Raw genomic sequence first — 57,671 nt, forward strand, 5'->3', positions numbered from 1 at the left:
AATAAAATTTAAAAATCAAAGCTGTTTTTTACATATCCTTCAATAAAAGTCTAACTTAATTATCAAGACTTTAAGGAAAAATAAACAGCTGCTAGAGGCGGTAAATTTACTTCACAAGAATAAGGCTTATGATTATAAGGTTTCTTCTCCGCAATTAACTCTTTGCTATTACTCAATCCGCTACCAAAATATTTTTTCATATCTGAATTGAAAACCTGGGATAATTTACCTTTTCGCGGCAAACCAATTCTATAATTCTTTTTAGGGACTTCGTTAAAATTGCACACCACAACAATGTCGTTTTCCATATCATGACCTTTTCGAATAAAAGCGATAACCGATTGTTCATGATCTGCAAAACTGATCCATTCAAAACCTTCAGAGCTAAATCCTTTTTCGTAAAGAGCAGGGGTCGATTTATAAAGACCATTCAAATCTTTCATAAAACCTTGCATACTTTGATGCGGTTTATAATCTAGCAAATGCCAATCTAAACTTGTGCTGTAATCCCATTCTTTGGTTTGCCCAAATTCTGCACCCATAAAAGTTAAATTCGTACCAGGGTGTGCATACATGTAAGCAAGCATCAATCTCAAATTAGCGAATCTTTGCCATTCATCACCGGGCATTTTATAGATGAGTGATTTCTTACCATACACCACCTCATCATGAGATAAAGGCAACATAAAATGTTCTGTAAATGCATAGGCCAAGCTAAAAGTTATTTCATTCTGGTGAAATTTTCTATATACTGTTTCTTTAGAAAAATACTGCAATGTATCATGCATCCAACCCATCATCCATTTCATACCAAATCCTAATCCGCCAAATTCAACGGGTTTTGATACTCCTGTAAAGGCTGTAGATTCTTCGGCAATGGTTTGAATTCCATCAAAATTCTTATAAACTTCCTGATTAAATTCTTTTATAAAATCAATGGCTTCCAGATATTCGTTTCCGCCAAACATGTTTGGTTCCCATTCTCCTTCATTTCTCGAATAATCTAAATAAATCATCGAAGCAACAGCATCTACACGAAGTCCATCAACATGATATTTTTCTAACCAGAAAAAAGCGTTACTGATCAAAAAGGATTTGACTTCGTTTCTACCATAATTAAAAATTAAACTTTTCCAGTCTGGGTGATATCCTTTTCTCGGATCGGGATGTTCATACAGATGACTTCCATCAAAAAAACCTAAACCATGATCGTCTGATGGAAAATGAGAAGGTACCCAGTCTAAAATAACTCCGATATCATTTTTATGTAATTGGTCGATCAAATGCATAAACCCTTCAGGCGTTCCAAATCTTGAAGTAGGTGCAAAATAGCCAACAATTTGATATCCCCATGAGGGATCATACGGATACTCCATTACAGGCATAAATTCTACATGCGTATAATTCATTTTTTTTACATAATCAACAAGTTTTACAGCAAATTCTTCATAGGTCAAAAACCTGTTTTCTTCCACATTTTTCATCCAACTCCCTAAATGCACTTCATAAACAGCGTATGGCTTATCTAAGCCATTTTTATCTTTTCGATAAGACATCCAGGCTTGGTCTTTCCATTTGTAATGATCAATATCCCTAATAATAGAAGCAGTATAAGGCGGTTTTTCACAATAAAATGCATAAGGGTCTGCCTTTTCAGTTTCAATGTTATTGTTATTTGATTTGATCTTGTATTTATAACGCATCCCCGGCTGAGCCTCAGGAATAAAACCCTCCCAAATACCAGAAGAATCCCATCTCACATTTAGTCTGTGTTGATGATCGTTCCAGTAATTAAAATCACCGATTACAGAAACTGATTTCGCTGTTGGAGCCCAAACAGCAAAATAAGTACCCTTTACGCCATCCACCTCAACAAGGTGAGAGCCCAATTTTTCGTAAAGCTTAAAATGCTTGCCTGATTTAAATAATGCTATATCGAAATCTGTAAACAGACTGTAATTAATTACCTTTTCCATATTTATTCATTTATGATATTGGATATTCCTTTTAGTGGGATTAGCGCCCATTTCGGACGAGAATTGAGTTCGTAACCAATTTCGTAAACTGCCTTTTCTAAAAGACAGTATTTCAAAATAAAAATACGCTCTTGGCTATAACCTATATTTATATTTGCTCTTTGAATTTCATCTGTATAGACTTCTAAAAATACTCCTGTAAAATAGGAATACAAAATTTCTGCAGCTTGAAACAATTCGTTTTGAGGTATTGAAAATGCCGTGGGATGATTAAAAATAGTGGCGTATAAAGCGTAATGAAATGAGCGGAATAAACCAGCTACATCTTTGAGTGGCGGTTGTTTTACCTTTCTATCCCTAATCGTGCTTTCAGGTTCACCTTCGAAATCGAGAATAAAAAAGTCATCTTTTTGCACCAAGATCTGACCTAAATGATAATCTCCATGCACCCTGATTCGCTCACCTTTTAATTTGGTCCAATCGAATTGCATAAATCGCTTTCTGATCACATTTTTTTTCTCTAAAAATTCTCGGCCAAGTTCAAGCGCTAATCCATCTAGTTTTTGCAAATTATTTTCGATGGTGTTTAATCTGTTTTGAAATTGATAAACCAACCTGTTTTTTAACCAAACCTCATAATCTCCATTAAAATGAGTCGGTGTGAAGGCCGTATCTTCAAATTCGGAACCCAATTCAATGTGCATTTCTGCTGTTCGTTTCCCGAGTGTTTGTATTTTAGAAAATAAATCTAGTCCTACCCAATTTATTATTTCATTGGGTATATCTTTCAATTTTATTCGAGAAAACATGGGAAGTACGGGTAAATCTTCCACTTTGATTTGTTTTTTATTGAGAATTGTAAAAACATCCAAAAGTTCTTTGAGCATAAATTGCCAAGCATCTCCTTCATTTTCAATTTTTTCTTGCATCAGCGCAATAGTGATATAGATGTTTTCACAATCAATGACATTGATACTACCCAGATAAGCCGGCGTATTTGCAAAATTTCTTTTTTCTGTGAGAAATTTACTCATTTCATAATCCGGATTCTTATCTGCAAAAATTCTTCTAAAAAACTTGAGTACATATTTGTCGTTATAGATAATCGAGGTATTACTCTGTTCTAACCCCATATATTTGCTACTTTCATAGGGCAAATTTTCAAATCGACTACTTTTATGGTATTGTACTTTTGTTTCGTCTTTAGGCACTGCATGCAAAATTCTTGAATACACCAATTTTCGAAAAGCTTCTAAATTAATGGCATCAACAATATACCCTTTAGCACCCTTAAGTTTTATGGTAAGTATCCGTTCATCTGGTGCAAAACTTTCATCAGTAACAAATGCTATGGGCAAAAAATAATGCTGGTAAAAAGCTTCAAAAAAATCAATTTCTAATAACAGACCGAAATAAACTTCCCCCTCTTGTTGAATTCGAAAATATTCTACCAACTCAATATACTTTAACCTACTTGCTTTACCTCCATACCAACGTTGTTTGACGATATATTCTTCTAGTATATCTGACAAGAATAGCTTGACAAAATCTCTATTTTCGAGCAGTTCTTCCCAATTATTTTCAAAATTAACGGGCGCTTCGGCAAAGTTATGTTCGGTTGCTAAACTCATTTTAAGTTAGGAGCTTAAAAATATGAAAAGGTAAATTGGGGTGAAGCTGAACAAAATTCCATTCATCAAACCACTCGTATTCATATCCGGTAAATAAATCTTTGATCCTTAAAGGCAAATTGCCATTCATATCATAAAGAGGCAATTGTACATAACCCTGCTGAGATTGATGCATATCCAGATTGATAACAATCAATAATTGATCTGTTCTATCTTCATTATATTTATAAAAAGCAATTAAGTTATCATTGTGTATCTCACAAAATCTAAGGTGATTAGTTTGTTGCAAAGCTTCGTGGTCTTTCCTGATTTGATTGATTTTTGTAATTACATCGATCAAGTAATTTTTCTTATTCCAATCATGCTTTCGGAATTCGAATTTCTCAGAATGCAAATATTCTTCTCTACCGGGCAGGGCTTCACTTTGCATCAATTCATACACCGGTCCATAAATACCAATACTCGAACTTAGCGTTGCCGCTAAAACATAACGTTGAATATGCTTGGACTCATTGGCCCCCTGTAAATGAAATGGATTAATGTCTGGTGTATTTGGCCAAAAATTTGGGCGCATATATTCGGCACTTTCAGATTTGGTTAATTCTTCCATATATTCTATCAGCTCATGCTTATTCTCACGCCAAGTAAAATAAGTATAAGATTGGGTAAAACCTTGTTTGGCCAGTTGTTGCATCACTTTAGGTTTGGTAAAAGCTTCTGCGAGAAAGATCACATCTGGGTATTTCTTCTGTACCTCAGCAATAATCCAGTTCCAAAAATAAAAAGGTTTCGTATGAGGATTATCTACCCTAAAAATTCTAATGCCACAATCAATCCAAAACAATAAGATTTCTAAACAGGCATCCCAAAGGTCTTCATATTTTTCAGATTCGAAATAAATGGGCAATATATCCTGATATTTTTTTGGAGGGTTTTCGGCGTATTGTACTGTTCCATCCGGACGCCATTTAAACCATTCAGGATTACTTTTTACCCATGGATGATCTGGTGCAGCTTGCAAGGCATAATCCATTGCTACTTCCAGACCGGCTTCTTGAGCTTTTTGTATCAACTGTTTGAAATCGTCTAATGTTCCTAATTCAGGGTGAATGTCTTTATGTCCGCCAAACTTTGAACCAATACCCCAACAACTTCCTACATCGCCTTCCAATGCATTTGTTGTATTGTTCTTCCCTTTTCTATTCACTTCACCAATGGGGTGAATTGGTGGGAAATAAAGTGTATCGAATCCCATTTTTGAAATTCTTGGCAACAATTTCTCACAATCTTTAAAGGTTCCATGTTTTCCCTTTGTTGTTGTAGCAGATCTAGGAAAAAATTCATACCAAGTACTAAACAATGCCTTCTTTCTATCTACAAATACATCAAATTCTTTTGTTTCATTGGCTAAATACTTATCAGGATGATCAAATAGAATTTGTTTAATTCTTTCACTTCTCGCTTCATAAATAGCCGTTTCATACCTATGCTCATCTTTAAAAACCTCTATCAAAAAAGTGATATACTTTTTATCATCTCCTTTTACCCTATCCAACATAGCTTCAAGAAGCCTTGCTCCTTCCAAAAGTTCAGATTTCACATGTTGATGATCATCTAATTTTCTTACTATTCCATGCTGCCAATTCAATCCATGGTCTACCCATCCCTGAACTTTATAATGGTAAAACCCTTGTTGCTCAACAGTAAATGAAGCTATCCAAGCATCGTTGTATTCCGGTTTCATTCTCGCTTCTTCCCATTTCTCGCTGCTTTTATGCTTATATAAAACCGATGCACCTAATAAATCATGACCATCTGCCAGAACGTCTGCCCTCACAACAACTTTTTGATGCGGTATCCTTTTTATAAAAAATTCTCCACAATTGATTTGTGGAGAAACTCTTTCAATAACAACTCTATTTTGCCTTTTCACAATGTACTAATTAATTTATATGTTTTTTAAATCACGTAGCCTTTGGGAATTACAGCTCCTTTTTTGATAACAACAATACCCTCTTTTACAACATATTCCGGCGTCTCTCTATCCTCTAAATGAGGACCTCCATTAATTCTTACATCGTCACCTATTCTACAATTCTTATCAATAATGGCATTTTTAATAAAACATCTTTCACCAATACCTAATAAAATATCTAAATGCTTTTTCTCAATTTCCTCTAGTGATTCGTAATAATCACATCCCATCATATAGGTATTGATAACCGTAGTTTCTTTACCAATTCTGGATCGAATACCAATGACAGATCTTTCAATTTTGCCTGCATGTATAATACAACCATCTGCAATCACCGTTTTGTCTAGCGTGGTACCGTGAATTTTTGAAGTGGGAAGCACTCTGGCATGAGTGTAAACTTTGTTGTCTACATTGTAGAGATCAAATTTCGGAATATCATCAGTTAACCCTAAATTGGCTTCAAAAAAGGAATCGATATTCCCGATATCAGTCCAATATCCTTCGAATGGATAACTCACCACGTCATAATTTTCTATTGATTGGGGAATTATTTCTTTCCCAAAATCATTTGTATTTGGATCATCCAACAAACTAAATAATAATTCTCGATTGAAGACATAGATACCCATTGAAGCCAAATATTTTCTTCCTTCTGCCTTCATCGCCGGACTAACTTCAGACTCTAATTCGGCGAGTTCTTCTAAAGGCGGTTTCTCTACAAAAGTTTTTATGGACCCATTTTCATCCGTTTTCAAAATACCAAATCCGGGTGCATCTTTGTCGTTTACAGGCAAAGTTGCGATAGAGATATCTGCTTTCTTTCTGATATGTTCATTGATTAATACCTGAAAATCCATTTGATACAACTGGTCACCGGATAGGATCAATGCATATTCAAAATCGTGTTGTTTGAGATGATGAATACTTTGTCTTACCGCATCAGCCGTACCCTGAAACCAAGAATTACTCATAGGTGTTTGCTCTGCAGCTAACACATCTACAAAGGCAGAACTAAAAAAACTAAAATGATAGGTATTTTTGATGTGCCTATTTAGAGAAGCCGAGTTAAATTGAGTTAACACGTACATTCTTTTAATATCTGAGTTAATACAATTTGAAATAGGTATATCTACCAGTCTGTATTTTCCAGCTATGGGTACAGCAGGTTTAGATCTGGTTTCTGTTAAAGGGTATAATCTTGAACCCTGTCCTCCACCTAAAATAATGGCTAAAACTTTTTTATCGAACATATTATTTCTGGATAATTGATTTGTATAAAGTTAAATATTCTTGCGCAGAATTATCCCATGAATGGTCAATTTCCATGCATTTTTTTCGGATTTTATTGAATTCTCTTTTATTGTTGTAAAAATCTACCGCCCGATCTATTGAATAACAAACATCTTCTACTGAAGCTTGATCATGACATATCCCGCAGCCGCCATCTCCAATGTCAATCACAGTATCTGTCAATCCTCCTGTTCTATGTACAATTGGTATCGTTCCATACCTCATGGCGTACATTTGGTTCAATCCGCAAGGTTCTATCCTAGATGGCATCAAAAGAAAATCAGAAGCTGCGTAAATTTGATGTGCTAAATCTTCGTTATAACCTATGTAAGCCGAAAATGAATTTTGAAATGGTGTTTCAAGCGATTTTAATTCTGATTCAACATCTTGCATACCGGAACCTAAAACAATTATACTCACCTGATTTTTCACTAAAGTTTTGTAAAATATTTGAGGTAATAGATCAGCTCCTTTTTCATAAGCTAATCTTCCAACAAAAGCAAATAATGGTTTTTTTTCGTCTAAATGATATGTCTGACATAAAGACTTCTTATTCGCCTTTTTACCACTTCGAAAATCCAAAATTCGTTCTATTTTTTCCGTCTTCTTTTTACTCATACCAACGATGCATACAACTCTTTTACTTGTTTGGCAATGGCTACCCAATCAAAATGATCTTCTACCCTTTTTCTCCCTTTTTTCGCCATCGATTTAGCCAACTCTTTGTCATTAAGCAATTTATTTATCCCAGACGCCAAATCTTTAGAAAATTTATCAGGATCAACGGGTTCAAAAGGCGCTTCTTTTTGTTGTTCTAAAGGAACCAATATTCCTGTTTCACCATCAATCACCACTTCCTTAATTCCTCCAACAGCACTTGCTACGACAGCCGTTTCACAGGCCATTGCTTCTATATTGATAATACCAAAAGGTTCGTAGATCGACGGACAACAAAATACATCTGCATGAGAATATAACTGAATAACCTCATTCTTCGGTAACATTTCATCAATCCAAATAACATTTGATCTGGTCTGCTTTACTTCTTGCACACTGTCCTCCATTTCTTTTGCGATTTCCGGTGTATCAGGTGCACCAGCACAAAGTACAATTTGCGCATCTTCATTGATGTATTTAATGGCATTGACCAAATGAATAATTCCTTTTTGCCTTGTAATCCTGCCCACAAATAAAACAATAGGTTTGCTAGGATCTATGCCAAATTTTTTAAGTGTAGAAGTTTCATTGGTCACAATATATTCTTGCAAGTTGATCCCATTGTAGATTACTTTTACTTTTTCTTTATCTACATCAAAATTATTTAAGACATCTTCTTTTGTTTCTTTTGAAACAGCAATCACCGCATCAGCCATTTCAATAGCTGTTTTTTCAACCCATGAAGAAGCATCATACCCTCTTCCTAACTGCTCCCTTTTCCATGGTCGAAGCGGTTCTAAAGAATGGGTTGTGATCACAAGTGGAATGCCGTAACACAATTTTGCTACAATCCCTGCAAATTGCGCATACCAGGTATGACAGTGCACTACATCGGCGTCTGTTTCTTTTGAATTCATTTGGATACAAGTACTCAAAGTTTGAAAAACGGCTTTGAGCTTCTTATTAGAATCATCGAAAATTGGATTTTCATACGGAAACCCTTTCACAGTCAGATTATCTGATTTTTCATCTTGATCTCCAAAACACCTTACATCTACCTCCATTAATTTAGCTAACTCTGCCGCTAAATATTCAACATGAACTCCTGCTCCACCATAAACATAGGGAGGATATTCTCTTGTGTAAAAAAGTGCTTTCATTTTGATTTTATTTTACTTTGTATTGTTGGTTAATTCTCTTGTCCGTTTCTGGATTCCAAACAAAGGTATCTATACCGTTTAAAATACCAGAACACTTGCTACTTTCCATTGTGAACAAGTGTTGTAAGCCATTTGCATTCTGTTTCAATTCTTCCATGTAATTTGGTGAGACCGTCGTTACTTTCCAGGCACATTTTACAGCAGAAGCCATAGGATTGATTTTCCCATCCCAATCTAACAGTCCGAAATGCGTAAAATTGAACTGAGGAATGTAATTAAATTTATCGTAACCAAATTGCCCTTGGTATTGGGCATTATGAATTGTAAAAACTGTAGGAATTTCTTTAATGTTTTGGAAAATGTGACAATGACCCATCATAAATGGAATTAATCCGGCATGGTGATCATGGCAATGAATAAGTGTTGGTTTTTCTTCTTTCTGAGATATCCAAGTGAGTACTGCTATTTGAAAAGCCATAAAACGTTCCACGTCGTCCTGATAACCATAAATCTTTTCCCTATCTAGCAGATGCTGAATTTTAATAGCAAAGACTTCAAATCCAAGTTCGTCTAACAATTCTAATACTTGAAATTCATGGTTTATTTCTCCCAGATTTATACTCCCCCGAAAAATGTGTTTGAACTCATGCGCTTTATTAAATAGATTATTGTAATAAGGCATGACAACATTTGCTTTTATTCCATCACTACACTGATATTTAGGTAAAGCTCCAACAACATCAGCCAACCCTCCTACTTTTGCCATAGGAAAACATTCTGCACCAACATGTAAAAACTGAATCATTTATAGAAATAAAGAGAACGATAAAAGGTAAAAGTCTAATGAGGCTGTTATAGCCAGCACAATGTAAAAATATCATAAATAATCGAAAATCTAACTTTAAGATTGTCGTAATTTAAGTTTAGTCATTGTTGAAATCTGGACTAATCGTTTTTCCAATATTGCGGATGGGTTTCTTCGGAAACCTGATTCCAGTAGTCGGGCGTTACTTTGTGAAGACCATCGATGGTTTTTAGTCTGCGCTGAAAAACATAAACGGTAGGGTTAAAAACCATATCTGTTACACCTACAGTATATAGTTGAGGATCATCTTCTGTTTTTCGCTTTTCTTCTTCTGTAATCACCTCAAAACCATTTACTTCCAATAATTTTTTCAAAAACTCCATTCGTTCTTGGGTTGTATTCTTTTCGACAAAGGTAACCCTGGTTTCACCTATAGATCCGAACTGATGTTTTCCAGATAAGCCCATTTTTACAATTTTTTAAAATGTAGATAATTGATAAATATATTCATAAATAGGACTTAACAATCCAATGATTAATACACCCAAAACTGCTAAAACCAATCCAATTTTCATGGTCGCATGGCTGCTGAAATATGGGATAGCAGCATCACTCTTTCTCAAGAACATGGCCCTAACCACCAACAAATAATAATAAAGAGAGATCGTAACGTTTACAACCGCCAAGAATACCAATAAATAATAACCTTTTGAAGCTGCTGCCGTAAATAAAAAGAATTTACCAAAGAAACCCGCTACCGGTGGAATTCCAGCTAATGAAAACAGCGCCAGCAACATCACCAAACTCAACTTAGGATTTGTGCGATATAGTCCGTTGTAATCTTCCAAATTTTCCTTTCCAGTATGAAAGGAAATACTTTGAATCACACCAAAAGCCGCAAGATTTGTAAAAATATAAATCGCCACGAAGTAGACGATAGTCGAAACCCCTAAAGTATCATTCGACATAAAACCGAGCAAAATAAATCCTGCTTGGGCAATCGAAGAAAAGGCCAAAAACCTTTTTAAATTTTGCTGTCTGAGGGCAAATAAGTTACCCAAAAACATAGTGGCAACAGAAATTATATAGAGCAAAGTTTTTGTTATTTCAGCAAAAACCGACATCACCGTGAATAAAATAATCATGAGAATAACAACGGCAGAACCTTTGGATATAACCGATAAATAAGCCGTTACACCCACTGGGGCACCTTCGTAAACATCAGCTGTCCAAAAATGAAATGGTACCAAGGAAATTTTAAAAGATAATCCCGCCACAAAGAAAACAAATCCCAAAAGACTTAGCGAATTGATCTGCAAAAGGTTGCTCAATTCCCCAAAATATATTGTGCCTGTTGTGGCATAAATCATAGAAATACCAAAAAGTGAAATTCCGGAAGCCAAGGCAGCCAGCATGATAAATTTAATTCCCGCTTCTGCTGATCTTCTTTTACTTGTTTCAAAAGCCACCATTGCTGCTATTGGTAAAGATGATAATTCCAGTCCGATGTAAAACATCAAAAAATGTCCTGAAGAAATCATAAAATACAATCCGAGTAGCGATGAGAAAAGTAAAATGATAAATTCGGAAGATTTATGATCCGGTAACATTTTTTCACTAATCCAGGAAAAAGATTGTAGAAGAATAATTAAAACACCTATATTAAGTGTGTTTTTTATAAAATGTAACAGGCCGTTTGTTCTGTACATTTCTCCAAATAAACTCCCTTCCTGTTGGGGAAAAAATCCAATAACGACATGTCCAATAAATAGCGCTAGTGCCAATTGAAGTACCGTATTTTTATTTTTGGCAAATATCTCTGCGAGTATGATTAAAAGCAAGATCAATGTGAGTATGATCTCATGTCGCATCAATAAAAAACTATCTATATTCATCCTGAATTCTTTTCAAAATTTCACTTCAATTTTACAATAATCTATCAATAAATGGCGACAAACTTTCTCTGATAAATTCGCTCGTCAATAATGGAAAAACACCCATAAAAACAATTGGAATTAACAATAAAAGAATACCGGTTTTTTCGTACCAAGTAGCGCTTTCCAAGGTATTATATTCTTCGTGTCTAACAGGTCCCATGAGCATCATACCAACCACCCGAAGGATATATACTGCCGTTACCACAATGGCTGAAATAGTAACAATAGTTGCGATTCTATGAAATAAATCAGGGTGTTGAAAGGCGCCTACGAAGATTTGCATTTCGGCCATAAATCCGCTAAAACCAGGTAAACCCAGTGAAGCTAGTCCCGCGATCACATACATCATAGAAATAAAAGGTAAAACTTTTAGCAAACCTCCCATTTTTGTAACATCCCTTGTATGGGTTCTTCCATAAATCATCCCTATTAAGGCAAAGAACATGGCTGTCATAAATCCATGTGATAGAGACTGTAAAATTGCTCCGTTCCAGGCGGTTTTATTGATCATGAGCAAGGCAAACAAAACCATGCCCAAGTGGCTTACGGAAGAATAGGCATTTATGTACTTAAGGTCGGTTTGTTTAATAGCAGCCAAGGCGCCGTAAAAAACTCCAATTACTGCCAAAACAATAAAAAAGTTCGACCACATCATCGTACCTTCAGGTAATAAATACATGGCTACTCTAAATATTCCGTAACCTCCTAATTTCATCAAAACTCCCGCATGGAGCATAGAAACGGCTGTTGGCGCAGAAGCATGACCATCAGGTGACCAAGTATGAAAGGGAAACATTGCACCAAGTACAGCAAAACCAATAAATGTGAGCGGAAAAAATAATTTCTGGGCTGCAATTGGAATATCCACTTGAGCAATTTCCAGAATATTAAACGTTAAATTTCCATCTGCGCTTGAATTGAAATAAATACCTAAAATTCCAACCAATAATAATGCGGAGGCTCCCATTAACATAATTGTCAATTTCATGGCAGAATATTCTCTTGGTCCGGAGCCCCAAATACCAATCAATAAGAACATGGGTATTACGGCGATTTCGTAAAAAACGAACATTGTAAAAAGATCGATTGAAATAAAAAAACCGAAAACTCCTGTTGCCAATACAATTAAAGAAATAAAGAATTCTTTGGGAAGTTCCTCTGTTTTCCACGAAATAAATACACCGGCCAAAACCACAATAGAGGTCAGTACGATCATCGCAACGGAGATACTATCAACCCCTATAGCATAATGGATATTGAATTGCTCGAACCATACTATGTCTTTTCCAAACAACATGATCTCTGCATTTATTTTTCGTTCTTGTATATAGGCATAAACCAAATGAAGCGACATCAAGAACTGAATAGTCATACCAATAACTGAAACTGTTCTCGCCTGTTGCAAATTTTTGGTAAAAAACAAGGTAAGGATGGTTAATATTGGAACGACAAGAAATAACGTAAGTATATCCATAATTACATAAAATTATATATCATGATCATCGCTAAAATTACAGCGCCAACTATAAATCCGTAGGCATAATCTTGAATTTTACCAGATTGCAAACCTTTGATCTTTTCTGAGGTCGTGACGGTTGAATTTCCAATCAAATTCATGGTTCCGTCAACTATATTTTTATCAAACCAAGCAAATGGCGCTGAAATTCTTTTAAAAATGATCTGTTTGGTGACAAACATATACAGCTCATCAAAATAAAACTTATCATAAGCCCAATGGTAAAGTGAACCTGCTGTTTGTACTAATTTATCTGGGTAATCAGATGGTTTTTTATAAAACATATAAGCAATGGCAATACCCAACAATCCAACTCCAACAGCTACTGCGGCCAATGGATAATTTAAATGTGCCTCAAAAGTTCGATGGTCTGCTGTTACAAATTCACTAAAATGAATGTATCCTGTTATAACGCTCAAAACCGCCAACACTATTAAAGGAAAGGTCATTGCACCGGAAGATTCGTGAGGTTTATGCTTATAGGTTCTTTCACTGCTCCAAAATATACCGAAGTATAAACGGAACATATAAAAGGCTGTTAGAAAAGCGACAAAAACACCAACGACATACAACAATTTGCTGTGCTCAAAAGTAGCCACTAATATTTCATCTTTACTAAAGAACCCTGCAAACCCTGGAAATCCAGAAATAGACAAGGCAGCAATTAAAAAAGTTATATGCGTAATGGGCATATACTTTCTCAATCCACCCATTTCGAGTATGTTATTGGTATGAACCGCATGTATTACAGATCCAGCCCCCAGGAATAACAAAGCTTTAAACATAGCGTGTGTAAACAAATGAAACATGGAAGCCATATAACCCAATCCGTCATGACCATTGTACCCTGAAACTCCAAGTGCGAGCATCATGTAACCGATCTGCGACATAGTAGAAAAAGCCAAAACACGTTTGATATCTGTTTGCGTAACTGCAATAATCGCTGCGAATAAAGATGAAAAAGCGCCCACCCAAGCCACAACATTTAAAGCGAACCCGTCATCGACAAAGTAATACATTGGGAAGAGTCTCGCCACAAGGTATACCCCAGCGACCACCATAGTAGCCGCATGAATCAATGCCGAAACAGGTGTTGGCCCCTCCATGGCATCGGGCAACCAAATATGTAAAGGGAACATGGCAGATTTACCCGCTCCACCCATAAAAATAAGCAACAAGGCCCAGGTAATGACTGATAATCCCATAAATGAATGTGTTGCCCAATTGGTAATGGCAGCCCCTTCAGGGTCAGTTAAGGTTTGAAAATCAAATGTGCCTGTATAATATCCGATGATAAGAATACCTATCAAAAATCCAAAATCGGCAAATCTTGTTACGATAAAGGCCTTTTTCGCTGCTGCTACGGCAGACGGTTTTGTATAATAATATCCAATTAACAAAAAGGAAGAAACACCTACCAGCTCCCAAAAAATATAGATTTGAAATAAATTAGCTGAAAGAACCAAGCCCATCATCGAAAAAGTAAAGAGAGATAAATAGGCAAAAAATCTTGTATAGCCCTTATCACCTTTCATATAGCCCATGCTGTACAGATGCACCAAGAGTGAAATGCTGGAAACAACCACAAGCATCATGACAGAAATCTGATCGATCAAAACACCCATTTGAATGTTCAGTGTATCTGTAAATCTCATCCAATCCCATTTATGTGTAAATGTTTGGTATACATCCCCTACCTTTCCATCTACTAAAAAATAATGATAAGCAGTTGTTAAAGACAAAAGAAAAGTAACTAATAAACCAAAGGTTCCTATATAACCAGAATAGGGTGCTTTGATCTTATCATAAAAAAGTCCCAGAACCAAAAAAACGAAAAGAGGTATAAGCGGTATGAAGATGGTGTTAAAGAATTGCATATCAGAGTCTTCTAAAATTCATATTTGTTTCCCTAAAACTTCAAGGTTTCAGTATCTTTTACTTCGACAGAATTGACCAGTTTATATAAACTGATAACAATGGCGACAGCCAAGGCTGTTTCGGCCGCTGCAACCGCAATGATAAAAATGGAAAAGAATGCACCTTGAAGATTATTTGGAAAAAGATATTGATTGATAATAACAAAATTGATGGCCGAGGCATTTAATATCAACTCAATAGAAAGCAACATGGTAATTAAATTTTTTCGCGTTAAAAACCCATAAATCCCTATAAAGAAAATTATCGTGGTAAGTGTGAGGATCTCGTAAATGGTCACATTTTCTATCATAACAAATTAATTTTGTTCTAATTTTTTTCCTTTTGCAATGACTATGGCACCTACCATTACAACCAAAAGCAAAACACTAATCACTTCGAATGGCAAAATAAAGCCTCCTTCTCCATAATTCAAGAATTGTCTACCCACGTCTTCTACTTCGATCGGATTTGGCGCACTCGACATTGGAAAAGAATAGTTCAAAATAGAATACAGCGTCACTCCGGCACCTAATATACTGAGTGCCAGTGCAGCTATTTTTCTTGGAGTAGATACAGTTTCCAGTTTTAGCTCAATATGGTGTACCAACAACACTGAAAAAATAATTAAGACAATTACCCCTCCGGCATAAACCGCCAACTGAATTGCAGCCAAAAAGGAATAATCTACCAAAAAATAAATTCCGGCAATCCCCATTAATACAAAAAGCAAATACACAACCGAACGCAACATGTTATTACTACTGACTGCTTTCACGGCAAAAATGACCATCATGAGAGCCAAAATGTAAAATATTATTCTTTCCATGGCTTAATCTTCTACTCCGGGTTTTAATCGAGAACCGGGTTGATTTAATACTTTTGTTAAATGCGATCTGTCGTACACTGAATTTTCAAAGTTTTGTGCCCAAACAATGGCATCCGTCGGACAAGCCTCTATACATAATCCACACATAGTACACATTGATAAATGATAAATGTGCTTATCGATCATTTTTTTCTTTTTGCCCGTTTCGGGATCAACTTGTCTGTCCCAAATAATTTCAATCGATCCGTTTGGACAAGCAATTTCGCAAGATTGACAACCTGTGCATCTATGGAAATTTTCTTCATCATGTGGCATTACTACTTCGCCTCTAAATCTGTCAAACATTTTTAATGTCTCACGATTATCGGGATATTGTTGGGTAATTATTTCTTTGGGTGCATTGACAAAATATTTACCGGTAACGCTCATACCGGTAAGTAAAGTCTTTATTCCGTTGTATATGTCTGAAAAATAGCTCATTCTAAAAACTTAATAGGTAATTGTCCAGCCTAACCAAACTACGACGGCCATTAAAACCAGGTTAAACAAGTTAATCGGAAGCAAATATTTCCACTCTAAATTCAATAATTGATCTACTCTTAGACGAGGAAATGTCCATCTGAACCACATCATTAAAAAAACCATCACCAATACTTTTCCTAAAAACCATAATACTGATGGAAACCAAGTAATTTCATCCGTGATTCCAAAGGGAGATAACCAGCCTCCAAAGAAAACGATTACTGCAATGCATGAAATAATGAACATATTGATAAATTCTGCCAGGAAAAAATAGGCGAACTTCATACCTGAATATTCTGTATGAAAGCCTGCTCCCAATTCTGATTCAGCTTCTACCAAATCAAATGGTGCCCTATTTGTTTCTGCAGTACCTGCTATCATGAAAATTATAAAAGCTATAATTGCTGGAATATGCCCCTGAACAATGAGCCAACCATTCTTTTGAAGCTCAATAATTTCAGATAATTGAAGACTTCCTGTTAAAACTACCATCGTTAATAGAGAAAGCCCAACGGAGAGTTCGTAACTTACTACTTGCAAACCACTTCTCATGGCTCCGATTAGTGAGTATTTATTATTACTTGCCCAACCTCCAAGGAGGATTCCAATAACGCCAATAGAAGAGACTGCCAGCAAAAAGAAAATACCAATATTGATATCAAAAGCCTGAAATTGTTCAGAAAAAGGTATAACCGCCATCGCCAACAAGGCTGTAACAATAGGAAAATAGGGTGCTAAATTGTATAAAAATTTATCTGCACGATTGGTTCCATACATTTCTTTTGACACCAATTTAATCGCGTCTGCCATGGTTTGAAACATACCAGCGGGTCCAACTCTATTGGGTCCGTATCTCAATTGAAACCAAGCAGCGACTTTTCTTTCCAACAAAACCAAGTACAATCCAGCCACAGCGAAAACAGTTAGATAGGCGAGGGCAATTAAAAGCATTTCTACAAAGCTTGCTGCTCCCACAGGCATAATATCAAAAAGCCAGTCGTGTATAGTACTTGTTATGGTTAAAAGTAAATTCATATTTCTCACATTTAGCGGTCTATATCGGGTATTACAAAATCAAATGATGCCATAATCGCCACTAGATCTCCAATTTTCCCTCCAACAGCCGTATGATTCAAGGCAGAAAGGTTTGAAAAACCAGGTGATCTAAATTTTACACGATACGGATTTTTATTCCCATCACTATTGATAAAAACGCCTAATTCTCCTCTGGCAGTTTCCACTCTTTGGTAAAACTCGCCTTTTGGCAATTTAATTACCGCCTTTGTAGCTACCTTGTGTTCTCCTTCAGGAATATGATCAATCAACTGTTCGATGATAGAAATTGATTCCCACATCTCGGCAATACGTACTTTATACCGTGAAAATGTATCTCCTGTGGTTTCCAAACATTCTTTAAAATTCACTCTATCATAGGCACTATAAGGATGCCTTTTTCGAACATCGCAGGCGAAGCCTGAACCTCGGCCAACCGGTCCTGTAACACCAAATGAAATAGCATCTTCTTTAGACAAAACCCCCACACCTTTGGTTCGGTTTAAGAAAATTACATTACCTGATAATAATCGGTCGTATTCGGGTAGTTTGGTTTTAAAATGAACGATAAAATCTTTCACCCTTTGCACAAAATTGGGATGAATATCGAACATTAATCCCCCTGGAATATTGTAATTCATTGTAAGCCGTGCACCACAAGTTTCTTCAAAAATATCATTGATCATTTCTCTGTCTCGAAAAGCATAAAAGTAAGTTGTCAGGGCACCTAAATCCATTCCCATAACACCCCACCACAGCTGATGTGAAGCCAAACGCGTTAATTCTGAAATAATGGTCCTGATCACTTTTACACGATCAGGAATTTCTAATTCAAGCGCTTTTTCCACTGTTAAGCAAACCGCTTCGTTATTAATGTGTGAAGACAAATAATCCATTCTATCTGTGAGATGTACAATCTGCTGATAACTATCTCTTTCACACATTTTTTCTATAGAACGGTGGATATAACCCAAATCTGGTTCAACATTTTTGATTGTTTCACCGTCTATGGTAAGCAAGAGTCGTAATACCCCATGAGCCGCAGGATGCTGTGGGCCCATGTTGATAAAATACTCTTCTGATTTAATATTGTTTTTTACTTCAATTTCGGTCATAACTATTATTTTATCACCATATTGGCTTCATCCACATAATCTTTTCGCAAAGGATATCCTGTCCATTCGGGCGTCAAAAAAAGTCTTTTCAAATTAGGATGATTCTTAAATGTAATTCCAAAAAAATCAAAAACTTCCATTTCGTGTAATTCTGCTGTTCGCCAAACTTCCCAAACAGAGTCTAGTTCAGGATTTTCGCGATCTTCTGTTTTTACTTTTACCACCAACTCATGTTTTAAAGTTGTTGATTCGAGATGGTAAATCACTCCCAATTCTTTTCCCCAGTCCATTCCTATTACACAAAACAAATAGTCAAACTTAGTTTTTGGATCATTTTTTAAGGACTTACAAAATTTTAGCAGATTTTCTTTCTGAACAACGACTTGAAGAAATTCTGAATCTTCCTCAATTTGAAGTGTGGCATCCCAACTTAGTAATAATTCCTTCAATTCTTCTTTGGACATAATTTCTGCTATTTGATCAAACCTTCGTCAAATCCTTCAATTGGATTCTCCTTTGTTTTGGCATTTTCCTTTTTAATCTTTTCTTGTAACATGATCATTCCTTCTAAAAGTGCTTCCGGTCTGGGCGGACAACCAGGCACATAAACATCCACAGGGATTACATGATCTGCACCTTTCACCACCGAATAACTGTTGTAGTAAAAAGGCCCTCCTGAAACAGCACATGCCCCCATGGCGATCACGTATTTAGGTTCTGCCATTTGATCATATAGTCTCCTTAAAACAGGTGCCATTTTATTTACGATTGTACCTGCAATAATGATTAAATCTGCTTGCCGTGGCGAAGGTCTAGCTACTTCAAAGCCAAATCTCGAAAAATCATGACGGGGAGCTCCGGTTTGCATCATTTCTATGGCACAACAACTTGTACCAAAATAAAGGGGCCATAAAGAATTTGATCGGCCCCAATTGATAACACTATCTAAGGAAGTAACAACGATATTACCGCCATTACCTCCAGGAATTACTTTTCCGGGAAAACTGTCAGGTAAAACTTGTTCCATTCCTGTTCCCTCGTATTGGCTTAAAAACCTTTTCTTTTCATCTACTCCCATCTCAATGCTCGTTTTTTCCAGGCATAAAGCAAACCTATACCTAATATGATTAAAAATATTAGTATTTCTATCAATGCAACAGTTCCTACTTCCTTAAAAACAACTGCCCATGGCACCAAAAAAGCAACTTCGATATCAAATATCAAAAATAAAATGGCGAATAAATAATAACCAACCTTAAACTGAACCCAAGTTGGGCCAATAGTTTCAATACCACATTCAACCGGTTCTTGTTTTTGTGGGTTGTCAGATTTTGGTGAAATGAGATTAGATAAAAAATTAGCTCCTGCTACCAAAACTACGCCAGCCAAAATAAAAACAATGATCGCTTCGTAACCCATAAAAAACTATTTTCTCTTTTTTGCTAATTATTTTACTTCGTAGGTCTCTCCTGAAAAAAATAACTCGTCAACATTCTTAAACTTAGATTTGCTTTTTTCGTCAGACATTACCATGTTTTCTCTTTCTTCAAATGTGAGATCTTCAAAACTTCTAATGATTCCTGTGGCAATGGGGCTTTCCATTTTTGCCAATAAAAGATGTAATGTATTATCTTCACATTTAGCATCATGAACCAAGATATCCTTTTCAGTAACACCGTTTTCTCCAATCGTCACCGTTTCCAATTTCAATCCATTCAACACCAGACCTTTGTCCTTATTTTTTCCAAAAATCATCGGTTTTCCGTGCTCTAGATAAACTTGTTGGTCTTCTTTAACTTCTTTGTCTGTTAAATGTGTAAAACAACCATCATTAAAAATAACACAATTCTGAAGTACCTCTATTAATGAGGTGCCCTTGAATTTTTCTGCTTCAACAAAAAGGTTTGTCATGTCTTTTGGATTATTACCTCCAATTCTTGCAAAAAATCTCGCATTTGCTCCAATTGCCAATTGACCGGGTAAAAATGGTGGCTGGGTATTTCCGTGTGGAGAAGACTTGGTTTTTTGTCCCACAACAGAAGTTGGACTAAACTGACCCTTGGTTAATCCGTAAATCTCATTGTTGAATAAAATAATATTTAGATCGATATTTCTTCTCAGGACATGAATAAAATGGTTGCCACCAATGGCCAAACTATCTCCATCCCCTGTAATCATCCAAACAGACAAATTGTTATTTGCCAATTTTACGCCGCTCGCAATAGCGGCGGCTCTACCGTGGATACTGTGCATCCCGTAACAATCTACATAATATGGAAAGCGCGAAGAGCAACCAATTCCTGAAATGAAAACAACATCTTCTTTTTTAACATTCATTTCGGGCAACGCCTTCAACATAGACCTCAATATAACATAATCATCACAACCCGGACACCAACGAACCTCTTGATCGCTTTGAAAATCCTTAAAAGTGTATTCTTGTACAAGTGTATCTTCCATGGCCTTATTCTGTTAGTATATTTTTAAATTTAGTCACCAAGTCCGACACCGAAAATGGCAAACCTTGGATTCTGTTGTATTGTAAAAACTCTATATTATCGTATCTCGCCTTTAATAAAAATGACAATTGCCCCATATTGATCTCACAAACAATAATCTTTTTATATTTTGACAGAACTTCTTCTGTATTTTTAGGCATTGGATTGAGATAGTTAAAATGCACATGGCCTACGCGGTACCCATCTTTATACATTTGTTTTGCGGCAGAGTGTAAACTTCCATAAGTACCCCCCCAACCCACAATGAGCAAATCTCCTTCCTTTTCATACTCAGGAACCAAATCAGGAATGAAATTTTCAACTCTTTTCACTTTTTCTGCCCTGATATGTGTCATATATTCATGATTTTCGGGCTGATAAGAAACATTTCCTGAGACTTTGTCTTTTTCAAGACCACCCAATCTGTGTTCAAATCCGGGAGTACCTGGAATCACCCAATTTCTGGCCAAAGTTTCACTATCTCTATCATAGGGATGCCAAGAATCTCTTGAAGCGCTTAAGGTTTTTAAGTTGATGTCGGTCATTTCTTTGATTGCCTTCACTTTCCATGGCTCAGAACCATTTGCGATATAACCATCAGTGAGTAAAATAACCGGAGTCATATGCTCTATGGCTAACCTAGCGGCTTCGTACGCATAATCAAAACAATCTGCAGGGGTACTCGCTGCAATAACAATAACAGGACTATCTCCATTTCTACCAAAAATGGCTTGTAACAAATCAGATTGTTCGGTTTTTGTGGGTAATCCGGTAGATGGACCTCCTCTTTGCACATTCACAATTACCAAAGGTAACTCTGTCATTAAAGCAAGATTTACTGCTTCACTTTTTAAGGCCAAACCTGGACCTGAGGTAGTTGTAATGGCCAAATTACCGGCAAAGGCAGCACCTATGGCAGAAGTTACTCCTGCGATTTCATCTTCTGCTTGAAAAGCCTTTACCCCAAAATGTTTATGTTTTACGAGCTCATGAAGAATATCTGTAGCCGGCGTAATTGGGTAAGACCCTAAAAAAAGATCTAATCCGGATTTTTCGGCCGCAGCTAAAAATCCCCATGCTGTCGCAGTATTCCCATTGATGATGCGATAAACCCCTTTTTGCATTTTTGATGGGGCAATTTTATAGGCGGCAGGAATGAGTTCCAAAGTTTCTGCATAAAAATATCCAGCTTTGAGCACTTTGGAGTTTGCATCCGCCAAAACAGGATTATATTTAAACTTTTTCGCGAAGAAATCGAGTGTATGATTCATGTCTCTGTCATACATCCAATAAACAATTCCTAAAGCAAACATGTTCTTGCTGCGAATGATGCTTTTATTGTCTAAACTCAACTCTTTTAACGCTTCCTTGGTAAGGCTGGTCATATCAACTTCGATTACCTTGTAGTTTGCCAAAGATCCATCCTCTAATGGATTAGACTTATAATCAGCTTTTTCAAGATTTTTTTTATTAAAAGAATCTCTATCAACAATAAGAATTTGTCCAGGTTTTAACGCGGAAATATTTGTTTTTAAACCTGCCGGATTCATTGCTACTAATAGATCTAAATCATCTCCGGGTGTACTGATCTCTATACTTCCAATATGAACCTGAAATCCTGATACTCCGTATAAACTTCCTTGTGGAGCTCTAATTTCAGCCGGATAATTAGGAAAAGTAGCAACGTCGTTTCCAAACATCGCAGATGTATCAGTAAATTGAGTGCCTGTTAACTGCATCCCATCTCCAGAATCTCCCACAAAACGAATTACAACGGTATCCAGTTCTTGGGCCATAGTTTCTTTATTATTAGCACCTTCAGGAATCATACGCTTCATATTTTGGATGATTAATTATACTTATTTATAATGGTTAAAAATAGGAATTATAAATGACCTACTTAAGTTTGGTTAAAATTAATTCGCTTAAAATTATTTTTCATGACAAAAATCAGTCTGAAACATTTATTACATTTAATTTAAATTCTTTCTAAATTGTTTAGATATAATTCAATTTGTTTTTTATTTCTATAATTTTGTGGTCAATCTTAAAAATAAATTATTATGGCAATTAAAATAACTGATGAGTGCATAAATTGTGATGCCTGTATTGCTGAGTGTCCAAATAATGCAATATACGAACCAGATACTGAATGGACATATGCAGATGAAACTGCTTTAAGTGGAATGATTACTGTTCCGGGTACAAACGAAGAAGTTGATGCAAATGAAAGCCACGAACCTATTAGTGATGAGTTTTACTACATCGTAACAGAAAAATGCACAGAATGTAAAGGTTTCCACGATGAGCCTCAATGTGCTTCTGTTTGTCCGGTAGATTGTTGCGTTCCTGATGAAGACCATGTAGAGACTGATGAAGAGCTTTTAGCTAAAAAAGCCTGGTTGCACGGAGAATAATGCAGCAAAATAAGTTGATATAAAAAGACCGCAAATGCGGTCTTTTTTTTTGCTACAAACCATCGACTTTCAATCTAGAAACATTCTAAATACTGAAAACCAGTGACGTATGACATAAATCATAATTTAAAAAATAGAATCCTAATAACTTTGTTCAGTTCAAAAGAGCAAAAAATAAATCTTTTTAAAAAATATGTCCAACGCTTCACAAAATAATGAGTTATGAGTAAAAAATTTGAAAAACTAATTTGTGATGCTAACGAAGCAGTGGCAAGAATTGCACATAAAACCAATGAGGTCTGTGCAATTTACCCCATTACTCCGGCATCACCGATGGGAGAACATGTAGATGCATATAGTGCCCAAGAGAAAAAAAATGTTTGGGGGAATATTCCTAGAATTATAGAAATGCAAAGTGAAGGTGGTGCCGCAGGTGCAGTTCACGGTTCACTTCAAGCAGGAGCATTGACCACAACTTTTACAGCATCACAAGGTTTGTTGTTGATGATACCAAATATGTATAAGATAGCAGGAGAATTACTGCCAAACGTTATTCATGTCGCAGCAAGAACAGTTGCTTCACACGCCCTTTCAATTTTTGGTGATCATAGCGATGTGATGGCTACCAGACAGACGGGTTATTCTATGTTGTTTGGTGCAAATGTTCAAGAAGCACATGACTTTGCCTTAATTTCTCAGGTAGCAACTCTCAAAACTAGAGTACCGTTTTTAAATATTTTTGATGGATTTAGAACTTCTCATGAAATTTCAAAAATTGATGCTATTCCAGATGAAGTCATTAAAGCCATGATGCCAGAAGATGAAATTCTTTCTTTTAAAGAACGTTCTTTAGACCCAGACCATCCAAGTATTCGAGGCACATCTCAAAATCCGGACGTTTTCTTTCAGGCCAGAGAGGCTGGAAATACATTTTACAATAAAGTACCTGGTGTGGTGCAAGAAGTAATGGATGAATTCTACCAACATACGGGAAGAAAATATGAACTTTTTGATTATATCGGACATCCAGAAGCAGATAGAGTTATTGTCATCATGGGATCTGGCGAGGGTGCTGTAAAAGAAACCATCGAAACTTTAGTTGCCCAAGGCGAGAAAGTAGGAGCTCTTTTAATCAGACTTTATCGTCCGTTTTACGCCAAAGACTTTATCAATAAACTGCCAAAAACAGTTAAAAATATTGCAGTTTTAGACAGAACCAAAGAGCCTGGTAGTTTAGGCGAACCTCTCTATTTAGACATCGTTAGTGCCTTTGTAGAAAGTGGCATTGAAATGCCGAAAATCGTTGGTGGAAGATATGGATTAAGTTCGAAAGAATTTACTCCTAAAATGGTGAAAGGAATTTATGACGAATTGACCAAGAAAGAAGTAAAGAATCACTTTACTGTTGGTATCAACGATGATGTTACAAATACAAGTTTACCAATAGATTACAATTTCAACGTAAGAAAAACAACCATCAATTGTATGTTCTACGGACTTGGATCTGACGGTACAGTTGGAGCAAACAAAAACTCCATTAAAATTATTGGTGAAGAAACTGATAACTATGTTCAAGGTTACTTCGTATATGACTCCAAAAAAGCTGGTGCACAAACTATTTCGCACTTAAGATTTGGACCTGAGCCTATATATTCATCCTATTTGATAGAAAAAGCCGATTTTATAGCTAGTCACCAATTTAAGTTCGTCTTAAAATTTAATATGATTGAGGATTTAAAACAAGGTGGAACTTTCTTATTGAACAGTCCTTATTCTAAGGATGAAATTTGGGATAAATTACCTAAAGTTATTCAAGAAGAAATCATTAAAAAAGAAGTGAAATTCTATGTGATAGATGCGTCAAAAGTAGCTTATGAAGCTGATTTAGGGAAAAGAACGAACACCGTTTTACAAACCTGTTTCTTCGCTATTTCAGGTATTTTACCAAAAGATGAAGCCATTTCAAAAATTAAGGCTGCCATTATAAAGTCTTACTCTCATAAAGGTGAAAAAGTGGTCAAAATGAATTTTGATGCAGTTGATACTGCCTTGGCCAATCTTTTTGAAGTTGAATACCCAAAACAAATTACAAGCGATAAAGCTCTGGTTTCTGCAATGCACAATGCTCCTGATGGCTTTGTAAAAGAAGTTCTTGAGAATATTTTAGCAGGAAAAGGAGATGAATTACCAGTTAGTGCGTTCCCAGTAGATGGAATTTTTCCAACAGGAACTACACAATACGAAAAGAGTGGTATTGCCGACTTTATCCCTATTTGGGATGATGAAAACCTTTGCACGCAATGTAACAAGTGTGTGGCCATTTGTCCGCATGCAGCCATCCGTGCAAAAGTAGTTACAAATACAGAAGTAGCCGGAGCTCCTGATGGAATGAAATTTGTACCTGCAAAAGGACGTCCTTTTACAAGTGAAGAGTCTTATGTTCTACAAGTTTCTCCCGAGGATTGTACAGGATGTGACCTTTGTGTAGAGGTTTGTCCTGCAGAAAGCAAAGAAATTGAAGGCTTTAAAGCCATTAATATGCACAAGAAAATTGAGTTTGACCTAATTGAAAACAAATATTGGGATTACTTTATTGATCTTCCAGATTACGACAGATCAGCTCTTACGATTACCAACGTCAAAGGATCTCAATTCTTGGAACCATTATTTGAGTTTTCTGGGGCATGTTCAGGATGTGGCGAAACACCATATATCAAAATGTTGTCTCAATTATATGGCGATAGTATCTTAATCGCCAATGCAACGGGTTGTTCTTCTATTTATGGAGGTAATTTACCAACAACACCCTATAGAACTAATAAATTTGGTAGAGGGCCAGCTTGGGCAAATTCACTCTTTGAAGACAATGCCGAGTTTGGTTTAGGTATGCACCTTGCCGTATCTAAAAAACATGAAATGGCTGTTGACCTATTAAAATCACTTGAACTATTGGTTGGAAGCGAACTTGTTGACGCCTTGTTAAATAATCCTGAAGAGACAGAAGAGCAAAAAGAACAAAAAATAGCTCAAATTCAGGAATTAAAGGAAACCTTACGCATTTTAGACAATAGTGATGACGCCAAAAAACTTTTACGTATGGCAGATAACCTCAGAAAAAAATCTGTTTGGATTTTAGGTGGAGATGGATGGGCTTACGATATCGGATTTGGTGGAGTAGATCATGTATTAGCATCTGGCGAAAATGTAAATATCTTGGTTATGGATACCGAAGTTTATTCGAATACAGGTGGTCAAACATCCAAGGCAACACCGTTGGCCGCAAGTGCTAAGTTCTCTATCGCAGGTAAGAAAAGTGCCAAGAAAAGTCTTGCATTACAGGCCATTTCTTACGGAAATGTTTATGTAGCTCAGATTGCGATTGGTGCAAAAGATCTTCAAACATTAAACGCCATCCGTGAAGCTGCTGCATATCCAGGGCCATCTCTAATTGTTGCCTATTCTCATTGTGGTGAGCATGGCTATGATTTGAAATATGGAGCCCAGCAACAAGAAAAAGCAGTCGAATCTGGTTATTGGCCATTGTTTAGATTTGATCCTTCAAAACCAAAAGGCAAGAAGTTTAAATTAGACTCTAAAACGCCAACCATTCCGGTACAAGATTTTATGTACAACGAGGCTAGATTTAAAAGAGTTGTTAAAGACAATGCTGAATTAGCAGGAACTCTATTGATTGAAGCCCAAGAACACGTAGATTCTAACTGGGAAAGATTAGAACTTTTTAGAGACATTTAATTAATATGATGATACGGGTTCATGGTTAATTAACCATGAACCCTTTTTTATTTTCTCTATTATGGAAGAAGATTATGATTTCATAAAAAAAGCTCAAGAAAGCTTAGATCAAGCTCAGGAAGCACTTTTTAAACCACAAGAAGACATTGTAAGTTTCGTAGCTTGTAAAAACTCACAGCACGCCATACTCAATTATTTAAAAGGATTTTTAGAAAAAAAAGGCTTTGAAACCCATAATCATGAAACCATTAAAGGCCTTTTTAAAAGATGTAGATCTATTGAACCAAGGTTCAACCAAATCAAAATTGATATTATTGACTGTAGAGGTAAAGAAATTGACGACAACTACTGTATCAATGTAAATAAGCTGGAACAATGTCATAGTGTGGCAGATCAATTAGACACCCTAATTAGACATCTAAAAATCACCTAATCTTAATCATTTAATTTAAGAACCGCCATAAATGCTTGTTGTGGTATTTCCACATTACCTACCTGGCGCATTCTTTTCTTACCTTTTTTCTGCTTTTCAAGTAATTTTCGCTTACGCGATATATCTCCACCATAACATTTAGCCGTAACATCCTTTCGCAGTGCTTTAATCGTTTCTCTTGAAATAATTTTCGATCCAATTGCGGCTTGAATTGGGATATCAAACTGTTGCCTTGGAATCAATTCTCGTAATTTTTCACACATTTTTTTCCCTATATAGTAGGCATTATCCGCATGTAGCAAAGCAGATAAAGCATCAACTGGTTGTGAATTAATCAATACATCAACACGCACAAGTTTTGAGGCTCTAAATCCAAGGGGATGATAATCAAATGAGGCATAGCCCTTTGAAACTGTTTTCAATCTATCATAAAAATCAAATACGATCTCTGACAATGGCATGTCAAAGGTTAATTCTACTCTTTCAGGTGTTAAATAATTCTGATTCGTGATTTCTCCCCTTTTTTCTATACACAAGCTCATAACCGCTCCGATAAAATCAGATTTTGTAATGATACTTGCTTTAATGAAAGGTTCCTCTACTCTATTTAAACTAGATGGGTCCGGCAAGTCAGAAGGATTATTAACCAAAATCATTTTATCCGGTTCTTTATTTGTATAAGCATGATAAGAAACATTGGGAACAGTTGTGATGACCGTCATATCAAACTCACGCTCTAATCTTTCTTGTATAATTTCTAAATGTAGCATCCCCAAGAAGCCACATCTAAAACCAAATCCGAGTGCAGCAGAACTTTCTGGCGAGTATACCAAAGAAGCATCATTTAATTGCAATTTCTCCATTGATGACCGCAATTCTTCATAATCCTCCGTATCAACAGGATAAATTCCTGCAAAAACCATAGGTTTCACATCTTCAAATCCTTCTATTCTTTCTTCACTTGGATTTTTAGGATCTATAATTGTATCACCAACCTTTACTTCACTGGCTGTTTTAATACCTGTAATCAAATAACCCACATCACCTGCTTTGATAGAATCTTTGGGTTTTTGTTTTAGTTTAAGTGTACCTACCTCTTCTGCAAAATATTGTTTTTTGGTCGCCATAAACTGAATGGCCTGACCCTTTTTTATTTCGCCATTGATAACTCTAAAGTAAGTCTCTACTCCTCTATACGAGTTGTAAACCGAGTCAAAAATAAGTGCTTGCAACGGTGCATTTACATCACCTTTTGGGGCTGGAACTCGCTGAACGATGGCCTCAAGAATTTTATCTACGCCAAAACCAGTTTTTCCACTTGCATGAATGATATCATCATAATCACAACCCAAAAGATTTACAATATCATCACTCACTTCTTCCGGATTCGCACTTGGTAAATCGATTTTATTCAAAACCGGGATAATCTCAAGATCATGTTCCAGCGCCAAATACAAATTTGAAATAGTTTGAGCCTGAATACTTTGAGCAGCATCCACAATCAACAATGCACCTTCACAGGCTGCAATAGACCTAGATACTTCATATGAAAAATCAACATGACCGGGAGTATCAATGAGATTTAAAATATAATTCTCATTGTTAAAAGGGTACTCCATCTGTATGGCATGACTCTTAATCGTGATTCCACGCTCGCGTTCTAGATCCATACTGTCTAATAACTGATCTTGCTTTTCTCTATCTGTAATGGTATGAGTAAATTCAAGTAACCTATCCGCCAAGGTACTTTTACCATGATCGATATGCGCTATAATGCAAAAATTTCTGATGTTTTTCATATTCCTTTCTTATTCAAGTCAAAAATCAATCTCAAACAACGTTCCTTTATCCTTTCATTTGATTTGATTTTTTTTCAAATATTCCATACAAACCTGTTTTACAATTAGTTAGGTTTTAAATATAAAATATTTTTAACGGCTTCAAAAAGCAGTGCAAGATAGCGAAAAAAATAAATGTGTTTCCTTTTTAATTCAGCCTGAAGATTACGACAAAAAATAACTATTCAACCCAATCTGCAATAAATAAATTGGTATCACTGGTTCCGTTATTATTTCTATTCGAAGAAAAAATTATCTTCTTTCCATCTGGTGAAAACATAGGAAAAGCATCAAAAACACCATCATAAGTGATTTGCTCAAGACCAGTTCCATCTAAATTGATCATAAACAAATTAAATCCATCTTTTTTTGCTTTATGATGGTTAGAAGAGAAGATAATTTTTTTCCCGTTTGGATGAAAAAAGGGCGCCCAGTTTGCACTACCCAAGTCAGTAATTTTCTTGAGACCTGAACCATCAACATTACAGACATACAACTCCATATCAGTGGGCATCACCAAATCCTGAGCTAGCAGATCTTTGTATTCCTTAATTTCTTGTTCCGTTTTGGGTCTTGAAGATCTAAAAATCAACTTATTCCCATCCGGTGAAAAAAATGCGCCGCCGTCATAGCCAAGCTCAGAGGTAACTTGTTTTACATCAGAGCCATCTAAGTTCATTGTATATAAATCTAAGTCGCCATTTCTTGTTGAAGTAAAGACAATTTTATCTCCCTTTGGCGAGACTGTAGGCTCGGCATCATAACCAGGCGTACTCGTAAGTTGCCTTAATTGATTTCCATTCAGATCTGCTGTGAAAATATCAAAATCAGCATAAACCGGCCAAACGTATTTACCGCCGTGATCCTCCTTTTTTGGAGATGGAGGGCATGCATCTCCACCCAAATGGGTGGAGGAATAAACAATTACAGAATCTCCCGGTAAGAAGTAACTACAAGTGGTTCTACCTTTTCCGGTACTCACCATTTGCGGTTTCTTTCCATCTTCTGTAGTTTCATCAACGCCCATCGTAAAAATCTGATCACACTCAAGACCCCATTCCTTATAGTTCGATTGAAATGTAATCATGGAATTGTCAAAACTCCAATATGCCTCAGCGTTGTCTCCACCAAATGTAAGTTGTTTTATATTAGCTAAATGCTTCTCCTTAGGGTAATGAATTACATCTGTAACTCGAGTAGCACCGCTGTAACCATCACTTTTGTAGGAAGAGTGACCTTGAGTATTTGACGATTTGTTTTGACTGCTTTTACAAGCAAAAAGACTTATAAAAACAAGGACTAAAAGAATTCTCAATTTCATTTTATTCATTTAAAATGTTGCAAAATTAAAATAATGTCGATTTAAAAACAGCGCCAAAATATTAATTTATAACGATAAAATACTGTTAGAGAATAAAACTTTCTAAAAATCAATAAATGCGCTAATTTTGCAAGCGATTATGGCAAAGATTGGAAACATAGAATTAGGCGACTTCCCTTTACTATTGGCACCTATGGAGGACGTAAGTGATCCGCCGTTTAGAGCCTTGTGTAAAGAGCAGGGAGCAGATGTTGTCTATACGGAATTTATTTCTTCTGAAGGGTTGATTCGAGATGCGGCAAAAAGTATTCAAAAACTAGATATTTACGAAAGAGAAAGGCCTGTAGGGATTCAAATTTTTGGTGCGAACCTAGACTCAATGCTTAGAACCGTAGAAATTGTTGAACAATCAAAACCAGATTTTATCGATATTAATTTTGGTTGTCCGGTAAAAAAAGTTGTGAGTAAAGGTGCGGGTGCAGGAATTTTAAAAGACATTCCTTTAATGGAAAAATTAAGTCGGGAAATGGTAAAACATTCCAACTTACCGATAACTGTAAAAACGAGGTTGGGTTGGGACGATCAATCTATATACATCATGGAAGTTGCTGAAAGGTTACAGGATGCAGGTGTTCAAGCCTTAGCAATTCACGGCAGAACTAGGGCTCAAATGTATAAAGGTTGCGCAACTTGGGAACCCATTGCAGATGTGAAAAACAATCCTAGAATTCATATACCAATTTTTGGAAATGGTGATGTAGATAGTGCCGAAAAGGCGATGGTCATGCGTGATGAATACGGTTTGGACGGTGCAATGATTGGTAGAGCGAGTATTGGTAATCCATGGTTTTTCAAAGATGTAAAGCACTTTTTTGAAACAGGAAAGCATCCGGAACTACCTTCGATAAAAGAAAGGGTAGACGTTGTTAAAAGACATTTAACAATGGCCATTGATTGGAATGGTGAACACGCAGGATTATATGAAACAAGAAGACATTATTCCAATTATTTTAAAGGAATTCCAAATTTCAAGGAATATCGGCAAAGAATGGTTACTGGAGAATCTAAGGAAGTTGTTTTTGAAGTACTCGATGAAGTTTTGGAAAAATTCGCCTAAGCACTCACTAATCTTTTATTTATTCTTCCACTGGCCAATAATGCGGCTGAATACCCCAAAACAATGATTGTGGCGATAACTATAAAAACATTGCTCCAGTAAAATTCAACCGGATATGCCAGGTATTGCGTAATCATGATAAGTCCAAACTTTTTCTGAATCAAGATTAAAGGAATCGCTATCATCAAACCGATCAATAAACCTACCATCGTGAGAAGAAAACCTTGAAGAATAAAAATTCGTCTGATACTTGTAATGTCAGCACCGAGATGATACATGGTCTTTAAGTTACCTTTTTTATCTATAATCATCATCACTATTGCCCCTATTACATTGAATAGAGCTATGATTAAAACCAAAGTAAAAACTAAGTATGATGCCAGGTTTTCTGTATTTAACATTTTATAAAAAACCGAATTCAATTGTTCTCTTGTTTCAACTTTAAAAGTATTCCCCAGAGTATTTTGCAATTCTTCCTGAACATCTTTGGCAAACTTTTCATCGCTCAATTTAATTTCAATTGCGCTGATTTGATCTGGCTTATAATTTAGCAGCTCTTGCGTAAGGTTTAAGTTTGCAAAAACATATTTACCATCAATCTCCTCCGTTAATTTAAAAATACCTATTGGCTGAGTATTCACACTGCTAAATGCATTTTGAGGATTTGTTATATACCCTTTTCCTGGTTTAGGGACAAATATTTTTATCGGATTCAAAAAATCATATGCACCCACAGATAACAAAGAGCTAATTTTTCCACCCACAACGACAGTATATTTTTCATTATAATTTACCCATTCTCCAAAATAAACTGCCGTATCCATGCGGTTTACCTTTAAATACTGATCATCAATTCCCTTGATAACTGCGATATGAGATTTTTCGCTGTAATTAAAAAAAGCACGTTCCTCAATCACTTTGCTATAGGCAATAATTTTTTCTTTGGCTAAACTTCGGGTAATCGTTTCATTGATGAAAAAAGATTTTCCTTTAACAGAGCTAATTTTTAAATCCGGATCAGATACTTCGATAAAATTTAAACTAAAATTTTTTAATCCCGAAAAAACGGATAAAACAACAAACAAGGCAATTGTACTTACAACCACACCTATAGTTGCAATAAAGGTTATTATATTGATGGCATTGTTACTGCTTTTAGAAACCAAATATCTTTTGGCGATGTAAAGCGGAAAGTTCAAATTACTTTTTTTTCTTTTCTTTGAGAACCTCAGGGTTTTTAATCGGATTTTCTCCTCCTTTTAATGCTTGGTCGATGTTATCAATATAATCTAATGAGTCATCAATATAGAAGTGAAGTTCCGGCATTTTTCTCAACTGATTCCTTGTGAGTTGAGCCATTTTATATCGAAGTTCAGATGATTGATCTACTATCTCTTTAAAAATGTCTACTTTCAAATTAGAAGGGAAAATACTGAGATAAACTTTTGCTTCATTTAAATCTGCTGTCACTTTTACTTTGGTTACAGAAATCAAAACTCCCTTCCCTCCATCTTGAGCTTCCTTTCTCAATAAATTAGCCAGATCTTCTTGTAAAACCCCGGCAATTTTCTTTTGTCTATTGCTTTCCATAGTTGCAAAAATACATTTAAATTTTCTGACTAAAGACTTAAATATTTAAGGTAAAAATATAAAATTGTTTATTTAATTCCATTATAATAGATACTCCTAAGGTTAGCACTAGCAAATAGTCAATTTCAAAACTACATTCTAAGGCATACCAAATATATATTGAGGCAGATTAATTTTATTGTTCAAATCCATCTAAATAATTACCTTCGCAACGGTTAACTTTATTAGTTTTTATGAGTGAATCCTTTGAAAAATACCAAAAGCGCAGATTAAGATCTTCATATCTTTCTGTCATCATTAGTATATCTCTTGTATTATTTCTACTCGGCTTAGTAGGTTTGCTTTTGTTGCAAACCAAAAAAATTTCAGATTACTTTAAAGAACAAGCAGCAATTTCATTGTTTATAAAAAATGAAGTAAAGAAAGAAAGCATCGCTAAGTTACAAGCTAGTATTGATGCTGAACCTTTCACAAAATCGAGCAAATTTGTTTCAAAAGAGGAGGCTGCTCAAATTTATAAAGAAGAAAATGGGGAAGATTTTATGAATTTCTTGGGCTATAATCCATTGCAAAATTCAATAGACATTCATTTGAAAGCTGAATACGTTTCTCCTGAGAAAATGGCCGAAATTGAAGAATTCTATCAGAAAAATGCATTCATTTCAGAAGTTTCCTATGATAAACCATTGATTGAAATGTTGACGAAAAATGTCAAAAAAATAAGTTTAATCATATTGATTTTTAGCGCCTTAGCCACTTTAATTGTCATTGTCTTGATCAATAGCTCTATACGCCTATCAATCTACTCAAAAAGGTTTACCATAAAAACCATGCAAATGGTAGGAGCCACCAAAAGATTTATTAGAAAACCATTTATTTGGCAAAGCATTAAGCTGGGAATTATTGGCGCCTTGATGGCTATGCTGGCTCTGGCTGCTGTTATCTATTACTTTGATCAATATTTTCCTCAATTTGAACTGATCAAAGAAGATATAAAACTTGGATCCCTATTTGGTGGTATATTTATTCTAGGAATTTTAATTACCTGGATTAGTACTTTCTTTGCAACACAAAGGTTTTTAAACCTTAGAACAGACGAACTTTATTTTTAAACTTTTAAATAATGGCTAAAAACGATTCAAAAAACACCACTGAATTCTTATTTGAGAAAAAAAACTACCTCATCATGATAGTTGGAATTGCCATTATTTTATTGGGATTTGGTTTAATGATTGGTGGAGGAAGTGACGATCCAGAAATTTTTAACGAAGAGTTATACAGCTTTAGAAGAATCCGATTAGCACCTACTTTGGTTATAATTGGTTTAGGCATCCAGATTTATGCTATTTTCGCCAAACCCAAAAAAAGCTAAATCCTACTAAGATCTTGTCATGAGTTTTATTGAAGCAATTATCCTTGGTATCATTCAAGGGCTTACTGAGTTTTTACCGGTATCCTCAAGCGGACATCTAGAATTGGCTAAAGCCATTTTTGGCGAAAATTTAGTTCCTGAAGAAAGCCTAACTTTTACCGTGGTGCTTCACTTTGCCACTGCTTTGAGCACCATCATCATATTTAGAAAAGATATTTTTCAAATCTTTAAAGGTTTGTTTCAGTTTAAAATGAATGAAGAATTTCTATTTGCCGTAAAAATTATTATTTCGATGATTCCTGCAACTTTCATCGGTCTTTTCTTTGAGGAAGAAATCGCTTCACTTTTTGGAGATAATATTTTACTTGTAGGATTAATGTTGCTCATAACAGCAGGTTTACTGCTCTTTGCAGATCGAGCAAAAAACACCACAAAACAGGTTACTTTTCAATCTGCATTTATTATTGGTATAGCACAAGCTATTGCTATTTTACCTGGTATTTCTAGATCAGGTGCTACCATTTCAACTTCCGTTTTATTGGGAATAGACAGAACCAAAGCGGCTCGTTTTTCCTTTTTGATGGTGGTTCCATTAATTATAGGAAAAGTTGGAAAGGATATTTTAGGTGGGGAAATTGATTTTACAGGAGAGAAATTTTCTGTGATGGTAGCTGGTTTTATAGCGGCATTTGTCGCCGGACTTTTTGCTTGTCAATGGATGATAGCTCTGGTAAAGAAAAGCAAACTAAGCTATTTTTCAATCTATTGCGCCATTGTTGGTCTCATTGCCATAACTTACGCTCTAATGCAGTAGATAAGAAATGACAGCAGAAGATTTTAAAAACGGTCAAATTCTTTTAATAGACAAACCCTATCAATGGACGTCATTTCAAGTGGTCAATAAATTGCGTTGGGCGATCAAGAAAAAATACGGCCTTAAAAAAATAAAGGTGGGTCACGCTGGAACTTTAGATCCTTTGGCTACAGGTTTGTTGATTCTTTGTACTGGAAGTTTTACCAAAAAAATAGATCAGCTTCAAGCACAAGTAAAAGAGTATACCGGAAGTATTACATTAGGCAGCACAACACCTTCTTATGATTTAGAAACTGAAATCGATAAACATTACGCTATTGATCATATTTCGGATGACCAAATATTAGCAAACACAGTGAATTTTTTGGGAGAGATAGATCAGATTCCTCCTATTTTTTCAGCCTTAAAGAAAGATGGTATCAGGTTATACGAACTGGCCAGAAAAGGTGAAACCACCGAAATAAAACCGAGAAAAATTACCATTTTAGAGTTTGAAATCACCAAAATAGAAATGCCGGAAGTCCATTTTAGAATTGTTTGCAGCAAAGGCACCTATATACGATCTATTGCAAATGATTTTGGCCAAAAACTACAATCTGGTTCGCATTTAAGCAGTTTAAGAAGAACGAAAAGTGGTGATTTTGACGTAAAAAATGCTGTTGACCCCATCAAATTCATAGAAGATTTGCGTTTAGAAGAAATGTGAAATCCAGCTTTCTTCTGCCGGAGTTTCCCAAGCCTCTTCAAATTCTCGTTTTGTATGAACAAAATGGTTAAACACCATGGTACCTCGGGATACACTTTTATTTTTTATCAACTTTTTAAAATCAGGTACTTCTTTACTTTGAATAAATTCGCCTTGTTTAAAAAAGACTTTTACCTTATCAATTAAAGAAATATTATATTTCCTCTCAAAGTTTTGGATTACCTCAATTAATTGATCATTCATCGAGATATCAAAAGTCTGGTCAGATGAAAGTATCACAACAATAAATCTATCGAAAAATAATTTGTAAAAAGATCTTATAGGAAGTTCAGCCAAAAGTGCCGTCATTATTTTATCGACTTCCTCCGTCTCTTCCGGGTAAAATTTTCTATCCCCAGGAAAAATCAAGACTCTCGCATCTTCCTCTAAACCTTCGATATCTACCAACATTTACTTCATTTTTTGTAAAACTTCGACCAATTCTTCTTCAATACTTTGACCTTTATCTTTATTGTACCAGATTTGTAAATCTTCTTTGATCTGACTATCTATTTTTCCGTTTTTCTCCTTGTATTCATTTAATAAAGCTGTCGCCCTTTTAGACCTGGGTCCCCAATGTTCTATCACCTCATTATTCTTATCGAGCACAATTAATTTTGGTATCGATTTACTTCCATTTGTCAAAAACTTCTGCATTAGCGAATCATTCTCGTCTCTTGATACAATTTTTAGGTCTATATTACTATTAAATTCAGCAAATTTATTCAGAACTGGCAAAGATTGTGCTGCATCGCCACACCAAGATTCAGAAAGTACTAACCAAGTAAATCGATTCTCAATTTGAGAAACTTCTTCTTTAGCCCTTTCACCCAGATTGATTTGCTTATCGAGGCGTTTCATACGCTTATCATTTAATCGGTTATAATGCATTAAATCATCCGCACCTTCACCAACTTTAAAATCATTAACAAGACTCTGTATATGGTTTCTATATTCTTGATAATTCATTGCCTTTTGAAGGCTATTTTCAATAATTTCTTTCATAAATATTTTAATTTATCTACCAGTATAGACGTAGTTTTTCAAAATCCTAACGGATAATGAATTGCAATCCTTCTAACATCACTTTTACCATTTTTTCCAGGTCAAAATGGTGCTCCCATCCCCAGTCTTTCCTCGCCTGGCTATCATCAATAGATTGTGGCCAACTATTTGCAATTATTTGTCTAGGATCCTTTTTATAGGTTATGGTAAAATTAGGTATGATCTTTTTTATAGCGAATGCAATTTCTTCAGGTGAGAAACTAATAGCCGATAAATTGTAGGCTGTATATGAATCAAATGGCTTATGTTCCATTAATTTTATAGTTGCGTCGACGGCATCCTCCATATACATCATGGGCAAAGTCGTATCCTTTTTTAGAAAGCTTTGATAAGTCCCGGTTTCTAAGGCACCATAAAATATTTCTACCGCGTAATCTGTTGTACCTCCACCCGGGTTTGTTTTGTAGCTAATAATGCCGGGATACCTTAAAGTTCTCACATCAACACCAAATTTATTTTGGTAATAGGCGCACCAATTTTCTCCTGCTAATTTACTGATCCCATAAACCGTAGATGGATTCATCACGGTAACCTGCGGGGTATTCACTTTTGGGGAAGATGGACCAAAAACAGCAATTGAACTTGGCCAAAACACTTTGTCAATATATTTTTCTTTTGCGAGATCAAGGACGTTAAACAACGTATTCATATTTAATTCCCAGGCTTTCTGAGGGTTTTTCTCTGATATAAAAGAGAGCATGGCAACAAGAAGATATACTTCCTTGATCTCGTGCTTTTTGATGACCTCTAAAATATCCGTCTTATTTGAGGCATCGAGTATTTCAAACGGTCCACTTCTCATCACTTCAAAATTTCCATTTCGAATATCTGAAGCAATCACGGCAGAATTTCCATAAATTTGCCTTAATTTTAATGTTAATTCTGTTCCAATTTGTCCGCTTGCACCGAGAATCAATATTTTATGTTCCATGCTGTTTTTTTATGCAAATATATTTCAATTCTATGGTATTATTTTTAATTGAAATTACTTTGGTAATAAGTATTACACAACAGATAAATTTATCTTAATCATTTATGAAGCATTTAACTTTTCCATCAATATTATTTCTGTTTCTATTTATCTTTCACTTTTCATGTAAAAAAGAGAAGCTTAACAGCAAAGTAGAAACGCCAATTTCAGTTCAGGATTCAACCGATATGGTGCTAAACTACACTATTGCTGAAAAGCTCAATCAATCCGCGGAAAAATTAGTCTCAGATTGGACTGAGTATAAAGATGTGGATAGATTTCTTGAAAACAATGGTTCAAACACAAATGAACAAGCACTATTTAACGCCAAAGAATTTGCCACTTTGACTGAAAAACTCAAAGATACCATTGTCGTAGAAGAAATTAATATTCCTTCCCTAAAAATCCGCCTTAATGTGTTGTACAATGAAGCGCTAAGACTTCAAGATATGTCAACGATTTCAGTTATTACTGGTAAAGAAGTACATCAAGAGAGACAAAAGATATATGATGCTTTTTCGGCAATTAATTTTAAATTGAATAACCTGACTGATCAGGCCAAAATTAATGAGCAATTAAAACAATTTGCAGATGAAATGGTACTTGATACAACCGTAAGAACGAACTTATCAGAACCTGCCTTGGATTCTTTAGATTCACAATAAAAAAATCCGGAAATACATAAGTAATCTCCGGATTTCTCCCACTAACTAAAACTAAAATTTTAACTAATCAACATTGTCGTGTAAAAAGGAATTATTTGATCGAAGTTGAATATCATCATTTTCATCAATTCCTAAGGTATATCTAGATTTATTTTGATGATTATCAGAAGAATGGCTGTTCTCTTTTATATCTACTCCTAACCTTTTATAAGCCGGTTGGTTTTCCATTTCATCAATATTCTTATTGATCTGACTGCTAAATTTATAATTAAAGGTTTTCATTTTTTCTCTCCTCGCATCTGCTCTTTTTCTCAGTTCTTCAATTGTTAAATTAAGCGGAGAGACTTCATCATCTAACATTTCTAAATTTGTTGGAACAACATTAGATATGTTTGTACTTTTAACCTGAATATTCATTTCAAGGTCTTCTTCATCTTCCTTTTTGGAGTTATTTAAAGTTTTTAGTGCCTTTATTTCTGAAGCGTATTCTTCTTCAAATTCCAGCGTATGGCGCACAGGATTAGCAGCAGATTTTATTTCTGGCTTAACTTCTTCTAAATCAATAATTTCATAATCGTTAATCGAGAAAACAGTTTGCGCTGGTTTTTTCGTTTCAAGCGGCATATCGAAAGTGAAAGTAAACTGGTTTTCATTTACTTCCTCTTCCTCCAAAACAGACTCTGTGAGATCATTAATCACAAAATCCTTCCCTTCATTAGGTAATATCTGGGGTGATGCTTGCTGAACTTTAACAGGTTTTATCTCCTCAAATACCACGTCCATTTCATTCAAAAGTTCTTCCTTTTTCAAGTCACTTTGAATGTTATTATCATGCTGTAAAGGCTCCTTTTCCGCGGTGGATTTCGGTACAACAGGGGGATTTTGTTTTACTGTGTTTTCGCTTCTATCCTCAACCAAGGTATGAACTATTTTTTTCGGATCTATACTTTGGATCTGTCTCTCCTGATCGGCATTAAAACCTGTTGCAATAACGGTTACAGCAATGGCATCACCTAGATTTTCATCTTCACCAACACCCATTATAATATCAACATTGGTTCTTGCTTCTGATTGTATATAATCGTTAATTTCTCCAATTTCATCAATGGTTACTTCTGCACTACCCGAGACTATAAGTAATAATACTCTCTTAGCTCCCGTAATTTTATTATCGTTTAGCAACGGTGAATCGAGCGCTTTTGTTATGGCATTTTGAGCCCTGTTATTGCCGGAGGCTGTAGCAGAACCCATAATTGCAGTACCACTGCTTGACAATACGGTTTTAGCATCTTTTAAGTCGATGTTCTGCGTATAATGGTGTGTAATTACTTGGGCTATGCCCGTTGCAGCAGTAGACAAAACTTCATCTGCTTTTGAAAAACCAGCTTTAAAACCGAGGTTTCCATATACCTCGCGCAATTTATTGTTATTGATCACAACCAATGAATCGACATGCTCCCTTAACTTTTCGATTCCTTTTTGGGCTTGTTCATTTCTCATCTTTCCTTCAAAAGAAAAAGGAGTTGTCACAATCCCCACGGTTAAAATATCTAACCCTTTTGCAATTTTTGCAATCACCGGGGCAGCTCCTGTACCCGTTCCACCTCCCATTCCTACGGTAATAAAGATCATTTTAGATCTAACATCTAGCATGGCTTTTATAGCTTCGATACTTTCTACAGCAGCTTCTTCGCCAATACTAGGATTAGCACCAGCTCCTAATCCTTCTGTTAATGTTGCTCCAAGTTGAATTTTAGTAGGCACAGGACTTGTTTCAAGGGCTTGGGCATCGGTATTACATATGACAAAATCGATACCTTCAATGCCTTTACTAAACATATGGTTTACGGCATTGCTTCCGCCACCACCTACGCCAATTACTTTGATCACGTTCGATTGATTTTTTGGTAAATCGAACGAAATTTGTTCAAAATCTAAATTACTCATAACTTTTTCAAGGGATTTACTGGTTTATTATTTTTAATTATTCTGCGTTTTCTAAAAAATCTCTGAATTTTTCAATCCATTTTTCAAAGATGGTTTTTCTCGGTTCTTTTGTAACATTTGGTTTACTTTGGCTTGCTCCTCCCGATTCCATTTCTTTCTTTACCGCAATTTCTGCTTTCGCCTTTTTCTCCTTATCCGCCAGTCCTTTCATTAATAATCCAACAGCAGTAGCGAAGGCCGGGCTAGATAAATCAGTATCACTTGTGCCTGACAAATGTTCATTGGGATATCCAATTCTAGTATCCATACCTGTTGTATACTCTACCAATTGTTTGATATGCTTTAATTGTGCGCCTCCACCGGTGAGTACTATTCCGGCAATTAATTTTTTCTTATTCTCTTCGTGACCGTAATTCTTGATTTCTAAAAAAACCTGTTCTATAATTTCTATCACTCTGGCGTGAATAATTTTAGATAAATTTTTTAGGGTAATTTCTTTTGGATCTCTTCCTCTCAACCCAGGTATAGAAACAATTTCATTATCCTTGTTCTCTCCTGGCCAAGCAGAGCCAAATTTTGTTTTTAGAAGTTCAGCTTGTTTCTCTATAATAGAACAACCCTCTTTAATATCATCTGTGATTACATTTCCACCAAAAGGAATAACAGCGGTGTGCCTAATAATTCCATCTTTAAATATGGCTAAATCTGTTGTTCCTCCACCAATATCGATTAATGCAACTCCTGCTTCTTTTTCTTCATGACTTAAAACTGCTTCTGCAGAAGCCAATGGCTCCAAGGTTATACTCGACAGTTCTAGGCCAGCACTTTTAATACATCTTCCAACATTTCTAATCGATGATACCTGTCCGACGACCACATGAAAATTAGCTTCCAATCTACCACCATACATCCCTATGGGAGTTTTGATTTCTGACTGACCATCCACTTTATATTCTTGAGGCAGAACATGAATGATTTCTTCACCTGGCAGCATCACTAATTTATAAACTTGATTGATGAGCAATTCTATGTCAGATTCATCAATAACCTTTTCAGGACTAACTCTTGTGATGTAATCACTGTGATGTAAACTTCTTATATGTTGACCGGCGATTCCAACAACGACACTTTCGATCTTTTCTCCTGAAATAGATTCTGCTTCTTCAACAGCCTGCTGAATAGATTGAATGGTTTGGGTAATATTATTGACCACACCTCGATGCACCCCCAAACTTTTCGCTCTCCCGGTTCCCAAAACTTCCAATTTATTGTAGGCATCTTTTTTGCCTACCATAGCTACAATTTTGGTAGTACCTATATCTAAACCAACAGCGATGTTATCTTTACCCATAACTTATTTTTTAGAACAAACAATTTGGTTGTCAAATGAGAGGTTGATTGTATCATATTTCTCTAAAATATGATTGGCAATAGCATCTTGATAAAAAGCTTTAAGTTTACTTTTCTTTTTTTCAAAATTATGCATTGATCCAAGTACAATGGTTTGTCCCCCAACTCTAGTGTAGAGTTCAAATTGTTTTATTTCCCCTTTTTTTTGCTTAATTCCAATGATCTGCTTTTGTAAAAAAGGATCATTTTTAATTTTATTCGCCAGCAATGTCAAATCTCCTTCAGCATCTTTTATATCTAGATTAGATATAATTGGCACACGGGAAGAATAATTTCCAGATAACGGCATTTTCTTTCCAAACACATCTAAATAAAAAGATTCCGATTCATTTACCACCCTTAAAACAGGTGTTTTCTGTGTAATTATTGCCCCCAAATGACCTTGCAAAGTGTAAAAAACCTCGGCATTTTGAATCATCGGATTCGATTCAACGGCCATTTCTAATTTATTCAAAAGTAAACTTTCTACAGATTGATTTTCTTGGTTTTCTAAATTTTGTATTAACAATTTATTAACCATTTCATAGGTGATAAATAGGTTTTCACCATTTTCGAATACGACATCAATTTTTTGCATTTTTTTCTTGGCACTTCTTTCCGATGCAAATCCATATAAAAATATGACCACCGCAAAAAGTAGTATTGTAATTATATGAGATTTATATTTTTTCATTTCTTCATGTTATAAAAACTATGGCAATTTTATGATACAAACTAACTCATGAAAATTACCATAGTGATCAAAGTATTTAGCACATTGTTATTTTATTAATTTTTCAATTTCATCGACAATCGTCTTCGTTGCATTAGGCAAAGCCAATTTCTTGATGTTCTCAGACAATTGTTCTTGTAATTTTTTATCATCAATTAAACTGGTTAAAGTCTGATTAAACCCTTCCAATTCACTTTCTTTTAGCATGATGGCCGCCTCTTCTTTTACCAAAGCCAAAGCATTTTTTGTTTGATGATCTTCAGCAACATTTGGTGAAGGAATAAAAATGACCGGCTTACCTACGATGCATAATTCTGAAATAGTACCTGCTCCTGCTCTACTGACAATAAAATCTGAAGCAGCATATAAAAAGTCCATTCTTTTTATAAATGAAAGTGTTGTTACGCCTTCGGTATCATTGTGATGCTTGTATTTTTCGAAATAATAATTACCGGTTTGCCAAAGGATTTGCAAATCCAAATCGAGTAATTGATCTAGATTTCTATTCACCGTTTCGTTAATCTTACCGGATCCTAAACTACCTCCAATTACAGCCAATGTCTTTTTCGAAGGATTTAATCCAAAAGATTCAATGGCCTCTTCGCGTTTTCCATCCATAGAAATTAAATCTTGCCTTACTGGGTTTCCTGTTTTTATGATTTTCTCAGCAGGAAAAAAAGTTTCTAGTCCATCATAGGCTACGCATATTTTTTTAGCTTTTTTTGAAAGCCATTTATTTGTGACACCCGGAAAAGAGTTTTGTTCTTGAATTACAGTAGGAATATTACTGAAATTCGCCACAAAGAGGGTTGGCCCAGAAGCAAATCCTCCTGTTCCTATAACTACATCAGGTTTATATCCTTTCATTATTTTTCTCGCTTCTTTCAAACTCCCTAATAACTTAAAAGGAAAAGAAAGATTTTTTAAAGAAGCACTTCTTTGAATACCTGCCACATCAAGTCCAATTATTTCATAACCAGCTTGTGGGACCTTTTCCATTTCCATACGATTTTTTGCACCCACAAAGAGAAACTCAGCCTTTGGATACCGACGTTTTATTTCGTCTGCAATTGAAATTGCAGGATAAATATGTCCGCCCGTGCCTCCTCCACTCATAATAACTTTAATTGATGGTTTCATGCAAAATATCTAAAGGATTCTCTAATGTTTCATCTTGTTTCTTTTGCATTTCAGCCAGACTTACCTCTGAAGCACTCACACTTAAAATGATCCCTATGGCAAAACAAGTCATCCAAATGGATGTTCCCCCAGTACTGATCAGTGGTAATGGCTGCCCCGTAACGGGTAACAAACCAACCGCAACGGCTATATTTATAAATGCCTGAAAGACTATTGGCATCCCTACTCCAATTGTAAGGAGGGTGCCGAAAACAGTTTTTGTTTTTGTAGCAATGATAAAAATTCTAAACAATAGGAAAAGGTACAAAAGCACAATTGTGATTGCTCCAATTAAACCAAATTCCTCTACTATAATGGCATAGATAAAGTCTGAAGAAGATTGAGGCAAAAAGTTTTTCTGTACACTTTTTCCAGGACCTTTTCCTCGAATTTCGCCAGAAGCAATCGCTATTTTAGCTTTTTCAGATTGATAATTATCTTCACTTTCACCAGAGAAAAAGTTCTCTATTCGATTGTTCCAAGTTTCCACTCTGGTATTCTTCATGGCATCTGGAAAAGCTCTGGCCATTAATATAAAAATTGCCAGTGCTGCTATAGCCATTCCCAAAATATTTAAAATATATTTTATGGGGTATCCACCAACAAAAACCAACAATAAGATCATGCTAAAAGCAATGGCTGTAGTAGAAAAATTAGCAGGTAAAATCAAAATCAAGATTACACCGACAGGAATCCATAAATACAAAAAACTCTCCTTAAACCTAATTTCCTTTTCTTTATTTCTTGCCAAATACCTCGCTACGTACATCATTATCACAACAATAGCTAAGGTCGAGGTTTGAAAACCTACACCTACAAATGGAATTTCGATCCACCTACTCGCATTTGCACCGCCAATTACAGTTCCTTTTGCCAAAGTAAAAATCAACAATAGCAATACAACTGGCATTAACAGAACCGACAAACCGCTGAAATATTTATATGGTATTCTATGAACTGTAAACATAATTACAAATCCGAGAAGCAATAGAACAGCGTGCTTAATGAGATAACCAAAAGTGGTGCCTTTTCCTATAACATAAACTAAATTCGTGCTTGCACTATAGACAGGCAAAAAAGAAAAAATAGCCAAAACGGCCACGATAGCCCAAATGGTTCTGTCTCCTTTTATGTTATCTAACTTTATATTCATAACTGACTATAGACTTCTAACTGCCAATTTAAATTGAGCCCCTCTATCCTGAAAATTTTCAAAATACCTATCACTATTTGTTGATGGCGACATCAATACTGCATCACCATTCTCTGAAATTTTGTAGGCGATCTGTACTGCTTCATGTATAAAAGAACTTTCCACTATATAATCGACTACATTACCAAAAGTGTTTATAATATTCTCATTGTGATATCCTACACAAATTATTGCCTTGACCTTTTCTCTTACCAAAGGAAGTAAAGGCATATAGTCTGCGCCACTGGTATCTCCCTCCACGATCCATACAATGGGCATTTCCACACAATCAATGGAATAAAAAGTAGCATTCACAGATTGCGCTCCCGCATCATTGATATACTGCACTCCGTTAATCTTGTAAACGGACTCCAACCGATGTTCTTCGGTATTATTTACGTCTAAAGATGCTCTTATCGCCTCTTTTCTAACTCTGATTAATTCTGAAACCATGTTCGAAGCTAGTGCATTCTTTACATTAAACTGTTGTTGTACGGCAAATGATGATATACTCATTGGATTGATTTATCTTACTTTTAATGTTAATATTGATAATACGGCTAGAAATATTCCCACAATCCAAAATCTCGTTACGATTTTACTCTCGTGGTACCCCTTTTTTTGATAATGATGATGAAGAGGCGACATCAAAAATATCCTTCTACCTTCGCCATATTTTCTTTTTGTAAATTTGAAATAGCTCACCTGTAATATTACCGACAGATTCTCAGCAACAAAAACACCTGCAATTAGCGGAAGCAGTAATTCTTTTCTCACCGCTATCGCCAAGACAGCTATAATACTTCCAATTGTTAAACTCCCTGTATCCCCCATAAAAACCTGGGCCGGATAAGCATTGTACCATAAGAAACCAACAATTCCGCCAACAAATGCACTTATAAAGACTGTCATTTCACCAGAATTTGGAATATACATGACATTTAAATAATCAGAAAATATAATGTTACCCGATATCCATGCAAAAATAGCCAGAGTCGCCACCATAATTGCCGAAGTCCCCGCCGCTAGACCATCAATACCATCTGTTAGGTTTGCACCATTTGATACCCCAGTGATAATAAATGTTACCATGGCAATAAAAATGATCCATGCATAATCTTCTGCTTTATCACCTAAAAACCACAATAAACTTTTATAGTCAAACTCATTATTTTTTACAAATGGAATAGTTGTTTTGGTTGACTTTTTCTCTGCTGTAAAATTTTTGGTTGGCAGAATTGTTTGCTGTTCAACTTTTACTATAGATGATTGCGGCAGTTTTTCTTTTACCACTACATCGGGATTGAAGTACAGAATGATTCCTACAAGCAATCCTAAGACCACCTGCCCAATAATCTTAAATCTTCCTTTTAATCCTTCCTTATCCTTTTTAAAAACTTTAATATAATCATCCACAAAACCGATGGTCCCCATCCAAAGCGTTGTTATAATCAACAAAATAATGTAGACACTATCTAATTTTGCAAATAGCAAAACAGGAACCAATGTTGCCAAAATAATTATGATACCCCCCATCGTTGGTGTTCCAGATTTTTGCTTTTGTCCATCTAGTCCAAGATCTCGGATCGATTCTCCAACCTGTAACCTCCTTAAGACGTTGATGATTTTCTTACCAAAAATTGTTGAAATCAACAGAGAAAATGCAAAGGCCATGGCAGATCGGAAGGTGATGTATTGAAATAGACCCGCGCCAGACACTTGATAGGTTTCATCTAAATATTTAAATAAATAATAGAGCATTTTTATGATTGATTTAAAAGTTCTTTGGCAATTTTAAAATCGTCAAAATCTATTTTTGTTTTACCCAGTATTTGATACGTTTCATGCCCTTTGCCAGCTATCAAAATAATATCGTTCTCTTCTGCCATTTGACAAGCTGTTTTAATGGCTTGAAATCTATCTGTAATGGTGACATATTTTTTATAATGTTCTGGGGCTACGCCTTGCTCCATATCTTTCAAAATTTCGACAGGGTCTTCTGTTCTTGGATTGTCTGAAGTCAAAATCACTTGATTACTTAATTGCGTAGCAATGGAGGCCATTTTTGGCCTTTTTTCTTTATCTCTATCACCTCCACAACCAACAACCGTTATAACATTTTCATTGTTGGTCCTTATAGAATTGATCGTTTCCAGTACATTTTTTAAAGCATCAGGCGTATGCGCATAATCGACAATGGCGATTACACCTTTTGGTGAAATCGTATATTGAAATCTTCCATCAACGTTTTTGAGCATACTGATTAACCTCAGAACTTCAATCTTTTCGATCCCTAATAAAATAGCAGCTCCATAAATGGCCAACAAATTATAAGCATTAAACTCTCCTATTAATTTGGTATATAGTTCTTGTCCGTCAATACTTAAAACCAATCCGGAAAATTGATTCTCTAAAATTTTACCTTTAAAATCTGCAACGGTTTTTAAAGCATAAGTGTATTGGTTCGCATTCGTATTTTGAAGCATAACCATCCCATTTTTGTCGTCAGCATTTGTCAATGCAAAAGCTTCTTTCGGCAATTCATCAAAAAAACGCTTTTTCACGTCTCGGTATTCTGAAAATGTTTTGTGATAATCTAGGTGATCATGCGTAAGGTTAGTAAAAATTCCCCCTTCAAATACTAGTCCTGCCGTACGGCTCTGATGAATTCCATGAGAACTGACTTCCATAAAACAGTATTCCACATCTTCCTCTACCATTTTAGCTAGGGATTTATTGATGGTGATGGAATCCGGCGTTGTATGTGTTGTTCCAAATACTTCTTTTCCAATTTTAATAGAGATGGTTGAAATTAATCCACTCTTTTTGCCGTCTAACTGAAAGAGATTGTACAATTGCGTAGCAACTGTTGTCTTCCCATTGGTCCCGGTAACTCCAACCAGCTTCAATTTTCGGGATGGGTTACCGTAAAAATTTGATGCAATGATGGCCAGTGCTCTCTGACTATTTTGAACAAGAACATAGGTTATATGATCTAATATTTCTTTTGGAAATTCCTGACAAACAATCGCAACTGCACCTTTACTAATTACCTCATCAATAAAAGTATGGCCATCAAATAATAGACCTTTTTGTGCCACATAAAGAGCTCCTTTTACAATATCTCTAGAATCAAAAGAAACTTGTATAATATCAATTTCGGCAGATCCCTTTATTGATTTTATCTCAACTTGACTTAATATGTCCTTTAAAGATTTCAAACTTTTATGATAATTTGAGTTGAATAACTTTTCCTTTTTCCAATTTTTCTCCTGGCTTAACAGATTGTGATTGCACTACACCAGTGCCTACAACACGCACTTTAAATCCTAAATTTTCTAGCATAGGAACAGCATCCATACCCGCCATTTTTGTAACATTGGGAACGGTTTTTATTGATTTATTTACAGTATTGTAATAGTTTTCAAAACTTTTATTGATTACCTCATTTGAGTCTTGCAAGGTTAATTCGGACTGAATTGGTGTTTCTGCATAAATTTTATGAGCAATCTTTTTAAAGACAGGTCCTGCCACAATATTACCGTAATAGCCAATTTTTTTATTTGGCTTATGAATGACGACTATGCAAGAATACTGTGGATTATCTGCCGGAAAATAACCTACAAAAGAAGATATGTACTTTGGCCCACCTTCTTTCCAATAATCAGTTTGACAGGTTCCTGTTTTGCCCGCCATTGAAAAATTTGGATCATAGATATTTTCAGCCGTACCCCTTTTAACCACATTCTCCATCATCACCTTAACCTTATCAATAGTTTCCTGACTACAAATTTTTGGATTGATTACTTCCTTATCAAAACTGTTTACTGCATTGTTTTGTGATCTTATTTCGCGCACAAATTTTGGTTTCACCATTTCACCATTATTTGCGATGGCATTATAAAAAGTTAAAGTTTGCAAAGGTGTTAAAGACACGCCATAACCATAAGCCATCCATGGTAGCGATAAACCATTCCAACCTGCATCGTTGGGATGAGGAATAATCGGGTTGCCTTCCCCCTTGATTGGCAACCCGATTTTCAAACCCACATTTAAATCCTTCAATCCTTGTACAAATTTTTCCGGTTGATCTTTATAGAATTTATCTACAATTTTTACAATCCCAACATTTGAGGAAACTTCAAAAACTCGTGAAGCAGAAATAACGCCATAACCTTTATGGTTTGAGTCTTTTACTTTTCTTTTATAAAAAGTGATTTCACCCTTTTCGGTATCTACCATATAACCGGTGTCGATTACTTTATCTTCCAGTGCCACCACCATGCCCATTAATTTAAAAGTAGAACCTGGCTCATGAGATTCGTAAACCGCATAATTTCTATCTTCATAATACGTTCCTTGTGTGGTCCTACCCAAATTCGAAATTGCCTTAACCTCTCCAGTCTTTGTCTCCATCACCACAACCGTACCATGGTCAGCTTCAAATTTCTCCAACTGTTCAAGCAAGGCGTGATGAGCAATATCTTGGATGTTCAAATCAATGGTTGTAATAATATCCCTCCCATCAACAGGATCAATTTCATTATTATCGCTGATCGGCTTCCATTGCCCTTTCGCAATTTTCTGCTTTAACCTCTTCCCGTTTTTCCCTCTTAAAAACTCATAAAAGCTACCTTCTATACCCACTCTGCCGCGGTAATCGTCGTAACCAACAGCTCTTTCTGCAATTTTGCCAATAGGATGTTCTCTCACAGTTCGTTGTTCTGTAATTAAACCTCCTTTGTATGGGCCTAATTTAAAAATGGGAAACTTCTTAATTCTTTGGTATTCATTATAGGATAGGTTTCTGGTGATAAATAGGTATCTATTTTTGTTCGCACGGCCTTTACGGATGTAATTCTCGAAATAACTCGGACTTTTCCCTAACATTTTCGAGAGCTCCTTGCTCAAATCTTTAATACCAGACTCAAAATCAGCATCTTTCACACTTACAGGGTCCATTCTAATATCAAATTTTGATACAGACGTAGCCAACAAACTCCCGTCTGCGGTATAAACATTACCTCTGTTTGCAGCGATCTCAAAATTCTTAATGGTGTTTTGCTCTGCCAACTCTACATACTTATCACCCTCAACAAACTGTATTTCTACCAACTTATAAATGATGGCAACTGCAAACAAGAAGAGAAAACCTGCAACCAGGTAGGCTCTATGAAGTATCTGTTTCTGCTCTATTGCCATATTATTCTCTAATAATTACTTTGATTTTTTTTGGAGGATCTATATGGGCATACAAACCTTTTTTCTGCAATTCTTTTATGACTGTAGATTCCATTTTTAATTTCATCAAATCTGATCGAGTAGCCACGAATTTTGATCGCATTTCTTTATTCAAATGTGTTAACTCTGCTATTTTCTGAACCTTCTTATCTGTGCTATGGGCACTACCAATCATCAGCAAAGCCAAGAATGTCAAGAAAATTAGAAAGCTCCAAGTTTTTGAAGCGTCTTCATCGACAAGAAACTTGCCTTTGAGAATTCCATATAATGTTTGTTTGGTTTTTGACATTTCTATTATTTCAACCTTTCTGCTATTCTTAGTTTTGCACTTCTCGCTCTATTATTTTTTTTAATTTCTTTCTCGTCTGGCACAATTAATTTCCCAATGGTTTTAAATGGCTTAGAGAAATTCCCATAAAAATCTTTGATCGGTTCACCTTCTAAAACACCATTTTTCATAAATCTCTTCACCAACCTATCTTCTAAAGAATGGTAGGAAATGACACTTAATCTCCCCCCTTCCTCAAGCAATTCTGGCGTTTGCAATAAAAACTCTTCCAATACTTTCATTTCTTCATTTACCTCTATACGCAAAGCCTGAAAAACCTGTGCTAAAATTTTATGCTCTTTACCAGGTGGTAGAAACTTTTTAAGCGCCTCTGTTAAATCAAAACTTGTCAATATTTCACCATCAATCCTCACCTTCTCAATTTGGCTTGCCATTTGCCTTGAGTTGTGTAAATCACCATATTTAAAAAGAACATTTGCCAGATCTTCACGACTATACTCATTTACAATTCTCTTCGCAGTAAGAGACATCTCTTGATTCATTCTCATATCTAATTCGGCATTAAATCTTGTAGAAAAACCCCTCTCCGCTTCATTAAACTGATGGGAAGAAACACCCAAATCAGCTAAAATTCCATCTACTTTTTTAACACCATGCAATCTTAAATACCTTTTTATATATCTAAAATTTTGGGGTATCAGAATAAATCTTTCATCATCGATCGCGTTCTTTTGAGCATCCTCATCCTGATCAAAAGCAAATAATCTTCCTTGCTCACCTAAACGATTTAAAATTTCTTTTGAATGACCGCCACCACCAAAAGTGACATCTACATATACACCACTTTCCTTTACTGCAAGTCCGTCAACACTTTCAAAGAGCAATACCGGGCTATGATAAGTCATCGTTTTCAAAATTTTGACCACCCATCACATCCTCTGCCAAATCAGCAAAATCAACAGTAGCATCATCAATGGCTTTCTCATAAAGATCTTTATCCCATATTTCGATAATATTTACTGATGATGACAGCACAACTTCATTACTTATATTTGCAAAAGAATGAAGATCTTTAGGGATTAATAACCTTCCGGAAGCATCTAGATCTACCATTTTCACTCCTGCCGTAAACCGTCTTATAAAATCATTATTCTTCTTCACAAACCTGTTTAGAGTATTCACTTTTGCCATTACCTGATTCCATTCCTGCATAGGATATAACTCTATACAAGGCTGAAAAACAGACCTTTTTAAGACAAAACCTTGGTCTAAAACTGCGCTCAATTGCTTTTTGAGAATAACAGGTAGCATCAACCTACCTTTGGCATCCGCTTTACACTCATATGTTCCGATTAAATTTACCACCTGCAAGCAATTATAAGGACAAATATAGCTAAAATTACCACTTTTTACCATTTTTTACCACTTTGTTGATAACTTTATCCACCAAAAAGAAACTTTAATAATTATGAATCTCAGAAAAAGAAGTGTTTATTTTTAAGAAGTATTTGATAGGTTTGACATAAAATTATTACTTTGACACAAATTACATATCTTTGCGAACTACTTAATATGAAGTATTAACCAATGAAATACACCCTTAAGAAGGAAGGTAAGTTTGCCTATTTGGAAGCAGGCGAAGGCATTCCCGTGATAATTTTACATGGCTTAATGGGCCATCTTAGTAATTTTGATGCCACGTTTGATCATTTTTCTAATTTGGGATACAAAATACTCATGCCTGAGTTGCCTATTTATTCGTTACCCTTGCTCAAAACGAACGTAAAAAACTTGTCGAGTTTTGTTAAAAAATTTGCCCAGCACAAAGAATTAGATCAATATATTCTCCTAGGAAATTCTCTCGGGGGACATGTTGCGCTTTACCACACAAAATCGTATCCCGAAAAAGTAATGGGAATAGTGCTCACGGGAAGTTCAGGACTCTATGAAAACTCTATGGGTGAAAGTTATCCGAAAAGAGGAGATTACGAATATATCAAAGCTAAAGCACAAGCCGTATTTTACGATCCTAATGTGGCTACACAAAATATTATTGACGATGTGTATGAGACTCTGAATAACAGAAATAAGTTGATTCGAACATTAGCGATAGCCAAAAGTGCCATCAGACACAATATGGCAGGCGACTTGCCTAAAATGAAACAACCTTCTTGCATTATTTGGGGAAAAAACGATACGGTTACGCCACCCGAGGTGGCTGAAGAATTTCATAAACTTCTCCCCAATTCTGAATTGTACTGGGTAGACAAATGTGGTCACGCTCCCATGATGGAGCACCCAAAAGAATTTAACGAAATCCTCGAAAGTTGGTTGTCTAAATATTTTCCTACTGAATCAAAAGATTAAAAAATAACCTATGACAATTCATCAGGCAGAATTTATCATCAGTAATACAGATGTAAATAAATGCCCCAAAGAGTTATTGCCTGAATATGCCTTTATTGGCAGATCAAATGTTGGTAAATCATCATTGATCAACATGCTTACTGATCAAAAGAATTTGGCAAAAACTTCAGGGAAACCTGGAAAAACCCAATTGATTAATCATTTTTTGATCAATAAAAATTGGTTTTTGGTTGACCTGCCTGGTTATGGTTATGCGAAAGTCTCTAAAAACAAAAGAGATACTTTTCAGCAATTTATTACAGACTATTTCATGAAACGGCAACAGTTGGTTTGCACTTTTGTTTTAGTAGATGTAAGGCATGAACCACAAAAAATAGATCTAGATTTTTTTACCTTTCTAGGTACAAACCAAATTCCTTTTGCCATCGTATTCACAAAAGCTGATAAATTGGGAGGCACTAATCTTAAGAAAAATATTGCGGCATACGAAAAGAAAGTGCTCGAGCAATGGGAGACTATGCCGATCTATTTTATTACTTCAGCCACAAATAAAATGGGAAAAGAGGAAATCTTAACCTTTATAGACCAAGTGAACCATTCTTTGAGCGATGCTTAATTCAATTTTCAGATTTGCCTCGGTGCATTTCTGCTTCATGCTCCTCAAACCACTCAGGTTCTTCCAGATCATTGTCATAAATATATCCAGCGATGACACTCATTTCACTTTTATCAAAACTTTGATAAGGCATCACTTTGAATTTTTTTACGGCACCATACATGAGGGCATTCTTCTCTTTCGGATCCATTGTCCAATTTACAATTGCATTTATAAATGCTTCTCTTTCCGGAAAGGATCTCAAATACCTTCTTTTTACAGCTGCTAAGGGTGGAGCAATTATTTCATCATGTGATTTAGAACTCACTTGATGACAAGCATAACATCTCATTTTCAACAATGCTAAATCTTCATTTTCTACAGGTTTTTCTATTGTTTTTGGTTGATCATTTAAAGCTTTTGACTTGGTCGGCTTTTTACTTTCACAAGACACAGAAATAAACACCGCTAAACCAAATAAAACAAGGTTGAATGAAATATTGTTGCTCATCGACACTAAATTTAAGCTATAACGAAGGTAGAGGTTTTTGAATAAAATTACGCGTCATTTGACATTCAAGTTTTATAAATAATATAGTTTTGTATACCTTTATAACTAAAATAGTTTGTGGATTCCGACAAAAGCGATGTAAATAATTTACAAGTACTACATGAAGATAACCATCTCATTATTATTAATAAACGAGTTGGCGACATTGTTCAAGGAGATAAGACCGGAGATAAACCGCTCAGTGATATCACAAAAGAATATCTAGCAAAAAAATACAGTAAACCAGGGGATGTTTTTTTAGGTGTTGTACACCGATTAGACAGACCTACTTCTGGGGCGGTAATATTTGCAAAAACTTCTAAGGCCTTGGCTAGATTAAATAAAATGTTGGTCGATAAAAAAATTGATAAAACCTATTGGGCTATTGTTGACGGCAAAATATCGGAACCTCAAACCTTAATCCATTACCTTAAAAAGAATCCAAAAAATAACAAAGCTACAGTTTATTCAAACCAAACCGAAGGCGCAAAGCGAGCCGTTTTACACTTAGAAGTTTTAAGGCACTTAGACCGCTACACCCTGCTTGAAATTGATCTAGAAACCGGCAGACATCATCAAATTAGAAGTCAGTTAGCATTTATTGGCCACCCCATTAAAGGAGATGTAAAATATGGTTTTAGAAGACCCAATAAAAATGCAGGGATTAACCTTCATGCCAGAAAAATTGCATTTGTCCATCCTGTTAGTCAAGAAGAAATTGAAGTTGTAGCCCCAACTCCAATCGAAGACACTCTTTGGAATATTAAAGACATTTAAAAATTCAAAAAATCCACCATTCTGCTTTTACACCAAAATAATATCCCCATTCTTTACTTCCTGTAAATTGTAGATAAGGCGAATAAAGGGTTTCTTGTGCGAAATCATTATACCTTGCTACAGATGTCACAAACCTTAGATGTGGTCGTGCCCAAGTATTTCTCTCACCTGTGGGCACGTAAACAGGTGCTACACTTAATTTAACCATGCTTGCCCAAGGATTGTTGCCATCCTTTCTTTGTGAATAATGCAATTCCGTGATTAAATGAAAATAATCATTAAAATAATATTCGTTTCTCGCACCAATCGTTAAATCTACTTTTCGGTTGTAAACCTCACTACCAAAATACGTTGGAGACAAACCATTTGATTGAGCACCTCCTTTACTGTGTGTAAATATAACATATGGGTTTAAAGTATTTTTATTTGAAAAATTAAATACAGCATGATTTACTACAGCCAAAGAATATGCTCCTTTAAAACTCAATGAAACAGTATCTGGTGCTCCAAAAGTTGCATAAGTTCTTGATAAGCCTCCATCACCTCCATTAGCAATTCTAGTGCCATAACGGATGGTAAAATCATTAAAGGAACCTTTCATTTTTTTAAAATCAATATGATGTCTAGCACCAATCACTAAGCCATAATCCGATGGAAAGTTTGTGATCACTTCTAAACTATCTTTTCCTATCTCAATGTTCTTAGAATCTGCATCAGCCATTCTGTGGTATTCTCCCAGTAAGGTAATATGCTGATTATCTTTTACGTGAATATCATGTTCAAATGCAGTAACCAATCTCTGCCTTAAAGCTGCACTAGGTGTACCGGTTTCTATATTCAAGTAAAAATAGGGTGGTAGTGTAGCAGTTGTATCGGTAGAAGATACAAACAAAGCAGTAAACCTGGTCTTCTTAAACTCTATACCGAATCCTTGGCCGGAATGATCATTAAAATAAAAATGATCAGCAATATGTACATCGGCTCCTCTATATAACCTGGATCCAACCCACACATTTACTCCTGTATTTGCAATATTTCGGGCCTCGGCGAATAACTCCGGAAAAGCAAAAGTTAATCCTCCTAAGCTACTCGTAGAACTATTTCCAATGGTTGCTATACTTTTAGAATAAACCGCCAATCTCATTTGGACATTAATAATGGTGTTATCACCCTCTTTGGGTTTCCAATGAAAGGCAGGCGCTATTTCTACATAATCTTGCTCTTCCAATCTCCCTCCAATGCTTCCCATATTGTTCAGATTCAATCTACGGCCAATTGAACCACCATTTTCAAAAGACCAATCAACCCCTACTCTACCATATGAACCAAAGGAGAACTTCTCATTTGTAACGTATTGATATGCAATTTGAGCATTGAGATGGGCAAATAGAAACAGGAATATAAATCCAATTGTAAATTTGTGAATTACATGAGGCACGATTGAAATTTGGTTTGGTTCTTACTCAAATGTAACACATTGAAGACGTAAAAGCAAGACCTATTATGCAAAACCAATCTATACGAGAACTATAATATATAATTTGTATTTACAAAATTCGACTTATTATTATCAAGTAAGTCGTTCAGTATTACCTTATTCAAATTCATGTTTTTGCATGCAACTAGTGTTCTTATTGAAAAGGATCTTAGCGCATCATGCACACTCAGTGTACTTACGGCTGAATCTTTTCTACCTACAAAAGGGTAAACATCAGGTCCACGTTGACATTGACTATTGATATTGACCCGACACACCTGATTAACCATTACATCAATCAAGGGAGCCAAGGTATCTGCGTTTGTACTGAATAAACTCACCTGTTGTCCGTAATCAGAATTTACGATCGCATCAATAGGTTCGTTTACATCTTTGAAGGAAATGATTGGGACTACCGGACCAAATTGCTCTTCTTCAAAAACGCGCATTTTTGCGTTCACCGGATATAAAACTGCCGGAAAAACAAAGCTTCTATCAGTTAATCCTCCTTTAGCATTAATGATTTTTGCTCCATTTTTTAATGCATCATCTATTAGTCCGTTTATATATTCCGGCTTATCAGGTTCTGGTAATGGTGTAAGTTTTACTCCATTTTCCCATGGAAGTCCATATTGCAGAGCTTCAACTTTTTCCACAAAAAGTTTATTGAATTCATCAACCACGTCTTCATGCACAAATAACATTTTTAAGGCTGTACAGCGCTGTCCGTTATAAGATAAAGACCCTAAAACACATTCTTCCACTGCTAATTTCAGATCAGCATCAGGCAAAACAATGGCAGGGTTCTTAGCTTCTAGTCCTAAAACTAATCGCAGCCTGTTTTTCTTAGGATGATGACTTTGCAAGGCATTTGCTGATTTGCTATTACCAATCAAGGCCAAAACATCGATTTTTCCTGTTTTTAAAATGGGTGTAGCCACTTCTCTTCCACGACCA

Annotated in this window: 55 protein-coding genes (1 of these 55 only partly in view); 12 read left to right on the forward strand and 43 right to left on the reverse strand. The window is 35.6% G+C overall.

The window, feature by feature from the left end; genetic code table 11:
• Positions 1-62 precede the first annotated feature (62 nt).
• The 21 genes from glgB to ACFQ39_RS02225 all read right to left on the reverse strand — a co-directional run bounded on the left by glgB (position 63) and on the right by ACFQ39_RS02225 (position 22,716).
• Positions 63-1,976 carry a 1,4-alpha-glucan branching protein GlgB gene (gene glgB, locus ACFQ39_RS02125; protein WP_377175959.1) on the reverse strand — a complete coding sequence of 638 codons (1,914 nt, stop codon included), beginning with the start codon at positions 1,974-1,976 and terminating at the stop codon, positions 63-65.
• A 2-nt stretch (positions 1,977-1,978) separates the two neighbouring features.
• Entirely contained in the window at positions 1,979-3,607 is a 1,629-nt protein-coding gene (locus tag ACFQ39_RS02130) for a trehalose synthase (RefSeq protein WP_377175961.1), read from the reverse strand.
• 1 nt (position 3,608) lies between these two features.
• On the reverse strand, positions 3,609-5,540 hold the full coding sequence (locus ACFQ39_RS02135; protein ID WP_377175963.1) for an alpha-1,4-glucan--maltose-1-phosphate maltosyltransferase: 1,932 nt from the start codon (positions 5,538-5,540) through the stop codon (positions 3,609-3,611).
• A gap of 26 nt (positions 5,541-5,566) precedes the next feature.
• Positions 5,567-6,832, reverse strand: coding sequence for a glucose-1-phosphate adenylyltransferase (locus tag ACFQ39_RS02140; protein WP_377175965.1), 1,266 nt, complete (start codon positions 6,830-6,832; stop codon positions 5,567-5,569).
• Position 6,833: 1 nt separating this feature from the next.
• Complete coding sequence (locus ACFQ39_RS02145) at positions 6,834-7,490, reverse strand: glycogen synthase (protein WP_377175967.1); 657 nt, start codon at positions 7,488-7,490, stop codon at positions 6,834-6,836.
• Positions 7,487-8,689: a glycogen synthase gene (gene glgA / locus ACFQ39_RS02150; protein WP_377175969.1), complete on the reverse strand. Its 1,203-nt coding sequence runs from the start codon at positions 8,687-8,689 to the stop codon at positions 7,487-7,489. The genes ACFQ39_RS02145 and glgA overlap by 4 nt, the downstream gene beginning before the upstream one ends.
• 7 nt (positions 8,690-8,696) lie before the next feature.
• Positions 8,697-9,494 carry a glycogen synthase gene (locus ACFQ39_RS02155; protein WP_377175971.1) on the reverse strand — a complete coding sequence of 266 codons (798 nt, stop codon included), beginning with the start codon at positions 9,492-9,494 and terminating at the stop codon, positions 8,697-8,699.
• A gap of 140 nt (positions 9,495-9,634) precedes the next feature.
• Positions 9,635-9,961, reverse strand: a complete 327-nt coding sequence (locus ACFQ39_RS02160; RefSeq protein ID WP_377175973.1) for a hypothetical protein — start codon at positions 9,959-9,961, stop codon at positions 9,635-9,637.
• A 12-nt stretch (positions 9,962-9,973) separates the two neighbouring features.
• On the reverse strand, positions 9,974-11,389 hold the full coding sequence (locus tag ACFQ39_RS02165) for an NADH-quinone oxidoreductase subunit N (RefSeq protein ID WP_377175975.1): 1,416 nt from the start codon (positions 11,387-11,389) through the stop codon (positions 9,974-9,976).
• A 31-nt stretch (positions 11,390-11,420) separates the two neighbouring features.
• Positions 11,421-12,905, reverse strand: coding sequence for a complex I subunit 4 family protein (locus ACFQ39_RS02170; RefSeq protein ID WP_377175977.1), 1,485 nt, complete (start codon positions 12,903-12,905; stop codon positions 11,421-11,423).
• Between the two features lie 2 nt (positions 12,906-12,907).
• On the reverse strand, positions 12,908-14,824 hold the full coding sequence (gene nuoL, locus ACFQ39_RS02175; RefSeq protein WP_377175979.1) for an NADH-quinone oxidoreductase subunit L: 1,917 nt from the start codon (positions 14,822-14,824) through the stop codon (positions 12,908-12,910).
• A 32-nt stretch (positions 14,825-14,856) separates the two neighbouring features.
• Positions 14,857-15,174, reverse strand: coding sequence for an NADH-quinone oxidoreductase subunit NuoK (gene nuoK, locus ACFQ39_RS02180; RefSeq protein ID WP_377175980.1), 318 nt, complete (start codon positions 15,172-15,174; stop codon positions 14,857-14,859).
• 6 nt (positions 15,175-15,180) lie between these two features.
• Positions 15,181-15,690: an NADH-quinone oxidoreductase subunit J family protein gene (locus tag ACFQ39_RS02185; RefSeq protein ID WP_377175981.1), complete on the reverse strand. Its 510-nt coding sequence runs from the start codon at positions 15,688-15,690 to the stop codon at positions 15,181-15,183.
• A gap of 3 nt (positions 15,691-15,693) precedes the next feature.
• Positions 15,694-16,170, reverse strand: coding sequence for a 4Fe-4S binding protein (locus ACFQ39_RS02190; protein WP_377175984.1), 477 nt, complete (start codon positions 16,168-16,170; stop codon positions 15,694-15,696).
• A gap of 9 nt (positions 16,171-16,179) precedes the next feature.
• Entirely contained in the window at positions 16,180-17,247 is a 1,068-nt protein-coding gene (nuoH, locus tag ACFQ39_RS02195; RefSeq protein ID WP_377175985.1) for an NADH-quinone oxidoreductase subunit NuoH, read from the reverse strand.
• Between the two features lie 11 nt (positions 17,248-17,258).
• A complete protein-coding gene (locus ACFQ39_RS02200) occupies positions 17,259-18,380 on the reverse strand; it encodes an NADH-quinone oxidoreductase subunit D (RefSeq protein WP_377175987.1) in 1,122 nt (373 codons plus the stop codon).
• 5 nt (positions 18,381-18,385) lie between these two features.
• Positions 18,386-18,844 (reverse strand): NADH-quinone oxidoreductase subunit C, encoded by a 459-nt coding sequence (locus tag ACFQ39_RS02205; protein ID WP_377175989.1) that lies wholly within the window; start codon positions 18,842-18,844, stop codon positions 18,386-18,388.
• An 8-nt stretch (positions 18,845-18,852) separates the two neighbouring features.
• Entirely contained in the window at positions 18,853-19,407 is a 555-nt protein-coding gene (locus tag ACFQ39_RS02210; RefSeq protein WP_377177522.1) for an NADH-quinone oxidoreductase subunit B, read from the reverse strand.
• Between the two features lie 41 nt (positions 19,408-19,448).
• Complete coding sequence (locus tag ACFQ39_RS02215) at positions 19,449-19,799, reverse strand: NADH-quinone oxidoreductase subunit A (protein WP_377175992.1); 351 nt, start codon at positions 19,797-19,799, stop codon at positions 19,449-19,451.
• A gap of 27 nt (positions 19,800-19,826) precedes the next feature.
• Positions 19,827-20,840 (reverse strand): 2-oxoacid:ferredoxin oxidoreductase subunit beta, encoded by a 1,014-nt coding sequence (locus tag ACFQ39_RS02220; RefSeq protein WP_377175994.1) that lies wholly within the window; start codon positions 20,838-20,840, stop codon positions 19,827-19,829.
• 4 nt (positions 20,841-20,844) lie between these two features.
• Positions 20,845-22,716, reverse strand: coding sequence for a 2-oxoacid:acceptor oxidoreductase subunit alpha (locus ACFQ39_RS02225; RefSeq protein WP_377175995.1), 1,872 nt, complete (start codon positions 22,714-22,716; stop codon positions 20,845-20,847).
• Between the two features lie 225 nt (positions 22,717-22,941).
• Between ACFQ39_RS02225 and ACFQ39_RS02230 the strand changes: the two genes are divergently transcribed.
• From ACFQ39_RS02230 to ACFQ39_RS02240, 3 genes are all read left to right on the forward strand, one after another.
• Positions 22,942-23,295: a 4Fe-4S dicluster domain-containing protein gene (locus ACFQ39_RS02230; protein ID WP_377175997.1), complete on the forward strand. Its 354-nt coding sequence runs from the start codon at positions 22,942-22,944 to the stop codon at positions 23,293-23,295.
• A 222-nt stretch (positions 23,296-23,517) separates the two neighbouring features.
• Positions 23,518-27,048 carry a pyruvate:ferredoxin (flavodoxin) oxidoreductase gene (nifJ, locus tag ACFQ39_RS02235; protein WP_377175999.1) on the forward strand — a complete coding sequence of 1,177 codons (3,531 nt, stop codon included), beginning with the start codon at positions 23,518-23,520 and terminating at the stop codon, positions 27,046-27,048.
• Between the two features lie 61 nt (positions 27,049-27,109).
• Positions 27,110-27,481 (forward strand): HEPN domain-containing protein, encoded by a 372-nt coding sequence (locus ACFQ39_RS02240; protein WP_377176001.1) that lies wholly within the window; start codon positions 27,110-27,112, stop codon positions 27,479-27,481.
• Positions 27,482-27,483: 2 nt separating this feature from the next.
• Here ACFQ39_RS02240 and lepA read toward each other — a convergent pair whose 3' ends face one another.
• Together lepA and ACFQ39_RS02250 are read right to left on the reverse strand one after the other, a co-directional pair.
• Positions 27,484-29,280, reverse strand: coding sequence for a translation elongation factor 4 (gene lepA, locus ACFQ39_RS02245; RefSeq protein WP_377176003.1), 1,797 nt, complete (start codon positions 29,278-29,280; stop codon positions 27,484-27,486).
• 220 nt (positions 29,281-29,500) lie between these two features.
• Positions 29,501-30,640: a TolB family protein gene (locus ACFQ39_RS02250; RefSeq protein ID WP_377176005.1), complete on the reverse strand. Its 1,140-nt coding sequence runs from the start codon at positions 30,638-30,640 to the stop codon at positions 29,501-29,503.
• Positions 30,641-30,779: 139 nt separating this feature from the next.
• Between ACFQ39_RS02250 and dusB the strand changes: the two genes are divergently transcribed.
• Positions 30,780-31,757: a tRNA dihydrouridine synthase DusB gene (dusB, locus tag ACFQ39_RS02255; RefSeq protein ID WP_377176006.1), complete on the forward strand. Its 978-nt coding sequence runs from the start codon at positions 30,780-30,782 to the stop codon at positions 31,755-31,757.
• On the opposite strand, the gene ACFQ39_RS02260 is transcribed toward dusB, so the two are convergent.
• Both ACFQ39_RS02260 and rbfA read right to left on the reverse strand, forming a co-directional pair.
• Entirely contained in the window at positions 31,754-32,956 is a 1,203-nt protein-coding gene (locus tag ACFQ39_RS02260) for an ABC transporter permease (protein WP_377176008.1), read from the reverse strand. The genes dusB and ACFQ39_RS02260 overlap by 4 nt on opposite strands.
• 1 nt (position 32,957) lies before the next feature.
• Positions 32,958-33,347, reverse strand: coding sequence for a 30S ribosome-binding factor RbfA (gene rbfA, locus ACFQ39_RS02265; protein ID WP_377176010.1), 390 nt, complete (start codon positions 33,345-33,347; stop codon positions 32,958-32,960).
• Between the two features lie 233 nt (positions 33,348-33,580).
• Between rbfA and ACFQ39_RS02270 the strand changes: the two genes are divergently transcribed.
• The 4 genes from ACFQ39_RS02270 to truB are packed head-to-tail and all read left to right on the forward strand — an operon-like array spanning position 33,581 to position 36,239.
• The gene (locus tag ACFQ39_RS02270) at positions 33,581-34,459 is read left to right on the forward strand and encodes a cell division protein FtsX (RefSeq protein ID WP_377176012.1); all 879 of its coding nucleotides are present in this window, start codon (positions 33,581-33,583) and stop codon (positions 34,457-34,459) included.
• 11 nt (positions 34,460-34,470) lie between these two features.
• Positions 34,471-34,719 carry a DUF3098 domain-containing protein gene (locus ACFQ39_RS02275; protein WP_377176014.1) on the forward strand — a complete coding sequence of 83 codons (249 nt, stop codon included), beginning with the start codon at positions 34,471-34,473 and terminating at the stop codon, positions 34,717-34,719.
• Positions 34,720-34,738: 19 nt separating this feature from the next.
• Entirely contained in the window at positions 34,739-35,533 is a 795-nt protein-coding gene (locus tag ACFQ39_RS02280) for an undecaprenyl-diphosphate phosphatase (protein ID WP_377176017.1), read from the forward strand.
• 7 nt (positions 35,534-35,540) lie between these two features.
• Positions 35,541-36,239: a tRNA pseudouridine(55) synthase TruB gene (truB, locus tag ACFQ39_RS02285; RefSeq protein WP_377176018.1), complete on the forward strand. Its 699-nt coding sequence runs from the start codon at positions 35,541-35,543 to the stop codon at positions 36,237-36,239.
• Here truB and ACFQ39_RS02290 read toward each other — a convergent pair.
• The 3 genes from ACFQ39_RS02290 to ACFQ39_RS02300 are packed head-to-tail and all read right to left on the reverse strand — an operon-like array spanning position 36,225 to position 38,274.
• Complete coding sequence (locus ACFQ39_RS02290; protein WP_377176021.1) at positions 36,225-36,689, reverse strand: ABC transporter ATPase; 465 nt, start codon at positions 36,687-36,689, stop codon at positions 36,225-36,227. The genes truB and ACFQ39_RS02290 overlap by 15 nt on opposite strands.
• Positions 36,690-37,283, reverse strand: coding sequence for a thioredoxin family protein (locus ACFQ39_RS02295; RefSeq protein ID WP_377176024.1), 594 nt, complete (start codon positions 37,281-37,283; stop codon positions 36,690-36,692).
• Positions 37,284-37,329: 46 nt separating this feature from the next.
• Positions 37,330-38,274 carry an NAD-dependent epimerase/dehydratase family protein gene (locus ACFQ39_RS02300; protein ID WP_377176026.1) on the reverse strand — a complete coding sequence of 315 codons (945 nt, stop codon included), beginning with the start codon at positions 38,272-38,274 and terminating at the stop codon, positions 37,330-37,332.
• 104 nt (positions 38,275-38,378) lie between these two features.
• On the opposite strand from ACFQ39_RS02300, the gene ACFQ39_RS02305 reads away from it, so the two are divergent.
• Positions 38,379-38,978 (forward strand): hypothetical protein, encoded by a 600-nt coding sequence (locus ACFQ39_RS02305; RefSeq protein ID WP_377176029.1) that lies wholly within the window; start codon positions 38,379-38,381, stop codon positions 38,976-38,978.
• 63 nt (positions 38,979-39,041) lie between these two features.
• Here the strand turns inward: ACFQ39_RS02305 and ftsZ are convergent, their stop codons facing one another.
• The 12 genes from ftsZ to ACFQ39_RS02365 all read right to left on the reverse strand — a co-directional run bounded on the left by ftsZ (position 39,042) and on the right by ACFQ39_RS02365 (position 52,313).
• Positions 39,042-40,925, reverse strand: coding sequence for a cell division protein FtsZ (gene ftsZ / locus ACFQ39_RS02310; protein WP_377176031.1), 1,884 nt, complete (start codon positions 40,923-40,925; stop codon positions 39,042-39,044).
• Between the two features lie 37 nt (positions 40,926-40,962).
• Positions 40,963-42,276, reverse strand: coding sequence for a cell division protein FtsA (gene ftsA, locus ACFQ39_RS02315; RefSeq protein ID WP_377176034.1), 1,314 nt, complete (start codon positions 42,274-42,276; stop codon positions 40,963-40,965).
• Positions 42,277-42,279: 3 nt separating this feature from the next.
• Complete coding sequence (locus ACFQ39_RS02320; RefSeq protein ID WP_377176036.1) at positions 42,280-43,008, reverse strand: cell division protein FtsQ/DivIB; 729 nt, start codon at positions 43,006-43,008, stop codon at positions 42,280-42,282.
• Between the two features lie 87 nt (positions 43,009-43,095).
• Complete coding sequence (gene murG / locus ACFQ39_RS02325) at positions 43,096-44,187, reverse strand: undecaprenyldiphospho-muramoylpentapeptide beta-N-acetylglucosaminyltransferase (RefSeq protein WP_377176038.1); 1,092 nt, start codon at positions 44,185-44,187, stop codon at positions 43,096-43,098.
• Positions 44,171-45,379 (reverse strand): FtsW/RodA/SpoVE family cell cycle protein, encoded by a 1,209-nt coding sequence (locus tag ACFQ39_RS02330; protein ID WP_377176040.1) that lies wholly within the window; start codon positions 45,377-45,379, stop codon positions 44,171-44,173. Before ACFQ39_RS02330 ends, murG begins: the two co-directional genes overlap by 17 nt.
• A 6-nt stretch (positions 45,380-45,385) precedes the next feature.
• Positions 45,386-45,934 (reverse strand): hypothetical protein, encoded by a 549-nt coding sequence (locus ACFQ39_RS02335; RefSeq protein WP_377176043.1) that lies wholly within the window; start codon positions 45,932-45,934, stop codon positions 45,386-45,388.
• Between the two features lie 9 nt (positions 45,935-45,943).
• Complete coding sequence (gene mraY, locus ACFQ39_RS02340; protein WP_377176045.1) at positions 45,944-47,179, reverse strand: phospho-N-acetylmuramoyl-pentapeptide-transferase; 1,236 nt, start codon at positions 47,177-47,179, stop codon at positions 45,944-45,946.
• A gap of 2 nt (positions 47,180-47,181) precedes the next feature.
• Positions 47,182-48,639, reverse strand: coding sequence for a UDP-N-acetylmuramoyl-L-alanyl-D-glutamate--2,6-diaminopimelate ligase (locus ACFQ39_RS02345; RefSeq protein ID WP_377176047.1), 1,458 nt, complete (start codon positions 48,637-48,639; stop codon positions 47,182-47,184).
• A 4-nt stretch (positions 48,640-48,643) separates the two neighbouring features.
• A complete protein-coding gene (locus ACFQ39_RS02350) occupies positions 48,644-50,620 on the reverse strand; it encodes a penicillin-binding protein (RefSeq protein WP_377176049.1) in 1,977 nt (658 codons plus the stop codon).
• Between the two features lies 1 nt (position 50,621).
• A complete protein-coding gene (locus tag ACFQ39_RS02355) occupies positions 50,622-50,948 on the reverse strand; it encodes an FtsL-like putative cell division protein (RefSeq protein ID WP_377176051.1) in 327 nt (108 codons plus the stop codon).
• 5 nt (positions 50,949-50,953) lie between these two features.
• The gene (gene rsmH, locus ACFQ39_RS02360) at positions 50,954-51,853 is read right to left on the reverse strand and encodes a 16S rRNA (cytosine(1402)-N(4))-methyltransferase RsmH (RefSeq protein ID WP_377176053.1); all 900 of its coding nucleotides are present in this window, start codon (positions 51,851-51,853) and stop codon (positions 50,954-50,956) included.
• On the reverse strand, positions 51,840-52,313 hold the full coding sequence (locus ACFQ39_RS02365; RefSeq protein WP_377177524.1) for a division/cell wall cluster transcriptional repressor MraZ: 474 nt from the start codon (positions 52,311-52,313) through the stop codon (positions 51,840-51,842). The genes rsmH and ACFQ39_RS02365 overlap by 14 nt, the downstream gene beginning before the upstream one ends.
• Before the next feature lie 222 nt (positions 52,314-52,535).
• Between ACFQ39_RS02365 and ACFQ39_RS02370 the strand changes: the two genes are divergently transcribed.
• Together ACFQ39_RS02370 and yihA are read left to right on the forward strand one after the other, a co-directional pair.
• Positions 52,536-53,315, forward strand: coding sequence for an alpha/beta fold hydrolase (locus ACFQ39_RS02370; protein WP_377176055.1), 780 nt, complete (start codon positions 52,536-52,538; stop codon positions 53,313-53,315).
• Between the two features lie 10 nt (positions 53,316-53,325).
• Positions 53,326-53,931 carry a ribosome biogenesis GTP-binding protein YihA/YsxC gene (gene yihA, locus ACFQ39_RS02375; RefSeq protein ID WP_377176056.1) on the forward strand — a complete coding sequence of 202 codons (606 nt, stop codon included), beginning with the start codon at positions 53,326-53,328 and terminating at the stop codon, positions 53,929-53,931.
• A gap of 1 nt (position 53,932) precedes the next feature.
• On the opposite strand, the gene ACFQ39_RS02380 is transcribed toward yihA, so the two are convergent.
• Positions 53,933-54,421 carry a c-type cytochrome gene (locus ACFQ39_RS02380; RefSeq protein ID WP_377176058.1) on the reverse strand — a complete coding sequence of 163 codons (489 nt, stop codon included), beginning with the start codon at positions 54,419-54,421 and terminating at the stop codon, positions 53,933-53,935.
• Positions 54,422-54,538: 117 nt separating this feature from the next.
• On the opposite strand from ACFQ39_RS02380, the gene ACFQ39_RS02385 reads away from it, so the two are divergent.
• Positions 54,539-55,237: an RluA family pseudouridine synthase gene (locus ACFQ39_RS02385; RefSeq protein ID WP_377176061.1), complete on the forward strand. Its 699-nt coding sequence runs from the start codon at positions 54,539-54,541 to the stop codon at positions 55,235-55,237.
• 4 nt (positions 55,238-55,241) lie between these two features.
• Here ACFQ39_RS02385 and ACFQ39_RS02390 read toward each other — a convergent pair whose 3' ends face one another.
• Together ACFQ39_RS02390 and ACFQ39_RS02395 are read right to left on the reverse strand one after the other, a co-directional pair.
• A complete protein-coding gene (locus ACFQ39_RS02390) occupies positions 55,242-56,675 on the reverse strand; it encodes a carbohydrate porin (protein WP_377176064.1) in 1,434 nt (477 codons plus the stop codon).
• An 89-nt stretch (positions 56,676-56,764) separates the two neighbouring features.
• A protein-coding gene (locus tag ACFQ39_RS02395; RefSeq protein ID WP_377176066.1) for an NADP-dependent glyceraldehyde-3-phosphate dehydrogenase crosses the window boundary here: on the reverse strand, positions 56,765-57,671 show its 3' portion. Its footprint extends 707 nt past the window's final position; the window shows 907 of its 1,614 coding nt (coding positions 708-1,614); the start codon falls outside the window, past its right edge — the gene reads right to left on this strand; its stop codon occupies positions 56,765-56,767.

It is taken from the genome of Namhaeicola litoreus, from assembly GCF_042679565.1.
Lineage (GTDB): Bacteria > Bacteroidota > Bacteroidia > Flavobacteriales > Flavobacteriaceae > Namhaeicola > Namhaeicola litoreus.

Bases quoted from the DNA above. Each gene is read 5' to 3' on its own strand.
- glgB (WP_377175959.1), bottom strand. From the start codon at position 1,976: ATGGAAAAGGTAATTAATTACAGTCTGTTTACAGATTTCGATATAGCA.
- ACFQ39_RS02130 (WP_377175961.1), bottom strand. From the start codon at position 3,607: ATGAGTTTAGCAACCGAACATAACTTTGCCGAAGCGCCCGTTAATTTT.
- ACFQ39_RS02140 (WP_377175965.1), bottom strand. From the start codon at position 6,832: ATGTTCGATAAAAAAGTTTTAGCCATTATTTTAGGTGGAGGACAGGGT.
- ACFQ39_RS02145 (WP_377175967.1), bottom strand. From the start codon at position 7,490: ATGAGTAAAAAGAAGACGGAAAAAATAGAACGAATTTTGGATTTTCGA.
- glgA (WP_377175969.1), bottom strand. From the start codon at position 8,689: ATGAAAGCACTTTTTTACACAAGAGAATATCCTCCCTATGTTTATGGT.
- ACFQ39_RS02155 (WP_377175971.1), bottom strand. From the start codon at position 9,494: ATGATTCAGTTTTTACATGTTGGTGCAGAATGTTTTCCTATGGCAAAA.
- ACFQ39_RS02160 (WP_377175973.1), bottom strand. From the start codon at position 9,961: ATGGGCTTATCTGGAAAACATCAGTTCGGATCTATAGGTGAAACCAGG.
- ACFQ39_RS02165 (WP_377175975.1), bottom strand. From the start codon at position 11,389: ATGAATATAGATAGTTTTTTATTGATGCGACATGAGATCATACTCACA.
- ACFQ39_RS02170 (WP_377175977.1), bottom strand. From the start codon at position 12,905: ATGGATATACTTACGTTATTTCTTGTCGTTCCAATATTAACCATCCTT.
- nuoL (WP_377175979.1), bottom strand. From the start codon at position 14,824: ATGCAATTCTTTAACACCATCTTCATACCGCTTATACCTCTTTTCGTT.
- nuoK (WP_377175980.1), bottom strand. From the start codon at position 15,174: ATGATAGAAAATGTGACCATTTACGAGATCCTCACACTTACCACGATA.
- ACFQ39_RS02185 (WP_377175981.1), bottom strand. From the start codon at position 15,690: ATGGAAAGAATAATATTTTACATTTTGGCTCTCATGATGGTCATTTTT.
- ACFQ39_RS02190 (WP_377175984.1), bottom strand. From the start codon at position 16,170: ATGAGCTATTTTTCAGACATATACAACGGAATAAAGACTTTACTTACC.
- nuoH (WP_377175985.1), bottom strand. From the start codon at position 17,247: ATGAATTTACTTTTAACCATAACAAGTACTATACACGACTGGCTTTTT.
- ACFQ39_RS02200 (WP_377175987.1), bottom strand. From the start codon at position 18,380: ATGACCGAAATTGAAGTAAAAAACAATATTAAATCAGAAGAGTATTTT.
- ACFQ39_RS02205 (WP_377175989.1), bottom strand. From the start codon at position 18,844: ATGTCCAAAGAAGAATTGAAGGAATTATTACTAAGTTGGGATGCCACA.
- ACFQ39_RS02210 (WP_377177522.1), bottom strand. From the start codon at position 19,407: ATGGAACAAGTTTTACCTGACAGTTTTCCCGGAAAAGTAATTCCTGGA.
- ACFQ39_RS02215 (WP_377175992.1), bottom strand. From the start codon at position 19,799: ATGGGTTACGAAGCGATCATTGTTTTTATTTTGGCTGGCGTAGTTTTG.
- ACFQ39_RS02220 (WP_377175994.1), bottom strand. From the start codon at position 20,840: ATGGAAGATACACTTGTACAAGAATACACTTTTAAGGATTTTCAAAGC.
- ACFQ39_RS02225 (WP_377175995.1), bottom strand. From the start codon at position 22,716: ATGAAGCGTATGATTCCTGAAGGTGCTAATAATAAAGAAACTATGGCC.
- ACFQ39_RS02230 (WP_377175997.1), top strand. From the start codon at position 22,942: ATGGCAATTAAAATAACTGATGAGTGCATAAATTGTGATGCCTGTATT.
- nifJ (WP_377175999.1), top strand. From the start codon at position 23,518: ATGAGTAAAAAATTTGAAAAACTAATTTGTGATGCTAACGAAGCAGTG.
- ACFQ39_RS02240 (WP_377176001.1), top strand. From the start codon at position 27,110: ATGGAAGAAGATTATGATTTCATAAAAAAAGCTCAAGAAAGCTTAGAT.
- lepA (WP_377176003.1), bottom strand. From the start codon at position 29,280: ATGAAAAACATCAGAAATTTTTGCATTATAGCGCATATCGATCATGGT.
- ACFQ39_RS02250 (WP_377176005.1), bottom strand. From the start codon at position 30,640: ATGAAATTGAGAATTCTTTTAGTCCTTGTTTTTATAAGTCTTTTTGCT.
- dusB (WP_377176006.1), top strand. From the start codon at position 30,780: ATGGCAAAGATTGGAAACATAGAATTAGGCGACTTCCCTTTACTATTG.
- rbfA (WP_377176010.1), bottom strand. From the start codon at position 33,347: ATGGAAAGCAATAGACAAAAGAAAATTGCCGGGGTTTTACAAGAAGAT.
- ACFQ39_RS02270 (WP_377176012.1), top strand. From the start codon at position 33,581: ATGAGTGAATCCTTTGAAAAATACCAAAAGCGCAGATTAAGATCTTCA.
- ACFQ39_RS02275 (WP_377176014.1), top strand. From the start codon at position 34,471: ATGGCTAAAAACGATTCAAAAAACACCACTGAATTCTTATTTGAGAAA.
- ACFQ39_RS02280 (WP_377176017.1), top strand. From the start codon at position 34,739: ATGAGTTTTATTGAAGCAATTATCCTTGGTATCATTCAAGGGCTTACT.
- truB (WP_377176018.1), top strand. From the start codon at position 35,541: ATGACAGCAGAAGATTTTAAAAACGGTCAAATTCTTTTAATAGACAAA.
- ACFQ39_RS02290 (WP_377176021.1), bottom strand. From the start codon at position 36,689: ATGTTGGTAGATATCGAAGGTTTAGAGGAAGATGCGAGAGTCTTGATT.
- ACFQ39_RS02295 (WP_377176024.1), bottom strand. From the start codon at position 37,283: ATGAAAGAAATTATTGAAAATAGCCTTCAAAAGGCAATGAATTATCAA.
- ACFQ39_RS02300 (WP_377176026.1), bottom strand. From the start codon at position 38,274: ATGGAACATAAAATATTGATTCTCGGTGCAAGCGGACAAATTGGAACA.
- ACFQ39_RS02305 (WP_377176029.1), top strand. From the start codon at position 38,379: ATGAAGCATTTAACTTTTCCATCAATATTATTTCTGTTTCTATTTATC.
- ftsZ (WP_377176031.1), bottom strand. From the start codon at position 40,925: ATGAGTAATTTAGATTTTGAACAAATTTCGTTCGATTTACCAAAAAAT.
- ftsA (WP_377176034.1), bottom strand. From the start codon at position 42,276: ATGGGTAAAGATAACATCGCTGTTGGTTTAGATATAGGTACTACCAAA.
- ACFQ39_RS02320 (WP_377176036.1), bottom strand. From the start codon at position 43,008: ATGAAAAAATATAAATCTCATATAATTACAATACTACTTTTTGCGGTG.
- murG (WP_377176038.1), bottom strand. From the start codon at position 44,187: ATGAAACCATCAATTAAAGTTATTATGAGTGGAGGAGGCACGGGCGGA.
- ACFQ39_RS02330 (WP_377176040.1), bottom strand. From the start codon at position 45,379: ATGAATATAAAGTTAGATAACATAAAAGGAGACAGAACCATTTGGGCT.
- ACFQ39_RS02335 (WP_377176043.1), bottom strand. From the start codon at position 45,934: ATGAGTATATCATCATTTGCCGTACAACAACAGTTTAATGTAAAGAAT.
- mraY (WP_377176045.1), bottom strand. From the start codon at position 47,179: ATGCTCTATTATTTATTTAAATATTTAGATGAAACCTATCAAGTGTCT.
- ACFQ39_RS02350 (WP_377176049.1), bottom strand. From the start codon at position 50,620: ATGGCAATAGAGCAGAAACAGATACTTCATAGAGCCTACCTGGTTGCA.
- ACFQ39_RS02355 (WP_377176051.1), bottom strand. From the start codon at position 50,948: ATGTCAAAAACCAAACAAACATTATATGGAATTCTCAAAGGCAAGTTT.
- rsmH (WP_377176053.1), bottom strand. From the start codon at position 51,853: ATGACTTATCATAGCCCGGTATTGCTCTTTGAAAGTGTTGACGGACTT.
- ACFQ39_RS02370 (WP_377176055.1), top strand. From the start codon at position 52,536: ATGAAATACACCCTTAAGAAGGAAGGTAAGTTTGCCTATTTGGAAGCA.
- yihA (WP_377176056.1), top strand. From the start codon at position 53,326: ATGACAATTCATCAGGCAGAATTTATCATCAGTAATACAGATGTAAAT.
- ACFQ39_RS02380 (WP_377176058.1), bottom strand. From the start codon at position 54,421: ATGAGCAACAATATTTCATTCAACCTTGTTTTATTTGGTTTAGCGGTG.